At 55.0% G+C, this 57,671-nt stretch carries 51 protein-coding genes and 2 pseudogenes (2 of these 53 cut by a window edge); 33 read left to right on the plus strand and 20 right to left on the minus strand.

Features of this window, described 5'->3' with window-relative positions:
- Positions 1-1,013 carry the 5' portion of an acyl-CoA dehydrogenase FadE gene (gene fadE / locus QOT07_RS04495; protein ID WP_261415313.1) on the minus strand. It extends 1,444 nt beyond the left edge of the window, so the window shows 1,013 of its 2,457 coding nt (coding positions 1-1,013); its start codon is at positions 1,011-1,013; its stop codon lies beyond the left edge, outside the window.
- A gap of 245 nt (positions 1,014-1,258) precedes the next feature.
- Here fadE and lpcA point away from each other — a divergent pair, with 245 nt between their 5' ends.
- Together lpcA and QOT07_RS04505 are read left to right on the plus strand one after the other, a co-directional pair.
- On the plus strand, positions 1,259-1,840 hold the full coding sequence (lpcA, locus tag QOT07_RS04500) for a D-sedoheptulose 7-phosphate isomerase (protein ID WP_004949058.1): 582 nt from the start codon (positions 1,259-1,261) through the stop codon (positions 1,838-1,840).
- A gap of 99 nt (positions 1,841-1,939) precedes the next feature.
- The gene (locus QOT07_RS04505) at positions 1,940-2,746 is read left to right on the plus strand and encodes a class II glutamine amidotransferase (RefSeq protein ID WP_283602623.1); all 807 of its coding nucleotides are present in this window, start codon (positions 1,940-1,942) and stop codon (positions 2,744-2,746) included.
- On the opposite strand, the gene dpaA is transcribed toward QOT07_RS04505, so the two are convergent.
- Positions 2,678-3,448 (minus strand): peptidoglycan meso-diaminopimelic acid protein amidase, encoded by a 771-nt coding sequence (gene dpaA, locus QOT07_RS04510; RefSeq protein ID WP_207976395.1) that lies wholly within the window; start codon positions 3,446-3,448, stop codon positions 2,678-2,680. The two genes, QOT07_RS04505 and dpaA, sit on opposite strands and share 69 nt — an antisense overlap.
- A 484-nt stretch (positions 3,449-3,932) precedes the next feature.
- Here dpaA and QOT07_RS04515 point away from each other — a divergent pair, with 484 nt between their 5' ends.
- From QOT07_RS04515 to nqrM, 8 genes are read left to right on the plus strand one after another with little or no spacing between them, the layout of a single operon-like run.
- A complete protein-coding gene (locus tag QOT07_RS04515; protein ID WP_283602624.1) occupies positions 3,933-5,282 on the plus strand; it encodes a Na(+)-translocating NADH-quinone reductase subunit A in 1,350 nt (449 codons plus the stop codon).
- Positions 5,283-5,285: 3 nt separating this feature from the next.
- Complete coding sequence (locus QOT07_RS04520) at positions 5,286-6,527, plus strand: NADH:ubiquinone reductase (Na(+)-transporting) subunit B (protein ID WP_085115341.1); 1,242 nt, start codon at positions 5,286-5,288, stop codon at positions 6,525-6,527.
- Positions 6,517-7,311 (plus strand): Na(+)-translocating NADH-quinone reductase subunit C, encoded by a 795-nt coding sequence (locus QOT07_RS04525; protein ID WP_085115342.1) that lies wholly within the window; start codon positions 6,517-6,519, stop codon positions 7,309-7,311. Before QOT07_RS04520 ends, QOT07_RS04525 begins: the two co-directional genes overlap by 11 nt.
- On the plus strand, positions 7,304-7,933 hold the full coding sequence (locus QOT07_RS04530; protein ID WP_020825369.1) for an NADH:ubiquinone reductase (Na(+)-transporting) subunit D: 630 nt from the start codon (positions 7,304-7,306) through the stop codon (positions 7,931-7,933). Before QOT07_RS04525 ends, QOT07_RS04530 begins: the two co-directional genes overlap by 8 nt.
- Before the next feature lie 6 nt (positions 7,934-7,939).
- Positions 7,940-8,536 (plus strand): NADH:ubiquinone reductase (Na(+)-transporting) subunit E, encoded by a 597-nt coding sequence (gene nqrE / locus QOT07_RS04535; RefSeq protein ID WP_085115343.1) that lies wholly within the window; start codon positions 7,940-7,942, stop codon positions 8,534-8,536.
- A 15-nt stretch (positions 8,537-8,551) separates the two neighbouring features.
- Positions 8,552-9,775: an NADH:ubiquinone reductase (Na(+)-transporting) subunit F gene (gene nqrF / locus QOT07_RS04540; protein WP_099064925.1), complete on the plus strand. Its 1,224-nt coding sequence runs from the start codon at positions 8,552-8,554 to the stop codon at positions 9,773-9,775.
- Positions 9,776-10,804 (plus strand): FAD:protein FMN transferase, encoded by a 1,029-nt coding sequence (locus QOT07_RS04545; protein ID WP_099064924.1) that lies wholly within the window; start codon positions 9,776-9,778, stop codon positions 10,802-10,804.
- Positions 10,805-10,814: 10 nt separating this feature from the next.
- Positions 10,815-11,042, plus strand: a complete 228-nt coding sequence (gene nqrM, locus QOT07_RS04550; protein WP_012005403.1) for a (Na+)-NQR maturation NqrM — start codon at positions 10,815-10,817, stop codon at positions 11,040-11,042.
- Between the two features lie 37 nt (positions 11,043-11,079).
- On the opposite strand, the gene QOT07_RS04555 is transcribed toward nqrM, so the two are convergent.
- Positions 11,080-11,964 (minus strand): glycerophosphodiester phosphodiesterase family protein, encoded by an 885-nt coding sequence (locus tag QOT07_RS04555; RefSeq protein WP_099064923.1) that lies wholly within the window; start codon positions 11,962-11,964, stop codon positions 11,080-11,082.
- 196 nt (positions 11,965-12,160) lie between these two features.
- On the opposite strand from QOT07_RS04555, the gene dinB reads away from it, so the two are divergent.
- A complete protein-coding gene (gene dinB, locus QOT07_RS04560; RefSeq protein ID WP_099064922.1) occupies positions 12,161-13,222 on the plus strand; it encodes a DNA polymerase IV in 1,062 nt (353 codons plus the stop codon).
- A 52-nt stretch (positions 13,223-13,274) separates the two neighbouring features.
- Here the strand turns inward: dinB and pepD are convergent, their stop codons facing one another.
- The gene (gene pepD / locus QOT07_RS04565) at positions 13,275-14,735 is read right to left on the minus strand and encodes a beta-Ala-His dipeptidase (protein ID WP_112347790.1); all 1,461 of its coding nucleotides are present in this window, start codon (positions 14,733-14,735) and stop codon (positions 13,275-13,277) included.
- A 323-nt stretch (positions 14,736-15,058) separates the two neighbouring features.
- On the opposite strand from pepD, the gene gpt reads away from it, so the two are divergent.
- The 7 genes from gpt (at position 15,059) to QOT07_RS04600 (ending at position 21,664) form a co-directional block, all read left to right on the plus strand.
- Entirely contained in the window at positions 15,059-15,517 is a 459-nt protein-coding gene (gene gpt, locus QOT07_RS04570) for a xanthine phosphoribosyltransferase (protein WP_085115349.1), read from the plus strand.
- Between the two features lie 144 nt (positions 15,518-15,661).
- Complete coding sequence (frsA, locus tag QOT07_RS04575) at positions 15,662-16,909, plus strand: esterase FrsA (protein ID WP_261427475.1); 1,248 nt, start codon at positions 15,662-15,664, stop codon at positions 16,907-16,909.
- A gap of 59 nt (positions 16,910-16,968) precedes the next feature.
- Positions 16,969-17,370, plus strand: a complete 402-nt coding sequence (crl, locus tag QOT07_RS04580; protein WP_261427472.1) for a sigma factor-binding protein Crl — start codon at positions 16,969-16,971, stop codon at positions 17,368-17,370.
- A 115-nt stretch (positions 17,371-17,485) separates the two neighbouring features.
- Entirely contained in the window at positions 17,486-18,589 is a 1,104-nt protein-coding gene (gene proB, locus QOT07_RS04585; RefSeq protein ID WP_085115352.1) for a glutamate 5-kinase, read from the plus strand.
- A 9-nt stretch (positions 18,590-18,598) separates the two neighbouring features.
- Positions 18,599-19,852 (plus strand): glutamate-5-semialdehyde dehydrogenase, encoded by a 1,254-nt coding sequence (gene proA / locus QOT07_RS04590; RefSeq protein ID WP_283602626.1) that lies wholly within the window; start codon positions 18,599-18,601, stop codon positions 19,850-19,852.
- 443 nt (positions 19,853-20,295) lie between these two features.
- On the plus strand, positions 20,296-21,183 hold the full coding sequence (locus tag QOT07_RS04595; RefSeq protein ID WP_283602627.1) for a hypothetical protein: 888 nt from the start codon (positions 20,296-20,298) through the stop codon (positions 21,181-21,183).
- A 235-nt stretch (positions 21,184-21,418) separates the two neighbouring features.
- Positions 21,419-21,664 carry a hypothetical protein gene (locus QOT07_RS04600; RefSeq protein ID WP_283602628.1) on the plus strand — a complete coding sequence of 82 codons (246 nt, stop codon included), beginning with the start codon at positions 21,419-21,421 and terminating at the stop codon, positions 21,662-21,664.
- Positions 21,665-21,756: 92 nt separating this feature from the next.
- On the opposite strand, the gene QOT07_RS04605 is transcribed toward QOT07_RS04600, so the two are convergent.
- Complete coding sequence (locus QOT07_RS04605) at positions 21,757-22,266, minus strand: peptidase M14 (RefSeq protein WP_283602629.1); 510 nt, start codon at positions 22,264-22,266, stop codon at positions 21,757-21,759.
- 1,494 nt (positions 22,267-23,760) lie between these two features.
- On the opposite strand from QOT07_RS04605, the pseudogene QOT07_RS04610 reads away from it, so the two are divergent.
- A pseudogene (locus tag QOT07_RS04610) lies at positions 23,761-24,341 on the plus strand (tyrosine-type recombinase/integrase).
- Between the two features lie 235 nt (positions 24,342-24,576).
- Complete coding sequence (locus QOT07_RS04615) at positions 24,577-25,281, plus strand: DUF4145 domain-containing protein (RefSeq protein ID WP_283602630.1); 705 nt, start codon at positions 24,577-24,579, stop codon at positions 25,279-25,281.
- On the opposite strand, the pseudogene QOT07_RS04620 reads toward QOT07_RS04615, so the two are convergent.
- A pseudogene (locus QOT07_RS04620) lies at positions 25,235-25,492 on the minus strand (hypothetical protein); the annotation flags it as partial. The gene QOT07_RS04615 and the pseudogene QOT07_RS04620 sit on opposite strands and share 47 nt — an antisense overlap.
- A 222-nt stretch (positions 25,493-25,714) precedes the next feature.
- Positions 25,715-25,963 (minus strand): helix-turn-helix domain-containing protein, encoded by a 249-nt coding sequence (locus QOT07_RS04625; RefSeq protein WP_283602631.1) that lies wholly within the window; start codon positions 25,961-25,963, stop codon positions 25,715-25,717.
- Between the two features lie 104 nt (positions 25,964-26,067).
- On the opposite strand from QOT07_RS04625, the gene QOT07_RS04630 reads away from it, so the two are divergent.
- On the plus strand, positions 26,068-26,292 hold the full coding sequence (locus QOT07_RS04630; protein WP_176979062.1) for a helix-turn-helix domain-containing protein: 225 nt from the start codon (positions 26,068-26,070) through the stop codon (positions 26,290-26,292).
- Positions 26,293-26,368: 76 nt separating this feature from the next.
- Here the strand turns inward: QOT07_RS04630 and QOT07_RS04635 are convergent, their stop codons facing one another.
- From QOT07_RS04635 to QOT07_RS04645, 3 genes are all read right to left on the minus strand, one after another.
- Entirely contained in the window at positions 26,369-26,908 is a 540-nt protein-coding gene (locus tag QOT07_RS04635) for a hypothetical protein (protein WP_283602632.1), read from the minus strand.
- 382 nt (positions 26,909-27,290) lie between these two features.
- Positions 27,291-27,815, minus strand: a complete 525-nt coding sequence (cybB, locus tag QOT07_RS04640) for a cytochrome b561 (protein WP_283604298.1) — start codon at positions 27,813-27,815, stop codon at positions 27,291-27,293.
- A gap of 117 nt (positions 27,816-27,932) precedes the next feature.
- Positions 27,933-29,531, minus strand: coding sequence for an ABC transporter substrate-binding protein (locus QOT07_RS04645; protein ID WP_261251597.1), 1,599 nt, complete (start codon positions 29,529-29,531; stop codon positions 27,933-27,935).
- Between the two features lie 304 nt (positions 29,532-29,835).
- Between QOT07_RS04645 and bhsA the strand changes: the two genes are divergently transcribed.
- Together bhsA and QOT07_RS04655 are read left to right on the plus strand one after the other, a co-directional pair.
- A complete protein-coding gene (bhsA, locus tag QOT07_RS04650) occupies positions 29,836-30,090 on the plus strand; it encodes a multiple stress resistance protein BhsA (protein WP_099064910.1) in 255 nt (84 codons plus the stop codon).
- A gap of 449 nt (positions 30,091-30,539) precedes the next feature.
- Positions 30,540-31,886, plus strand: coding sequence for a condensation domain-containing protein (locus tag QOT07_RS04655; protein ID WP_283602633.1), 1,347 nt, complete (start codon positions 30,540-30,542; stop codon positions 31,884-31,886).
- Between the two features lie 43 nt (positions 31,887-31,929).
- Here the strand turns inward: QOT07_RS04655 and QOT07_RS04660 are convergent, their stop codons facing one another.
- A complete protein-coding gene (locus tag QOT07_RS04660) occupies positions 31,930-35,025 on the minus strand; it encodes an amino acid adenylation domain-containing protein (protein WP_283602634.1) in 3,096 nt (1,031 codons plus the stop codon).
- Positions 35,026-35,097: 72 nt separating this feature from the next.
- Positions 35,098-36,699: a condensation domain-containing protein gene (locus QOT07_RS04665; protein ID WP_283602635.1), complete on the minus strand. Its 1,602-nt coding sequence runs from the start codon at positions 36,697-36,699 to the stop codon at positions 35,098-35,100.
- Between the two features lie 505 nt (positions 36,700-37,204).
- Here QOT07_RS04665 and QOT07_RS04670 point away from each other — a divergent pair.
- The 3 genes from QOT07_RS04670 to QOT07_RS04680 all read left to right on the plus strand — a co-directional run bounded on the left by QOT07_RS04670 (position 37,205) and on the right by QOT07_RS04680 (position 43,632).
- The gene (locus QOT07_RS04670) at positions 37,205-39,328 is read left to right on the plus strand and encodes a TonB-dependent receptor (protein ID WP_099064906.1); all 2,124 of its coding nucleotides are present in this window, start codon (positions 37,205-37,207) and stop codon (positions 39,326-39,328) included.
- A gap of 100 nt (positions 39,329-39,428) precedes the next feature.
- Entirely contained in the window at positions 39,429-42,353 is a 2,925-nt protein-coding gene (locus tag QOT07_RS04675; RefSeq protein ID WP_283602636.1) for a condensation domain-containing protein, read from the plus strand.
- 46 nt (positions 42,354-42,399) lie between these two features.
- Positions 42,400-43,632 (plus strand): YncE family protein, encoded by a 1,233-nt coding sequence (locus tag QOT07_RS04680; protein WP_283602637.1) that lies wholly within the window; start codon positions 42,400-42,402, stop codon positions 43,630-43,632.
- 109 nt (positions 43,633-43,741) lie between these two features.
- On the opposite strand, the gene QOT07_RS04685 is transcribed toward QOT07_RS04680, so the two are convergent.
- A complete protein-coding gene (locus QOT07_RS04685; RefSeq protein WP_283602638.1) occupies positions 43,742-43,990 on the minus strand; it encodes a hypothetical protein in 249 nt (82 codons plus the stop codon).
- 224 nt (positions 43,991-44,214) lie between these two features.
- On the opposite strand from QOT07_RS04685, the gene QOT07_RS04690 reads away from it, so the two are divergent.
- Positions 44,215-44,853 carry a DsbA family protein gene (locus QOT07_RS04690; protein WP_261415365.1) on the plus strand — a complete coding sequence of 213 codons (639 nt, stop codon included), beginning with the start codon at positions 44,215-44,217 and terminating at the stop codon, positions 44,851-44,853.
- Positions 44,854-45,044: 191 nt separating this feature from the next.
- Positions 45,045-45,953 (plus strand): transcriptional regulator FeaR, encoded by a 909-nt coding sequence (gene feaR, locus QOT07_RS04695; RefSeq protein ID WP_283602639.1) that lies wholly within the window; start codon positions 45,045-45,047, stop codon positions 45,951-45,953.
- A 36-nt stretch (positions 45,954-45,989) separates the two neighbouring features.
- Here the strand turns inward: feaR and QOT07_RS04700 are convergent, their stop codons facing one another.
- The 4 genes from QOT07_RS04700 to QOT07_RS04715 form a co-directional block, all read right to left on the minus strand.
- Positions 45,990-47,489, minus strand: coding sequence for an aldehyde dehydrogenase family protein (locus QOT07_RS04700; RefSeq protein WP_283602640.1), 1,500 nt, complete (start codon positions 47,487-47,489; stop codon positions 45,990-45,992).
- 159 nt (positions 47,490-47,648) lie between these two features.
- On the minus strand, positions 47,649-48,287 hold the full coding sequence (gene leuE / locus QOT07_RS04705) for a leucine efflux protein LeuE (RefSeq protein WP_085115370.1): 639 nt from the start codon (positions 48,285-48,287) through the stop codon (positions 47,649-47,651).
- Between the two features lie 154 nt (positions 48,288-48,441).
- Positions 48,442-49,302, minus strand: coding sequence for an SAM-dependent methyltransferase TehB (tehB, locus tag QOT07_RS04710; protein ID WP_283602641.1), 861 nt, complete (start codon positions 49,300-49,302; stop codon positions 48,442-48,444).
- Positions 49,303-49,424: 122 nt separating this feature from the next.
- The gene (locus QOT07_RS04715; RefSeq protein WP_283602642.1) at positions 49,425-49,895 is read right to left on the minus strand and encodes a GNAT family N-acetyltransferase; all 471 of its coding nucleotides are present in this window, start codon (positions 49,893-49,895) and stop codon (positions 49,425-49,427) included.
- Positions 49,896-50,026: 131 nt separating this feature from the next.
- On the opposite strand from QOT07_RS04715, the gene QOT07_RS04720 reads away from it, so the two are divergent.
- Entirely contained in the window at positions 50,027-51,142 is a 1,116-nt protein-coding gene (locus tag QOT07_RS04720; protein ID WP_262209234.1) for a DUF1615 domain-containing protein, read from the plus strand.
- Here the strand turns inward: QOT07_RS04720 and QOT07_RS04725 are convergent.
- Positions 51,139-51,747 (minus strand): glutathione S-transferase, encoded by a 609-nt coding sequence (locus tag QOT07_RS04725; RefSeq protein WP_207976507.1) that lies wholly within the window; start codon positions 51,745-51,747, stop codon positions 51,139-51,141. The two genes, QOT07_RS04720 and QOT07_RS04725, sit on opposite strands and share 4 nt — an antisense overlap.
- 15 nt (positions 51,748-51,762) lie before the next feature.
- Entirely contained in the window at positions 51,763-52,620 is an 858-nt protein-coding gene (locus QOT07_RS04730; protein WP_262261512.1) for an alpha/beta fold hydrolase, read from the minus strand.
- Positions 52,621-52,687: 67 nt separating this feature from the next.
- On the opposite strand from QOT07_RS04730, the gene QOT07_RS04735 reads away from it, so the two are divergent.
- A complete protein-coding gene (locus QOT07_RS04735) occupies positions 52,688-53,596 on the plus strand; it encodes a LysR family transcriptional regulator (RefSeq protein WP_262261370.1) in 909 nt (302 codons plus the stop codon).
- A gap of 26 nt (positions 53,597-53,622) precedes the next feature.
- On the opposite strand, the gene QOT07_RS04740 is transcribed toward QOT07_RS04735, so the two are convergent.
- The gene (locus QOT07_RS04740) at positions 53,623-55,299 is read right to left on the minus strand and encodes an alpha-keto acid decarboxylase family protein (RefSeq protein ID WP_099064891.1); all 1,677 of its coding nucleotides are present in this window, start codon (positions 55,297-55,299) and stop codon (positions 53,623-53,625) included.
- Between the two features lie 804 nt (positions 55,300-56,103).
- Here QOT07_RS04740 and pagP point away from each other — a divergent pair.
- The 3 genes from pagP to QOT07_RS04755 all read left to right on the plus strand — a co-directional run.
- Positions 56,104-56,694 carry a lipid IV(A) palmitoyltransferase PagP gene (gene pagP / locus QOT07_RS04745; RefSeq protein WP_099064890.1) on the plus strand — a complete coding sequence of 197 codons (591 nt, stop codon included), beginning with the start codon at positions 56,104-56,106 and terminating at the stop codon, positions 56,692-56,694.
- Positions 56,695-56,941: 247 nt separating this feature from the next.
- Positions 56,942-57,427 (plus strand): YjjA family protein, encoded by a 486-nt coding sequence (locus tag QOT07_RS04750; protein ID WP_219015499.1) that lies wholly within the window; start codon positions 56,942-56,944, stop codon positions 57,425-57,427.
- Positions 57,428-57,484: 57 nt separating this feature from the next.
- On the plus strand, positions 57,485-57,671 hold the 5' portion of the coding sequence (locus QOT07_RS04755; protein WP_085115377.1) for a putative hemolysin. The gene runs 77 nt beyond the window's last position; the window shows 187 of its 264 coding nt (coding positions 1-187); the start codon lies at positions 57,485-57,487; its stop codon lies beyond the right edge, outside the window.

A 57,671-nucleotide genomic window follows, 5' to 3' on the forward strand; every position in this document is an offset into this window, starting at 1 on the left:
CCGTTCTGGAACGGCACGTTCAGCGGGAAGTGACGGTTGCCGATTTCAACACCCGGCGTGCTGGTTGGGATCAGCGCACAGGTGATGCCCGGTGATTCATTGGTGCTCAGCAGGTGGTTCGGGTCATGCAGTTTGAACGCCAGGCCCAACACGGTCGCCACCGGTGCCAACGTGATATAGCGTTTGTTCCAGGTCAGGCGCATGCCCAGAACCTGTTCGCCTTGCCACTCGCCCATGCAGACGGTGCCGACGTCCGGAATGGCACCGGCATCGGAACCCGCTTCCGGGCTGGTCAGGGCGAAACAAGGGATCTCGTCGCCGCGCGCCAGGCCTGGCAGGTAATGGTTTTTCTGTTCGTCAGTACCGTAATGTTGCAGCAGCTCGCCCGGACCGAGGGAGTTCGGCACGCCGACGGTGATGGCCAGAATGCCGGAAACACCGGACAGTTTTTGCAGTACGCGTGCCTGAGCATAAGGAGAGAAGTCCAGGCCGCCGTATTCTTTCTTGATGATCATCGCGAAGAAGCGGTGTTCTTTCAGGTATGCCCAAAGTTCCGGAGGCAAATCGGCCAGTTCATGGGTGATCTGGAAATCGTTGGCCATGCGGCAGGCTTCTTCCACCGGACCGTCGATAAACGCCTGTTCTTCGGCGGTCAACTGCGGTTTAGGGTAATTATGCAGCTTGTTCCAGTCCGGCGTACCGCGGAACAGATCGCCCTCCCACCAGGTGGTCCCGGCTTCGATCGCTTCCTTTTCGGTGGTGGACATTGGCGGCATCACCTTGCGGAACGCGCGCAGCGCCGGTGCAGACAGCAACGAACGGCGCAGTGACGTGACGTTCAGTGGCAGCAGAATAATCGCCAGCGGCAGCAGCATCCAGAAGGTCCACAGACCGATGGCGCCCATGGCGGCGGTGTATGCCAGAAGAATAAGGCTACTGAGGGTGAGGTTCACTCGGTGATAAAACACCACACCAATGAGTGCCAGTAAAACAACAATACTAAGAACCATCATAAGAAGCTCCGAAGTGGCAAGAGGTCTGACCTGTTGTGTGTATGTAATAGGTTTTAGTACAACCCCATATTTTTATCAATGCATTTACAGTTTAATTACAACTTAAGTCACAAACTGACCGCATCAATCATCAAAAACCTCATCGGCGCCTCAACCGGGCTGCTGTTTGACTGACAATGCTTCTCGGTTTTTCCCCGATCCGTTACACTGCGGGGCGGAAGATTGACGATAACAAGAGGTTCCTCATGTACCACGACCTTATTCGTAGTGAACTGAACGAAGCGGCCGATACCCTGGCGAAATTTATCAATGACGACGCCAATATCGACGCGATCCAACGCGCAGCCGTGCTGTTGGCCGATTCCTTTAAAGCCGGTGGGAAAGTCATTTCTTGCGGTAACGGTGGCTCCCACTGTGACGCGATGCACTTTGCCGAAGAGCTGACTGGCCGCTACCGTGAAAACCGTCCGGGTTATCCGGCGATTGCCATTTCCGACGTTAGCCACCTGTCTTGCGTCAGCAACGACTTTGGTTACGAGTATGTATTTTCACGCTATGTGGAAGCGGTAGGCCGTGAAGGCGACGTATTGCTGGGTATTTCCACCTCAGGCAATTCCGGCAACATCATTAAAGCCATCGAAGCGGCGCGCGCCAAAGGGATGAAAGTGATCACCCTGACCGGCAAAGACGGCGGTAAAATGGCCGGTTCTGCCGATGTGGAAATCCGCGTACCGCACTTCGGTTACGCAGACCGCATTCAGGAAATTCATATCAAAGCGATCCACATCTTGATTCAGCTGATTGAAAAAGAGATGGTTAAGGCTTAACGGCTTTAGGGGGCATGGCGCCCCCGTTAATAATGCACAGGGGCGCAGTTGATCGCGCCCGAATAGACGGTGTCAGTGGGAGTTAAGGAGTGGCTGGCGATGTGTGAATTGCTCGGGATGAGCGCAAACGTACCGACCGATATTTGCTTTAGCTTTACCGGGCTGGTTCAGCGCGGTGGCCGTACCGGGCCACATAAAGATGGTTGGGGCATTACCTTCTATGAAGGGAACGGTTGCCGCACGTTTAAGGATCCCCAGCCGAGTTTCGACTCGCCGATCGCCCGTCTGGTGCAGGAATACCCGATCAAATCCTGCGCGGTAGTATCACATATCCGTCAGGCCAATCGCGGTGAAGTGGCGCTGGAGAATACCCACCCGTTTACCCGCGAACTGTGGGGCCGTAACTGGACCTACGCGCACAATGGGCAGTTGAAAGGCTACCGTCAGTTGGAAACCGGCACTTTTCGCCCGGTTGGCCAGACTGACAGCGAGTACGCTTTCTGCTGGTTACTGCATCAGCTTTCCCTGAAATACCCGCGTACCCCGAGCCGTTGGCCGCCGGTGTTCCGTTATATCGCTCTGCTGGCGGATCAACTGTGTCAGAAGGGGGTATTCAATATGTTGCTGTCGGATGGGCGCTTTGTGATGGCTTATTGCTCCACCAACCTGTATTGGATCACGCGGCGCGCGCCGTTTGGCAAAGCCACGTTACTCGATCAGGATGTAGAGATTGATTTTCAGCAGCAGACCACGCCCAACGATGTGGTCACGGTGATTGCTACCCAGCCGCTGACGGCGAATGAAACCTGGCACAAGATTGCACCAGGCGAATTCGCATTATTTCACTTCGGTGAGCGGCTTGGCCTGAGCGAAGGGATTGGTACTGACAGCGGGAGCCGTGTTTGACGCATACTGCGTCATCTGGCCGCTGCTCAGCACGGGTTGACCCAATACGTACTGACCATTGGCTACGCTGACCATCGGTGGCTGGTGGTTTTTGACAAAGTAGTCATAGCCCGGTTTCAGCTGACGCCAGAAGGCGATGTAGCTGGAAGAACTGTGGCGTTTCAGGTTCTTATCGGTCATGCGGAACGGATAGATACTGATATCAATCCGGTTTTGGCCGTAGGCGAACGCAGCTTCGACGTAGCGGTAAATCTCATCCATATAGGTGTTGGTCATCGCATAACAACCAATCGATTTACATTCACCGTGGATCATCAGATAAGCGCCGGAATAGCCCTGTGATTTATCGTAATCATTTGGGAAGCCGATATTGATTGCCCGATAATACTTGCTGTCGGGTTTCAGATGGCGCGCGTCGACGCTATAAAAGCCTTCCGGACTCTTAAAGTCACCTTCACGGCGTTTCGGGCCGAGGCCGCCGGAGAAATTACAGATTTGGAAAGAGTTCACCAGACGGAATTCGTTGCCCATTTTGGCATACAATTCCAGCGTGCGTTCTTCTTTGAAGATCTGAATATAGACCGGTGAACCCACTAATTGCTGCTTAACTACCGGAACCTCGGGAACCTGCTCGCTGGCGCTGCAGGCCGTGATCATCGGCATAGAAAAAAGCATCGCAAACAACAACGCGATTTTGCTCATTATTATTCCTGCTTATATTTATCTGTCGGCTCAATGCAATTGGCCAACATGCCACTGATTATTGTTTTACGGTCTTAAAACACCGCCAGATTACCAGTGTGTTCTTTTTTAGCAATATGCGATGTGTATAAAAAAACTACAAACTTCGATAAAAGTGAATCTATAGGCAGATTTTAACGATTAGTCGCGTAAAACGGCCGAAATTTAATTGTGTTTGCTTGACTCAGGTCACTGCCTGACGCAGAAAAATGTTGTGGAAAATGTTAATATTCCGGCTCGAATAAATGCGCAAAAAATGGACGCAGGAGTTAATCAACGGAATGTACGTTAGCCCATTTTATCAGTGCGAAAGATTTCATGTTGAGCGTGATGCCGTTGCGCTCAACCCAGAGGCTGCTGATGCGGCCTCATCATCCAGGCATCGTCAGTACCAGCCTCTGGGGTCGGTAAGACGTGTGAAACTAACCAACATCGTATAAAACCTATGATTAAAATCAGAAAAGGGTTAGACCTGCCAATTGCCGGAACCCCGGTTCAGGCGATTCAGGACGGCCCAGTCATTCAGCATGTCGCCCTGCTTGGGGAAGATTACGTCGGAATGCGCCCGTCTATGCTGGTGCAGGAAGGCGACAGCGTTAAAAAAGGCCAGGCACTGTTTGAAGATAAAAAGACCCCCGGGGTTTTCTTCACCGCGCCTGCCAGTGGTCGCATTGTGGCTATCAACCGCGGTGAACGACGCGTATTGCAGTCGGTCGTCATTGCCGTTGAAAACGGCGGCGATGATCAACTGGAGTTTGCTCATTTTCCGGTCGCCGAACTGACGATGCTGCCGCGCGAACAGGTTGAAAGCGAACTGATCGCCAGTGGCCTGTGGACCGCACTGCGCACCCGTCCCTTCAGCAAAACACCGGCACCGGGCACCAGCCCACGCGCCATCTTCGTTACCGCCATCGACAGCCAGCCGCTGGCCGCCGATCCGCAGGTGATCATTTCCGAGCAGTTGACGGCGTTTAACGCCGGGCTGGCGGTATTGGCTCGCCTGACTGACGGCAAGGTGCACGTTTGTCATGCCGCAGGGGTGACCCTGGGCAAGCAGCCCGATGCGCAGGTGACCTATAACGAATTCGCCGGTCCGCATCCTGCCGGGTTGGTGGGCACCCATATTCATTTCCTCGAGCCGGTCAGTTTGAAAAAAACCGTCTGGCATATCGGCTATCAGGACGCGATTGCCATCGGCACCTTGTTCACTACCGGCAAGCTCGATACCCGCCGGGTAGTGGCACTGGCCGGGCCGCAGGTGGAACAGCCGGTACTGCTGCGCACCCGGTTGGGCGCCAGCATCGACGAACTGACCGCCGGCCGTCTGAAAGCGGGCGAGAACCGGGTCATTTCCGGCTCGGTGCTGAGCGGCACCCACGTCGCCGGGCCGAACGCTTACCTTGGCCGTTTCCACTCGTTGGTTTCCGTGCTGCAGGAAGGGCGTGATAAAGAGCTGTTTGGTTGGATTGCCCCATCACCGGATAAATTCTCCATTACCCGCACCACGCTGGGCCACTTCCTGAAGAACAAGTTGTTTGCCTTCTCGACCACGACTCACGGCGGTGAGCGTGCGATGGTGCCGATCGGCAACTACGAGCGGGTAATGCCGCTGGATATCCTGCCGACCCTGCTGCTGCGTGACCTGCTGGCGGGTGACAGTGACAGCGCGCAGGCGCTGGGCTGTCTGGAGCTGGATGAAGAAGATCTGGCGCTGTGCACCTTTGTTTGCCCCGGCAAGTATGAATACGCTCCGGTGCTGCGCGATGTGCTGACCAAGATTGAGCAGGAAGGATAACCGATGGGCCTGAAGAATTTTTTTGAAAAGATCGAGCATCACTTCACTCCGGGCGGCAAGCTGGAAAAGTGGTACCCGCTGTATGAAGCGACCACCACGGTGTTTTATACCCCGGGGCAGGTGACGCGCGGTGCTTCGCACGTGCGCGATGCTATCGATCTGAAACGCATGATGATCCTGGTATGGCTGGCGGTCTTCCCGGCGATGTTCTGGGGGATGTACAACGTCGGCCAGCAGGCCATTCCGGCGCTGCACCACCTTTACAGTGGCGATCAACTGCAGCAGGTGCTGGCGGGCGATTGGCACTACCGGTTGGCGCAATGGCTCGGGGCATCGCTGGCGGCGGACGCGGGCTGGATCAGCAAAATGGTGCTGGGCGCCTGCTATTTCCTGCCAATTTATGCCGTGGTGTTCCTGGTGGGGGGCTTCTGGGAGGTACTGTTCGCGGTCATTCGCAAGCATGAGATTAACGAAGGCTTCTTCGTCACCTCGATTCTGTTTGCGCTGATTGTGCCGCCAACGTTACCGCTGTGGCAGGCCGCGCTGGGTATTACCTTCGGCGTAGTGGTGGCCAAAGAGATATTCGGCGGCACCGGACGCAACTTCCTTAACCCGGCGTTGGCGGGGCGTGCATTCCTGTTCTTCGCTTACCCGGCGCAGATTTCCGGGGACCTGGTGTGGACCTCCGCCGACGGTTTCTCCGGCGCGACTCCGCTGGCACAGTGGAGCGCGGGCGGGGCACACAGCCTGAGCAACGTGGCTACCGGCCATTCCATTAGCTGGATGGACGCGTTTCTTGGCAACATCCCCGGCTCGGTCGGTGAAGTCTCCACGCTGATGATCCTGCTCGGCGGGGCGATAATCCTGTTTGGCCGCGTGGCTTCCTGGCGCATTGTCGCCGGTGTGATGCTTGGCATGATGGCTACCGCCTTCCTGTTCAATTCGATCGGCTCTACCACCAACCCGCTGTTCGCCATGCCGTGGTACTGGCACCTGGTGTTGGGGGGCTTCGCCTTCGGTATGATCTTTATGGCTACCGACCCGGTTTCTGCCTCGTTTACCAACAAGGGGAAATGGTGGTACGGCATTCTGATTGGCGTGATGTGCGTGCTGATCCGGGTGGTCAACCCGGCCTATCCGGAAGGCATGATGCTGGCGATCCTGTTCGCCAACCTGTTCGCGCCGCTGTTCGATTACCTGGTGGTGCAGGCCAACATCAAGCGGAGAAAAGCCCGTGGCGAATGAATCTAAAAACGACAGCATCGGTAAAACGCTGCTGGTGGTACTACTGCTGTGCCTGGTGTGTTCTGTGGTGGTGGCGGGTTCCGCCGTCGGCCTGAAGTCCAAACAGCAGGAACAGAAGTTGCTCGACAAGCAGCGCAATATTCTCGACGTGGCCGGTTTGTTGCAACCGAAAATGGAAGGCGAGCAGGTCAAGGCGCTGTTCACCCAACGTATCGAACCGCACCTGCTGGACTTGAACAGCGGTGAGTTTGTCACCGGCAAGGCGACGGCGTTCGATCTGGCTGCGGCCCTGCGTGATGACGCCAAAAGCGTAGCGCTGCCGGCGGCTGACGATCCGGCCGGCATCAAGCGTCGCAGCAATCAGGCTGAAATCTACCTGGTGCGCGACGACAGCGGTGCGGTCAACAAAATCGTGCTGCCCGTCTACGGCACCGGCCTGTGGTCGATGATGTACGCCTTTGTGGCGTTGGATAACGACGGCAACACGGTGAAAGGCATCACTTACTACCAGCAGGGGGAAACTCCGGGACTGGGCGGTGAAGTTGAGAATGCCAGCTGGCGCCAGCAGTGGATCGGTAAAAAGTTGTTTGACGACAACGGCCAACCGGCGATCCGCGTGGTGAAAGGCGGGGCGCGTCAGGGGGATGAACACGGGGTCGACGGTTTGTCCGGTGCCACACTGACCTCCAACGGCGTGCAGCATACTTTTGACTTCTGGTTGGGCGAGCACGGCTTTGGCCCGTTCCTGCAAAAAGTTCGTGAAGGAGCGCTGAAAAATGGCTGATTCCAAAGAGATTAAACGGGTCCTTTTAGGGCCGCTGTTCGACAACAACCCGATTGCCTTGCAGGTGTTGGGCGTCTGTTCCGCGCTGGCGGTAACCACCAAGCTGGAAACGGCGGTGGTGATGACCATTGCGGTGACGCTGGTCACCGCGTTCTCCAGCTTCTTTATTTCCCTGATCCGTCACCATATTCCGAACAGCGTACGCATCATCGTACAGATGGCGATTATTGCCTCACTGGTCATCGTGGTCGATCAGTTGCTGCGCGCCTATGCGTTTGAAATCTCCAAGCAGCTGTCGGTGTTTGTCGGCTTGATCATCACAAACTGTATCGTGATGGGGCGCGCCGAGGCGTATGCCATGAAGTCACCGCCGATCGAGAGCTTTATGGACGGCATCGGTAACGGGCTGGGCTATGGGGTGATCCTGGTGCTGGTCGGCTTCCTGCGTGAGCTGTTCGGTTCCGGCAAGCTGTTCGGCATTCCGGTGCTGGAGACGGTACAGAACGGCGGCTGGTATCAGCCGAACGGCCTGTTCCTGCTGGCACCGAGCGCGTTCTTTATCATCGGCCTGCTGATTTGGGCGCTTCGCACCCTGAAACCAGCGCAGATCGAAAAGGAGTAATGGCCGATGGAACATTATATCAGCCTGTTTGTACGCGCGGTGTTCGTTGAGAACATGGCGTTGGCGTTCTTCCTGGGGATGTGTACCTTCCTGGCGGTGTCGAAAAAGGTGTCGACCGCCTTTGGTCTGGGTATCGCGGTAACGCTGGTGCTCGGGATCTCCGTACCGGTGAACAACCTGGTCTACAACCTGATCCTGCGCGACGGTGCGCTGGTGGAAGGCGTTGATCTGAGCTTCCTTAACTTCATTACCTTTATCGGCGTGATTGCGGCGTTGGTGCAGATTCTGGAGATGATCCTCGATCGCTTCTTCCCGTCGCTGTACAACGCACTCGGCATTTTCCTGCCATTGATCACCGTGAACTGCGCCATCTTTGGCGGCGTGTCCTTCATGGTGCAACGTGACTACAACTTCGTCGAATCGGTGGTGTATGGCTTCGGCTCCGGCACCGGCTGGATGTTAGCGATTGTCGCGATGGCGGGGATCCGCGAAAAACTCAAGTATGCCAATGTCCCCGCAGGGTTGCGCGGCCTGGGCATTACCTTTATCACCACCGGGCTGATGGCGTTGGGCTTTATGTCCTTCTCCGGTGTTCAGTTGTAAAGGCGGGAAGAATTTATGGAAATTATTTTAGGCGTCGCGATGTTTACCGGCATCGTTATGGTGCTGGTGCTGCTCATCCTGTTCGCTAAGTCCAAGCTGGTGAACACCGGTGACATTGCGGTGGAAGTGAACGGCGATCTGGACAAAAGCTTTACCGCTCCGGCGGGCGACAAGCTGCTGAATATGCTCTCCAGCCAGGGGATTTTCGTTTCGTCCGCCTGCGGCGGCGGCGGTTCCTGCGGCCAGTGTCGGGTGGTGATCAAAGAGGGCGGCGGCGATATCCTGCCGACCGAGCTGTCGCACATCAACAAGCGTGAAGCGAAAGAGGGCTGTCGCCTGGCTTGCCAGGTGAACGTGAAGCAGAACCTGAAAATCGAGCTGCCGGAAGAAATCTTTGGCGTGAAGAAGTGGGAATGCGAAGTTATCTCCAATGATAACAAAGCCACCTTTATCAAAGAGCTGAAGCTGAAAATCCCTGATGGGGAAGACGTGCCGTTCCGCGCCGGTGGTTTTATCCAGATCGAAGCGCCAGCGCACGACATCAGCTATGCCGATTTTGAAGTACCGGACGAATACCGTGGCGACTGGGACAAGTTCAACCTGTTCCGCTACCGCTCAGTGGTGAATGAAACCACGGTGCGCGCCTACTCAATGGCCAACTACCCGGACGAGAAGGGCATCATCATGCTCAACGTGCGTATCGCTACGCCGCCACCGCGTGATCCGGACGTGCCACCGGGCATTATGTCTTCTTATATCTGGTCGTTGAAAGCCGGTGACAAGGTGACCATCTCCGGGCCGTTCGGCGAGTTCTTCGCCAAGGAGACCGACGCGGAAATGATCTTTATCGGCGGTGGTGCCGGTATGGCGCCGATGCGTTCACATATCTTTGACCAGCTCAACCGCCTGAAGTCGAAGCGCAAAATCACCTTCTGGTACGGCGCGCGTTCACTGCGTGAAATGTTCTACGAGGAAGATTTCAACCAACTGCAGGCAGAGAACGAGAACTTCACCTGGCATGTGGCGCTTTCCGATCCGCAGCCTGAGGATAACTGGACGGGTTACACCGGCTTTATCCATAATGTTCTGCTGGAGAACTATCTGCGTAACCACCCGGCGCCGGAAGACTGCGAATTCTACATGTGCGGTCCGCCAATGATGAACGCCGCGGTGATCAAGATGTTGAAAGATCTGGGCGTCGAAGACGAAAATATCATGCTTGATGACTTTGGTGGCTAAATGCGTGCAGGGGCAATGAAGGGGTTAATGACCACGGTGGCGCTCAGTGCTACCCTGTTATTGACCGGCTGCGGACCGGAGCAGGTGAATCTCGATGGCAAAACCATGGGGACCTCTTATTCGATCCGCTATGTCACTGGGGACGACACGCCGTCTGCCACCAAAATGCAGGCGGAGATCGACAAGCGACTGGAATTGGTGAACGACCAAATGTCCACCTACCGGCCGGGCTCTGAACTGAGCCGCTTCAACGCCAGCCGCGCGGTGGATAAACCCTTCCCGGTATCGGCAGCGACCACCGAGGTGGTGCTGGAGGCGTTGCGTATCAACCGCGTCACCGACGGTGCGCTGGATGTGACCGTCGGGCCGTTGGTTAATCTGTGGGGCTTTGGCCCGGAAGGGCGCCCGGATAAAGTACCGAGCGCCGCCGAGCTGGAGCAACGCCGCGCCTGGACCGGGATCGACAAACTGTCGGTGCAGGGCAACGCATTGGTAAAGAGCATTCCTGAGCTGTATGTCGATCTTTCCTCGATCGCCAAGGGCTATGGGGTGGATGTGATTGCCCAGTACCTGCAATCGCAGCAGGTTAAGAACTACATGGTGGATATTGGCGGTGAGGTACGGACTCGCGGCCATAACGGTGAGAAAAAACCGTGGCGTATCGCCATTGAACGGCCAACCGCCGGCATGGAGCAGAAGGCGCAGTTGGTGATCCAACCGGGCGAGATGTCGATCGCTACTTCGGGGGATTACCGCAACTACTTCGAGCAGGGCGGCGTGCGTTATTCGCATACCATAGATCCGGTCACCGGCAAGCCGATCCACCACCATCTGGTCTCGGTCACCGTGTTGAGCCCGACCTGTATGGCTGCCGACGGCCTGTCGACCGGGCTGAACGTACTGGGGCCGGAACGCGGCATGGCGCTGGCGAACCTGATGGGGATCCCGGTGTTCATGATTGTAAAAACCGCTAAAGGTTTTGAAGAGCGCTACTCCGAGGCGTTCAAACCCTATTTGAATAAGAGCTGATGAGGTCGCTATGTTGACAGTATTTGTCGCCAGCTTCGTGTTGTTTCTGCTGATTGTCGGCGGGATGTCATTGGGTTACGTGTTCAAGCGTAAAAGCCTGCAGGGCAGTTGCGGCGGCATTACGGCGCTGGGGATGGATAAAGTCTGCGACTGTCCTGAACCCTGCGATGCCCGTAAAAAGCGTCTGGAGAAAGAGGCGCTGCGCCAGCAGCAGTTGGAAAAACACCGGATCATCTGAATAACAGGGGCGCATGCAGCGCCCCTTTTTACATCAGTTATTTGGCCTTAACGAAGCTCTTTGCTTCGGCCGGTGAGTTAACCATAACCCCGTCTACGCCTAGCGCCAGCGCCTGCTGGTATTCCGCCGGTGAGTTGATACCGAACAGAATGATGTGCGCCGGTCCTTGCGAACGGAAGCAGTCGATCGATTCTTTATCCCAGGTCAGAAACGCTTTGGAGCGCCCTTCACCCAGGGTAAATTTCTCCACCACTTCCACTTCACGTTTCAGTTCCAGCCCGTACCAGCGTGGTTGCTGATTGTCTGGCTTCAGCTCACACAGGTGTGACAGGCTGATATTCGCCAGCAGGTCGCGGGTTTCATCGCGGGTCTCAAAACGTTTAATCGCCGGTGGCAGCGCCTGCAGATATTTGGCATCGGTGGAGTACACGCGGGTGCGGTTCAGGCTGTGGGTCTTTTCCAGCGTTGCCAGCAGGGCTTTGCCGAACTGGGCCGGGTCAGCGTCCGGTGATTTGATATCCAGATAGAAATTGACCTTGGGGAAGGCGTTGAGGATCTCATCCAGCCGGGGAATACCAATGCCCTTACCGCGGAACGGATGAGTCTCCCCTTTGGCAAATGACCAACCGGCGTCAACTTTTGCCAGTTGCGCGGCGGTAAAGGCAGAGACCAACCCCTGCTGATTGGTCAGCGCCTTTAGATCCGAAGGGCGGTACAACACAATCACCCCGTCTTTGGATTCCTGCAGGGTGATCCAAATGGCATCGGCACCGTTTTTCAGTGCGGTTTCAATGGCGACGCGGGTATTTTCAGGGGCGTCGGCCGTTCCACCACGGTGAGCGATAATGGCGGGGGCGGCGGTAGCGGCAAGGGATATCAGGGATAAGGCTGAAGCTAATAAATAGACCGATAATGTTTTCATGTAGGGCACCATCCTGTGCGTAGCGTTATTGTTATCAGTAAGCGCGGCGGTTAATTTGCCACAGCGTACTATTGAAAAATTACGCTTTTTTAACAAGTCGAAGATAATTGGGTGAAACCCTGTTTTCTCCGAGTGGAGCCGAGGCTTGAGCTTTCCATTGTTGCCTGTATACTTATACAGTGTTATTGGAGGCGAGATGCGTAAAATCATTCATGTCGATATGGACTGCTTCTTCGCGGCGGTAGAAATGCGCGACGATCCCAGCCTGCGCGATATTCCATTGGCGATCGGCGGCAGTGCCGACCGGCGTGGGGTGATCAGCACCGCCAACTATCCTGCCCGTCGCTATGGCGTGCACAGTGCGATGTCGACGGCGATGGCGCTCAAGCTTTGCCCACACCTGAAACTGCTGCCCGGCCGCATGGCGGCGTATAAAGAAGCCTCGCAGCATATCCGTGAAATCTTTGCCCGTTACACCCCGTTGATTGAGCCGCTGTCACTGGATGAAGCCTATCTGGACGTGACTGACTGCAGCCAGTGCAACGGTTCGGCGACGCTGATCGCCGAACAAATCCGCCAGACTATCTCTGATGAACTCAACCTCACTGCCTCTGCCGGTATCGCGCCGATCAAGTTCCTCGCCAAGATTGCCTCAGAGCTGAATAAACCGAACGGACAATACGTTATCACGCCGGCGCAGGTGCCGGCGTTTTTACAGCAGTTGCCGCTGAGTAAAATTCCCGGCGTGGGCAAAGTCACGGCCAAACGGCTGGAAGAAGTGGGGCTAATCACCTGTGCCGACGTGCAGCAGTATGATCTGGTGTTGCTGTTAAAGCGCTTCGGCAAATTTGGCCGGGTCCTGTGGGAGCGTTGTCAGGGGATCGATCTGCGTGAGGTCTCGTCAGAGCGGCTGCGTAAGTCGGTGGGGGTTGAGCGTACGCTGGCGGAAGATATTCATGACTGGGAGGATTGTGAAACACTGATTGTCGACAAGCTTTATCCCGAGCTGGAACTGCGGTTGCGTAAGGTGAAACCGGATCTGCATATCGCCCGGCAAGGGGTAAAATTCAAGTTTCAGGATTTCCAGCAAACCACCCAGGAACACGTCTGGCCGGTACTGAATAAAGACGATTTGATCAACGTGGCGCGGCAGGTCTGGCGTGAGCGGCGTGAAGGGCGCGGGGTGCGACTGGTCGGGTTGCACGTGACGCTGCTGGATCCGCAGCTGGAACGGCAACTGCTGCTGCCCTGGGAATAACAAAGGCGCAAATATTTGCGCCTTTGGTTTAATCACTAAATCATCTGTAACATTACGCGCGCTCTGGGATGGCCTTCAGCAGTGCGGTCAGCAATTTCCAATACAGACCCACGCTTTCGATATGCACCTGCTCATCCGGCGAGTGTGGCCCAGTGATGGTTGGCCCAATCGATACCATATCCATATTCGGGTACGGCTTTTTGAACAGGCCGCATTCCAGACCGGCGTGGATCACCATGATGTTCGGCGTCTTGTTGAACAGGTCCTGATAGATCTCGCGCACCAGATGCATGACCGGTGAGTCTGCGTCTGGCTGCCAGCCTGGGTAGCCGCCTTTTGGTGCGACCTTGGCGTTGGCCAACTGGCCCAGTGCGGTCAGCATGCCGACCACGTAGTCTTTACCACTGTCGATCAGCGAGCGGATCAGGCAGATGATTTCTGCTTCGCTGTCGCTGGTGGTAACCACGCCCACGTTCAGTGAGGTTTCCACCACGCCTTTCACCGCGTCGCTCATGCGGATCACACCGTTTGGCGTACCGTTCAGCAGCGCCACAAAACGCTGTTGGCTGTCGGCAGTCATCGCCTGAGAGGTGCTGGTGACAGGCTCCAGCAGCACGGTGATGTTCTTCTCTTTGGCCGCCAGCTCGTTTTGCAGGGTCGCCAGGAACGCCTGGCTCAGCGCTTTCAGCGCATCGGCTTTCTCGGCCGGTACGGCAACCACCGCAGAGGCCTCACGCGGGATAGCATTACGCAGCGTGCCGCCGTTCAGATCCAGCAGGCGCAGATTCAGCTCAGCGCTATGATCGAACAGGAAGCGTGCCAGCAGTTTGTTGGCGTTGCCCAGCCCGACGTGGATATCAGCGCCAGAGTGGCCGCCTTTCAGGCCTTTGAGCGTCAGTTTCAGGGTTTGATAACCGGCAGGCACGGCTTCGCGCTGCAGCGGCAGGGTGGTGATGAAATCGATACCCCCGGCGCAACCCATGTAGATCTCGCCTTCCTCTTCGGAGTCGGTGTTGATCAGGATATCCGCCTGCAGCCAGTTCGCCTGCAGGCCGAATGCGCCGTCCATACCTGCTTCTTCGGTCATGGTCAGCAGCACTTCCAGTGGACCGTGCTCGACGCTGTCGTCGGCCAGCACTGCCAGCGCGGAAGCCATACCGATACCGTTGTCGGCACCCAGCGTGGTACCACGGGCCTTGATCCACTCGCCGTCAATGTACGGCAGGATCGGATCCTTGGCGAAGTCGTGCACGGTGTCGTTATTTTTCTGCGGCACCATATCCAGGTGCGCCTGCAGGGCGACCGGTTTGCGGTTTTCCATGCCTTTGGTGGCAGGTTTACGCAGCAGGATGTTGCCTACATGGTCACGCTCGGCGTGCAGGTGTTTCTCTTTGGCCCACTCGAGGATGTGCTGTGCCAGCGCTTCTTCATGATAAGAAGGATGCGGAATAGAGCAGATTTTGGCAAAAATATCCCACAGCGGCTGTGGCGAAAGTTGAGACAATTCAGACACTATAAGTCTCCTGTAACAGCATTCTCGGCAATGCGGGAATGCCGCTCGGTTAGGGTTAGGGGCATCTGTGCTTCGTGGCACGATCTCCAGAGAATATCACTTTCTTCCGGGCGGTGCCCGTGCCGTATTGCGCTGTTTAAGCGCTTGATCACACTAGTTTGATGCGTCATTGCTCATTTATGCAGCATCAATCACCAGACGAAATACTTATGATTTCCAAGGTACAACTGGTATTTGGTGCGTCCAGTCTTTATAATCTCGCGCAACCTTTTTTCCCCTGATTACTGAGTAAGCCGCACCACTGCTGGCTGGGACACCATTCTATGAGCGAAAAATACGTTGTTACCTGGGACATGCTGCAAATGCAAGCGCGCAAACTGGCTCACCGCCTGCTGCCTGCTGACCAATGGAAGGGCATTATTGCCGTCAGCCGTGGCGGTCTGGTTCCGGCCTCTCTGTTAGCGCGTGAGTTGAGCATCCGTTATGTGGATACCGTCTGCATCTCCAGCTATGACCATGACAACCAACGCGAAATGAAAGTGCTCAAGCGCGCCGAAGGCGACGGTGAAGGCTTTATCGTTATCGACGATCTGGTGGATACCGGCGGCACCGCGAAAGCGATCCGTGATATGTACCCGAAAGCGCATTTCGTCACCATCTTCGCCAAGCCGGCAGGTCGTCCGCTGGTTGATGACTATGTGGTTGATATCCCACAGGATACTTGGATCGAGCAGCCATGGGACATGGCGGTGACCTTCGTGCCACCGATCGGCGGCCGTTAAGCTAGCCACGCTGATTCACCAAAACGCCCGGTTCTGCCGGGCGTTTGCGTTATTTTGCTTTATCGCTCCAGAGTTAGGTACACTACCTCCAGTTGATTAGGCTGTTTGCGGCCTATTACCAGATTTACGGAGGCTGTTGTTACCATGGCACAAGCCAACCTTTCTGAAATCCTGTTCAAACCCTCATTTAAACACCCTGAGACCTCAACTCTGGTACTGCGCGCGCGCAACAAAGTCAGCGCCGATCTGCATTCCACACTGGAAGGCGACACCGTCAGCAATTGGTACCGCATGCTCAACCCGCTGTTGTGGGCCTGGCGCGGTGTTGATCCGATTGAAATCAACGAAGTGCTGGCACGCATTGCGGTCGCGGATGTGGAACACACCAACGACAAATGGCTGGATACCGTGATCGGTTACCGTAACGGCAACTGGATCTACGAATGGGTGCATCAGGGCATGCTCTGGCAACAGCGTGCGCTGGAACAACAGGATCCGCTGATTGGCGGCCAGTACTGGCTCAACGCCGCCAACTTTTACAGCATTGCCGGCTACCCGCACCTGAAAGGCGACGAGTTGGCCGAGCAGGCGGAGTCGTTGTCCAACCGGGCTTACGAAGAAGCCGCGCTGTTATTGCCGTACCAGTTGAAAGAGCTGGAATTCCGCATTGAAGGCGGCAGCAGCATTACCGGCTTCCTGCATTTGCCGGAGAAGGGCGAAGCGCCGTTCCCGACGGTCTTTATGTGCGGCAGCCTGGATACCCTGCAGACCGACTATCACCGCCTGTTCCGCGATTATCTGGCACCGCAGGGCATCGCCATGCTGACCATTGATATGCCTTCCATCGGTTCTTCTTATAAGTGGAAGCTAACCCAGGATTCCAGCTTTCTGCATCAGCAGGTGCTGACCCAATTAGCCTCAGTGCCCTGGATTGACCATCAGCGCGTCACCGCGTTTGGCTTCCGCTTTGGTGCCAATGTGGCCGTCCGGTTAGCCTATCTGGAACCACAGCGGCTGCGTGGCGTGGCCTGCCTGGGGCCGGTGGTGCATCGCCTGCTGTGCGACATCAACACCCAGAAGAACGTGCCGGACATGTATATGGACGTGCTGGCCAGCCGGATGGGCATGGCCAACGCTTCGGACCATGTGCTGAAGGTCGAGCTGAACAGCTATTCGTTGAAAAATCAGGGGCTGTTGGGCCGCCGCTGCCCGACGCCGATGCTGGCCGGTTACTGGGATCAGGATCCGCTCAGCCCGAAAGAAGAGGCGCAGCTGATCGCTTCATCCTCGATGGACGGCAAATTGATCGCCATACCGCGCAAGCCGGTGTACAGCAGTTTTCACAAGGCGCTGCAGCAAATGTCTCATTGGATGAAAGATAAAATGCGTTAAATAGTTGCTAAATTTTAACAATTTGTTAAAAAGAGTGGTCTACATTGAGGAGCTTAAGAATGACGTTACCGAGTGGTCACCCTAAAAGCCGACTAATGAAACGTTTCGCCAGCTTGGGGCCGTATCTGCGTGAAGGGCAATGTGAGAACGACCGTTTTTTCTTTGATTGTTTAGCCGTCTGCGTCAATGTTAAGCCTGCTCCAGAGCTGCGAGAGTTTTGGGGTTGGTGGATCGAACTGCATGCTGAAGATACGCGTTTCACCTACGCCTATCAGTTTGGCCTGTTTGATAAGAAAGGGCAGTGGACGCCGGAAAAGATTAAGGATACTGAAGTAAAAACCAAGCTGGAAACCACCCTGCGTGATTTCCATCGTCGTCTGGGCGATCTGCTGGCCACCATGGAGCTGACGCTTGAACCGGCCGCTGATTTCAAAGAAAAATTGATTAAACTTTCCGCCTGACCCCGTTTGACCGCAAGTATTCTGCTGATTTCGCGTTGTGCCTGTTGGCATAACGCGTCTCTCCTGTTACAAAGTCCTTTGCACTATTCTTCTCATCTTACACGGCAGAAACACTATGAACGGCAGCCAGACACTGGTTGTGAAATTGGGCACCAGCGTGTTGACCGGCGGATCGCTGCGTCTTAACCGTGCCCATATTGTCGAACTGGTTCGCCAGTGCGCACAACAGCATGCAGCGGGTCACCGCATCGTTATCGTCACCTCTGGCGCGATTGCCGCCGGGCGCGAGCATTTGGGCTACCCCGAACTCCCCGCCACCATCGCCTCCAAGCAGTTGCTGGCGGCGGTCGGGCAGAGCCGGTTGATCCAACTGTGGGAGCAACTGTTCTCCATTTATGGCATCCACGTCGGGCAGATGTTGCTGACGCGCGCCGATCTGGAAGACCGCGAACGCTTCCTCAACGCGCGTGACACCATGACGGCGTTGCTGGACAACCGTATCGTGCCGGTAATCAATGAGAACGACGCGGTAGCGACCGCAGAAATCAAGGTGGGCGACAACGACAACCTGTCGGCATTGGCGGCGATCCTGGCCGGGGCCGATAAACTGTTGTTGCTGACCGATCAGCAGGGGCTGTACACCGCCGACCCACGTAATAACCCGCAGGCAGAGCTGATCCGTGAAGTGCACGGTATCGACGACGCACTGCGCGCCATCGCTGGCGACAGCGTTTCCGGCCTGGGTACCGGTGGAATGGGCACCAAGCTGCAAGCCGCCGACGTGGCCTGCCGCGCCGGTATCGACGTGATCATTGCGGCCGGCAGCAAACCGGGCGTAGTGAGTGACGTGATTGAAGGCAAACCGGTGGGCACCCGTTTCCACGCGCTGGAAACCCCATTGGAAAACCGCAAACGCTGGATCTTCGGCGCACCTCCGGCCGGTGAGATCACCGTCGACGACGGTGCGGTCGATGCCATTATGGCGCGCGGCAGTTCACTGCTGCCGAAGGGCATTCGCGAAGTCAAAGGCGATTTCTCCCGTGGGGAAGTGATCCGCATCCGCAACCTGACGGGGCGCGATCTGGCGCACGGCGTCAGCCGTTATAACAGCGACGCGATGCGCATGATTGCCGGTCACCACTCGCAGGAAATCAGCGAAATTCTCGGTTATGAATACGGCCCGGTGGCAGTACACCGCGACGATATGATTGTCAGCTAAGGAGTGAGCATGCTAGAGCAGATGGGGAAGGCCGCCAAGCAGGCTTCCTGGCAACTGGCGGTGCTGAGCACGGCGAAGAAAAACCAGGTGTTGTCGGTGATTGCCGACAAACTGGAAGCCGAAAGCGAAGTGATTTTACAGGCTAACGAACAGGACATGGAACAGGCACGCGCCAGCGGGATGACCGAAGCGTTGCTCGATCGCCTGTTGCTGACCCCGGCACGCCTGGCGGCGATCGCCAATGACGTGCGTCAGGTATGCCGCCTGAACGACCCGGTCGGCCACGTATTGGACGGCAGCCTGCTGGACAGTGGCTTGAAGCTGGAACGCCGTCGGGTACCGCTTGGCGTGATTGGCGTGATTTATGAAGCACGGCCGAACGTCACCATCGACGTCGCCAGCCTGTGCCTGAAAACCGGCAACGCGGTGATCCTGCGTGGCGGTAAAGAAACCCACCACACCAACCAGGCGACGGTGAAGGTGATCCAGCAGGCGCTGGAACAGTGTGGCCTGCCGGCAGCGGCGGTACAGGCGATTGAAAGCCCGGATCGCGCCCTGGTGAATGAACTGCTGCGCCTGGATCGCTACGTCGACATGCTGATCCCACGCGGTGGCGCGGGCCTGCACAAGCTGTGCCGCGAACAGTCGACCATTCCGGTGATCACCGGCGGTATCGGCGTTTGTCACACCTACGTGGATGACAGCGTCGATTTCGACAAAGCACTGACGGTGATCGAGAACGCCAAAATCCAACGCCCAAGCGCCTGTAACTCGCTGGAAACACTGCTGGTGAATCGCAACATCGCCGCAGAGTTCCTGCCAGCACTGAGCAGCAGAATGGCGGCGGTCGGCGTCACCCTGCACGCAGCGGAGAACGCCATGCCACTGCTGCAAGACGGCCCGGCAACGGTGGTAGCGGTAGCGGCGGAAGATTACGACGACGAATGGCTGTCGTTGGATTTGAACGTGGCGCTGGTGGATGACATCGATCAGGCCATCGACCATATCCGCACCCACGGCACCAGCCACTCCGACGCGATCCTCACCCGTTCACTGAGCAGCGCCGAGCACTTCGTGCGTGCGGTGGACTCAAGCGCAGTGTACGTCAACGCCAGCACCCGCTTCACCGACGGCGGCCAGTTCGGCCTGGGCGCAGAAGTAGCCGTCAGCACCCAGAAACTGCACGCCCGCGGCCCGATGGGTCTGGACGCACTGACCACCTATAAGTGGATCGGTTATGGTGATGATTTGGTTCGTAGCTAAGGTTTGGTACGAGGTTTAGGAAATGCAGGGGCGCAGTTCATTGGACTGTGCCATTTTTATTTGGGGATCTCAGCGGCGGAACCTTATCTGACAGTCGGCTTTGTGCCAAAATCGGAAGATCAGCTGTTAACTTTTTAGCATTAAATTGCGCGCTCTTTGGACGTTTAGATAATTCTGTCCATAAGTGAGAGGCTTTCGAATCTTACTGATACCGAGATATCTGATCGGCAGTTATGAGCGAGGAACAGAAAAACCAGGTAATTATTAACGAGCTGGTTATTGAGGATAATATCGTAGAAACCATTAAAAATTTGAGATTAGTACTCGCTTATCTAGATATTTCGTAAATCATCTAAAAAAATGGTGTCATGATAAAAATAAATACAAAAAATTATGAATTATCGCTAACGCAATATATTCATGACGTATAATTAGGATCTGATATGGATAAAAATAAATTAGTTAAATTTTCACTCATCGAAAACGCCCTAGATTCTATTGACCTAGGGTTAGAGTATTTTTACGATGCAAAGAAAGAGTTCACGCCGCGTAGATACAAACAATGTTTAATAAATATGTTTCATGGTTCGGAATTGATTTTAAAAGAAATATTGAGCAGAGTAAATATTATACTTATATTCGACAAAAACTCTTTATTCAAAATTTGCCAAGCCCCTCTTTCTCCTTCCGAGGATGAGTCATACAAATTAAAATCAATAGATATAAATAGTTTGTGCGATGAAGTTATGAAGCATTATCCGAATAGCTTTGAAGGAAAACTCAACATTGTCAAGGGATTAGCAAAAGAAAGGAACAAAATACAACATTTTGCAATCGAAATATCACCAGAGATATTATCAAAGTTACTATTAAGCCTTTATGTTGAAGTTTTCAAACCATCCTTTAAAATTATTTTATCTGAGCTTGATTACGTCAATCAATACAACTCATTGCTTGAAAAACAGATTATAAATGCTGAAAAGACATTTCTTAGAATACAAGGTGATACAGATAGCTATTTAGCTCTTTGTCCAAAGTGTGAGAACCATTCCCACTTTATATTGTACAAAGGTACTGGTTACCCTGTTGAAACTTATTGTATTTGCTGTGATTATAAAAATACAGATATTGACATGTCAAATTACCTGGAATGTCCTGAATGCGGATTTCCGTCTTTGATATTTGATGGAAACAATAATGCAGGAGTCTGCCTCAACGAAAGGTGTTACTATGGAAGGGAAGGTGGGTTCGTAGAAATGGAACCATGTAAAAAATGTGATGGTTTTATTATTGAGAGATCATGCCCAGAATGTGATAAGGAAACGGATTAAGTTTACTCGACTGCTGGCATTCTGATGCCTGCAGTTGCGCGATCTCTTTCTCAATTGCCTGCAAATCCCTATGGCGCTAACGAGCGCCAGTTACTGAATTGCTGGCACCCGTTACCGGTTATAATCCAGACTGCTTAACTGTGAATGAAGTAGTATCACAGAGATTTATTTTCCAGTCCGATCACCTTCTATTAAACCGCAGCTCCAGAAATAAAGAAGTTAGAGGAAAAAATAAATGATACTTAAAGAATTCTACGACACGTTTTCCGTGAAAATTTTGAAAGAGATGCATGAGAGCCCTGGTAGGGATTATGAGCATGACCGTAATTTAACTCAGCAACAAAAGGATGCTGCGCTAAATTTTCGGTGTCCATTGGCTTATTACGGTACTGATGTAGAAAAGGACTGGCCTGAACATGTTGATGCTATAGAGGAAGCCCTGTCAGCTAAAAATGTAACATTCATACCTATTGTCAAATAGCTGATACAGCAAGAGGCCGTTCTTTCGACCTTTTTTCTATTCCTCCCCACTTGAGCTTGGACGTTCAGGTTATTCTGTCCAAGTTATTGATCTTATTTACGCCAGAACTTCCACCATGGGCGTGATTTATTAACGCCTTGAAGTGCAGTTTTCTCCTGAAGGATTTCAGCACTCATCATACCCTGCAAAAGAGCGAATGCATCTCTTGCTGCATTGCGGTAGATATCTATATCTTCATTAGGCTTTCTGACGAGGATAAACTGGGAGACTTTCGATTGAGTATCAAAAGCTAACAATCGTATTTCCGGCGTTGATGTGATGGTCACAATATTATGCAGCCTCATATATTCAGCATAATCTTCGCTGCGGGGGTCACATGATTCGTACAGATATCTCTGCATAAGTAGTTGAGTAGTAGAGAGAAAATTAATGTATCGCTCAATCTTTTTGTCGATTTCTTTTAAACGCAGTTCCAGCACATTCTTTTTAATTTCATGTTGTTGCGTCAGCCTCAGTGTCAGCCATCCTCCCAAGATCGTAATCAGCGAACCAAGCCCGATTTTAACGGCATTATCAGTCACCTCTACCCATTCAACGGCCATCTGTTTCCCTTAGTTAACTGTAATTTAGGTTTTCAGTATAAATCCGGATTACATTGGACAAACAGCGTATTCTGTCCATTGCTGGCATTCTTCTCGCTGCAGCTGCGCGGCCACCGCCTTAATTGCAAGCAAATCCGCATGGCGCCAGCGGGCGTCGGTCGCTGAAATTCTGGCGCCCTCTGCAGGTAAATTCTCCTGAAACGCGATTGAAACGTGTTCTATACTGGCGAAACCTCACGCATGTCGTTAGGGGGGCGCTGGCAGTACCAGTCGTTCATCTCGCAATCCTCTGGGGGATTTTATGGGCGTTAACGAAAGTATTCTGCATCACCAGATAACACACGGCATTCTTGATAATGAAGCACAGATAGTGAGGGGGATCGCGCAGCTTGCTGTTGATAACGTGTTTATCTCGCTGTCAGGCAAGCAGCGCGCCGTCCTTGAGACAGCACTGCTCCGGCGTCACCGATCCGGGTGGTCATCACAATGACTGTGGTCAGACTCTTACGGGGGATGACCTACTTGCCGCTTATGAGCAGTCCGAAGAAAGCGAAAGCCTGAAGTGCGAAAGCTGCCGCAGTGAAAGCGGCTATTACGCGAACCAGTGGGAAAGACTCGAAAAATAATAGCACGCTGCACTTACAAGACCGCTTTTTCGGCCTTTTTAATAGCGATTTATTTTATTTTCATTAACACCATCTGTACCAATGTGTCCTATTTCGTTGGGGGGAAATAATTAAATAAAGGATAGTGGCATGTATCAGAAGACTATTGACTCACTTAAAAAGACGCAGGCCATAACTGCACATATAAAAGGTCTGTGAGATGTTTTTATTTCAACTGAAGATCCCAACCTGAAACAACTAATTGAGTTTGTTTATAGCTCGCTACAGTCTGCACATTCAAAAAAATAGGGGGGAAATTAACTCCCATACTCATATATACCTCACAAAATCCAATGATTAGAAGGCTGATCAATTACTGTAATCAGTTTATTCAGGTCGGGAAACCAGAATGGCAGGTGATGGCTGTGCGCAACGGCTGGACATCCCCTGCTAGCGCCTAATCATGGCTAAGCCGAACCCGTGTGAAGTATTCTGCTGGGTTACTTTTCCCTGCTCAGAAAAATCCGGGTAGCGCCGTTCTGTTACCCAGATTCCCCCTCTAACTAAATCCTTTCCCTTCCTGGACGTTCCGCGTTTTATCTCCAGTTATCCCGCCTTATCCTTTGTTTATGTGGATAGACCATATCTGGTGTCCCTGTGCCAGCCACTACCGTATTGATAGCCCTCACACCGCGCAAATCGTGCTTTATAGCCTGGACGAAAGAGCACATTCGGAAATAATGTCCAGTGACGGCGTCAGGCAGATCGGAATTAATCATATTTACGTTATTGCGTAACTTCAAACCGCGTGGTTTCTAAAAATTTATGTCAGCTGTTCGCTCTTGAGGGACCACCATACTCAAATCTCCACATGGCAGGATATTTGAGTATGAACACGTCACTGTGGAACAAAGATCGTATCATCGGAAAAAAAGACCGCTTCAGATATCTCATGTCTGGGGGATTCGAGTCAGACTTGAACTGGAAGGTAAAACGCGCGATCTGGCTCTATTCAACATGGCTTTGGATAGTAAGCTACGGGGCTGTGATCTGGTAAAACTTAAAGTATCAGATGTTGCATGTGGTGGTTCTGTTTCAAGCAGAACAACGGTGTTGCAACAGAAAATCGGTAGCCCTGTCCAATTTGAGATAATCAAAGGGACAAGAGAAGCTGTAGCTTGGCAATTTGCACAGTAAAGACTTCCTGTTCCGGTCGGTACTTGCCAACACATATCAACCCGGCAATACAACCGAATTTTTCAGGGGTGGATAGCAAAGCTTGGTCTCTAAGATTCTCTTTACAGCACGCATTCCATGAGAAGAACAAAACCTTACTTGATCTACAAGAAAACAAAGAATCTCAGAGTGATCCAACTCCTTCTGGGCCACAAGAAACTGGAAAGTACAGTTCGGTATCTGGGCATTAAAGTCGATGATGCGATGGAGATATCTGAATCGATCGAGATTTGAGGTTATTAGGGCTGCGACAGCAGCCCTGTGCCCATAGCCGTCGTTGCTAAGATCAGTATGTGCTCATCAACGGGATGCAGGTCAAAACCACTGCATAAAGCGGGCAGGAGTGGTGGGGAAATGAGTGCGCGCTCAAGCTGGTTAAATAGTATTTGAAGCTTCATAATAGAGCTGAAAAAACGTTGTTCGAGTACCAATAGTGGAACTCTTTTACTGGGGTGAGGAATATATACCGATGGCAATGTATGTAGATAACTGTCCAAGATGTGACACGCAAAACACAGCTTTTGATGTCCACGGGGCTAACCATTTTGGTAGTTATAAAGAGTTTGCAAAGCCAGATGTTCCCGCATATGAATTTTATTGCGTGTGTCGAGAATGCCACAAGACAACGATTTTCCTTGGAATTAGCATAGACAAACATCAAGAACTTCATATGGTCAATTGGGGCATGGCTATGTTCGGGTTGAAAGATGTAGCAAAGGTATTACGACCAATTTCGCCTGCGGATCTGAGCATCGGTGAACCACCTGAGTTTTTACCGCAAGAAATCAATGACGCTTATGAAGAAGGGGCAAAATGCCTTGCAATTGGTTGCAATAATGCGGCTGGAACAATGTTTAGACTTTGTATTGATTATGCAACAAAAGGACTTGTCCCTGACGGTGATGGTGGGCCAGCAGCGAAAATAAAGAGAAGCTTGGGACTAAGAATGGAGTGGTTATTTGATAATCAAATCCTGCCGGCAGCTCTCAGAGAACTAGCTGAGTGCGTGAAAGATGATGGGAATGATGGTGCTCATGAAGGGATTCTAGATAAGACCGCAGCAGAAGACCTTGAGGAGTTCACATACTTGTTTCTGGAGCGGCTATACACAGAACCTCAGCGCCTTGCTAAAGCCAAGGTAAGACGTGAAGAGAGAAGAAATAAAGGAGCCTGATTTTACTCAGCATCAAACGGTAAGAATCGAAAGTTAAAACTTCTTTATCTGGGCAGTAATTAAGCCCCTGCAGCCATTTTTGTAGAGGCATCATTTCATTGCGAACAAAGACTCGACTGGTCTTTTCGACATCCCTAAACCAACCAACATTATTAGGCATAATCCCCATCATCTGAGGTGGCACGCGATGAGCTGCCATCATGTTATCCCGGTGACCTGCTCCCATTAGATTAATACACAGCAGTGCTTGTTAAGCCATCTTCTGTGGTAGGTAAAATATGCTCTTCGCTCATAGCTACCGAAGCCCTGTGAAGGATGCAGCCCAACTATAAGGTAGGAGCGTCTACCGATGTGGGATCAGCCCACCAATGCCTAGGGAGTGTCTAATTTACCCGTGGCGATTCGATACACATTGATATTGGCTCTACCCTATCTAACACAATGAATGAACCCGTCCACCAATTCGTTCCATAACCGCCCCAGCATCAACCCCAAGTAGCCGGGCGATCAAAGCAAACTCCACCACATCCAGCTTACGCTCGCCGTTCTCAACTTTGGCGATAAACGACTGAGGGCGACCTAGCGCTTCGGCCAGCTTGGCCTGAGTGATGCCTTTTTCTATACGAGCATCCCGAAGTATTTTTATAACTAATTGATACTCGGTTGAATAAACTGAAGTCATGGCGTTTTCCACGAGTGATATCCCAAAATCGAATATCTGCCATTGCTGCGATTATCCCAAAACAGGATAATTAAGTCATCAGATAACCAGGAGGATTAAGCATGATGGATAAACGTGACTGGCACCCGGCGGACGTGATTGCTGCTTTAAAGAAGAAGGGGACAACGTTGTCAGCAGTATCCAGAGAGGCGGGGCTGGCTTCCTCGACGCTGGGCAATGCCTTGGCGCGGCATTGGCCGAAGGGGGAGCGACTGATTGGCGAGGCTTTGAATCTGCCACCGGCGGAAATATGGCCTTCAAGATACTCTGAACCTGTGGGTGAGTCGTAATTGAACAACGTTTTAAAATTTGGGGCCAGGGCAGTAAACCACCCGAAGCCCCCAGTATTACCCATCAATATCCCCGTTATTTCTTAACCATAAGATGTTTGCGTTGTTCTTTAGTCATCGCCTTGTTTGAGCTGGAAATAACGCAGTTATATTCTTTCCCTTTATTTATGATCATAAAGGTGCTGACCGGGTTTTTAAAATCTTTGTCGATGGTGAAATAAACATAGTCCTGTGGTAACACATTGGGTTTAAAGGCACCAAACGCATAAACCCCTTCGATGCCGAGTGGGGATAAATCAACCGTCAACTCTAGCGGTTGGGTAGCCATCGGGGATGGCAGCATCGATTTCGCCGACATCATCATCGAGCTGGGGTTAACGGTGTATTCGCTGGTGACTTTCATCCCGACATACTTGGAAGTCGGCATAGAAAGCTCTTTCATACAGGCCGCGTCGTGCTTGGGCGCGGGACTACCATTTTCTTGCACGGCGTGCACGTGCTCCAGGGTAACCGTCTCTTTGCCGGTCATCGGTTGTTTGCTGTCTGCTGCGTGCGCCATGCCCGCCATTGCGATGGCGGCAACCGTAGGTAAAATAACGCCAGTCATTATTTTCATTACTTTGCTCCTGACTTTTAGTTTGGAAAAGTAATATTAACTTTCCCGTGTGTGTAGCCGATGGAATTTAATTAATGAAATCATGGGTGCACCGCATCGCCTTGTGTAACCACAGGTCATGACAGAGCTCTCCTGAAAAATAACTGGCGTTTTTTAAGATGAATATAATGAGTGGTTAATAATATTGGTTGCGGATCTTCGTCAGCCCGTGGGCTTATAATTTGTATGAATAACCTTAGTCAATAAACGGAATAGATACAACTCGCCGGATGCAAATTTATTTTTAATCGCCATAAACTATAAAAACAATAAGCCAATGGATTATATCTATTGGCCTATATATACATGCTTATTATTACACTGTGGGTATTGTCACCTTTAGCTAAGGCTTTTTCAGCCATGGCAGCATACGCACCAGCGCATTGTCCTTCATGAGGTAGTGATGGAACAGCGCCGCTGCGGCATGTAGCCCAATCAGCCAATAGCCGAAGGCTGCCAGCGTCTTGTGCCAGCCGATAATCATCCGCGCCTGTGGTCGGTCGGCGACTTCGGCAAAGGGCATCGGCAGGCCAAACAGAAACCACTCTTTACCACCCAGATAGCGGGAATAAACGCCCAGCACCGGTAGCGTCAGCAGCAGCAGATAAATCAGGCTGTGCACCAGATGGGCCGCGCCGGTTTGCCATTTAGCCGGTTTCGGGTTGATGGCGGGGCTGGTGTGGCGCCAGCGCAGGAACAGGCGGGCGATCATCAATACAAATACTGTCACGCCACAGCTGAAGTGGGTCACCACCAGCACGTACCACAGCGGGGTGCCTGGCACGCTAAAGCCTCTCAGCTCAATCGTCGTACAGGTTACGACCAACAGGATCGCCACCAGCCAGTGCAGGCGGATCTGCATCGGCATATAAGAGTTCTGCACCGGGTTGCCTTTGAATGTTAAATCACAGTGCTGATGAGAGTAACCAAATGTTACAAGAGAGGAAAGCGCCGGATGTGAATATCATCCGGCGCTTGGTGTTACTCAATCGACCTTGGCTTTGGCGAAGTCACTACCGTTAACGTCAACCACATAGCCACTGACGTTGCTGCGGGTGGCGTAGAACACCTTGCCGTTAGCCAATGGCAGCAGTGGCACCTGTTTGGCAAAGATCACCTGCGCCTGCTGATAAAGCTTGGCGCGTTCGGCCGGGGCACTGACCAAAATTGCCTGATGGATCAGTTTGTCATAGCTGCTGTCGCACCAGCGGGACACGTTGGCACCGGTCTGTACGCCAGCGCAGTTGAGCAGCGTGGCGAAGTTGTCCGGGTCGCCGTTATCCGACATCCAGCCATACAGCGCGCTTTGCTGTTCCCCTTTACGCAGCCCGGCCAGGTATTGGCCCCATTCCCAGGTGACGATTTTGGCTTTCACGCCCACTTTCGCCCAGTCGCTCTGGATCATCTCGGCGATGCGTCGTGAGTTAGGGTTGTAAGGCCGCGCCACTGGCATTGACCAGATGTCGGTCTCAAAGCCTTTTTCCAGCCCGGCCTGCTTGAGCAGTTCACGCGCTTTCTCCGGGTTATAAGCGTATTCCGGCAGCTTGTCGTTATAGCCCAACATGCCCGGCGGCAGGATCGAGTTGGCCGTGGTGCCACTTTCCTTGAACACCGCCGCGACGATGGCCTTTTTATCCACCGCATAGCTCAGAGCCTGACGCACCAGCACATTATCAAACGGCTTCTTCTGGGTATTGAACGCCAGATAGCCGACGTTCAGGCCATTGATATCGTGCAGTTGCAGGTTTTTGTCGCTCTTGATGGCGTCAAACTGTTCCGCCAGCGGGGCAGGGATGATCTGGCACTCGTTGGTTTTCAGCTTGGCCAGCCGGGTTTGCGGGTTCGGCGTGATGGAGAAGATCAGGTGCTTGCTGGCCACCTCGCCCTGCCAGTAATGTGGGTTGGCGATGTAGCGGATCAGTGAATCCTGTTTGTACTGTTGCAGCGCGAACGGGCCGGTGCCGATCGGCCAGTTGTCGACATACTCCGGCGTGCCTTTTTTCAGCATGGCGTCGGCATATTCGGCAGAAAGGATCGAAGCGAAGTCCATGGTCCAGTCTGCCAGGAACGCGGCGTTAGGCTGGCTGAGGGTAAAGCGCACGTGGTCGTTATCCACCGCTTCCACTTTGGTGATCAGCTTGTCCAGCCCGGTATCGGTAAAGTACTCGTAGTTGCCGCCGGACACCTTGTGATACGGATTATTGGCATCTTTTTGACGCATCACGGTGAACACCACGTCCTCGGCGTTAAAGTCACGCGTTGGGGTGAAGTACTTGTTGCTGTTGAATTTCACGCCCTTGCGCAGCGTAAAGGTGTAGGTCTTGCCGTCCGGGCTGATGGTCCACTCGGTCGCCAGTGAGGGAGCGGGGGTTTTATCGCTTTCACGCAGCGTCAACAGGCGGTTATACAGCACCTGCGAGGTGGCGATAAAGGTGGTGCCGGAGCTGGAAAGCTGCGGGTTGAAAGACTCCGGTGAGGCCACGGTGCAGTAGACCAGGGTATCGCTGGCGGCCAGGGCATTGCCCGCCGTCAACAGGCCGGTTCCCGCCAATAACAGACCCACAGTGCTTGGTTTTAAACGCATAAAATGGATGGCTCCCTCAGGTTGAATGAGGACACTGCCGCCGCTGTGGCATTCAGGCAGCCCTCAGTTTAAATATAAGTGATTGATAGAGGATATGGGAACTGGTGCTTGATGATTGATCGAGTCGTCAGGTTAACACCGCCGTCAGTTTAGCCAGGGAAATTGTATGCTTAGGTAAATAACCCCGGTTTTTCGGCTGTCTGACAAAAATGTTATCAGCGGGTCATTTTGGGGTCAGTAACCCCCATTTAGAATCACCTCACCAGGCAGAACCGGGTCTGGTCAATCCAACGAGGTGGTTATTATGAAAGCAACTAAATATGTTATGGCGGCTTTACTCCTGGCTGTGGCTTCAACCAGCAGCTTTGCGGCCAGCAGCGTCAGCTCTGAGCAGGGGCTGACCAAAATCGGCGTGGTATCCGCCAGCGGCGCGCTGACACTCTCCGGTCTGGAGAACAAATTGGCGAAAAAAGCCGACGAGGCAGGGGCCAGTTCCTACCGCATTATTGCCGCCAGCGGGGGCAACAAACTGCACGGCGTGGCGGTGATTTACCAATAATGGTTGCGACATTGCGTTCAATCGGGGCGGTACTCGCCACTGCCGCCCCAACAACCCCGTTTTTAGGCTTCTTTCCCTCTCCTTAACGGCGTTATTGCCGCCACATTCTCTCTTTGTTCGTTCCTCCCTTGCGGTATGAGCAGGTTATTCTATATTCATGAAAATGATAATAAGTGTTATTATCATTTTCATTTGTAACTGAATCGAAACATCTTCCGTGCTGCGGTTGCTCAGTCAAGTGGCCCACGCCGTCTCGTTTTTACCTGTACCAGGGAGGTCAGGCACGCCAACCACAATAAGAAGGATCACGCCGGGCAGCCCGCGAGCTGGCCGTCCAGCCGTGTCCGGCATTCACCCCGTTTTGGCCGCTATCAGATGCACTTTGCGGCGGCGGGGTTTTAGCTTCCGTTGTTTCAACATTTGTTTATGGCTTATCAAAGGTAGGTAACATGTCGGGAACTGTTTTGGCTACTGAATGGCTGCCGCTAACACCGGCGCAGTTAGACTTCTGGGAAGAATTTACTCTGCACCCTGAGCAGCCGTTTTCCACCGTCGCCCACGTCACTGAATTACGCGGCGCAGTCGACGAGGCGGCGCTGTCTCGTGCAATTACGCTCACCATGGTGGAAACGCAGGCGTTTGCACTGCGCTTTGGTGCCGACGCGGAGGGTCACCCACCGCTCCAGCGTTACGATCCTCAGTGGGTGCCCGAGTTGCATCGCATTGATCTGCAAGCACAGGCCGATCCTTATCAGGCCGCGATGCGGCTGATGCAGGCGGATGTCGAACAGCCGATGGACTTGTGCAGTCAACCGGTGGCCGCGGTGTGGTTGCTCAAACTGGGGCCAGCGCGCTTTATCTGGTATCTGCGCGCTCACCATATTGTGATTGATGGGTTCGGGATGGCGTTGGTCGAACACCGCTGCGCCACGCTATACGCGCACTTCCTTGGCAGCGGCACGGCGGGGCAGGCGCTGGGCTCCTTCAGCGCTTTCCAGCATCATGAACTGGCCTATGCTGCCTCTGAACGCTGCTCAAAGGATCGGCATTTTTGGCAGCGCTATCTGCCGCCGTCGCAGACTTTGCCGACGGTGCGCAAGGGCGGTCGGCAATACGGCGTGAAATGCCTGAGCACCAGCACCGCACTGCCGGAAGAGATCTCGCAGCGGCTGCGTGAGTTATCGGAGCGTAGCGGTATCGGCTGGCCCGATCTGCTGTTGGCGCTGTCCGCCGCCTGGTTGTTCTTTACCTTACCGCCGTTGCCGCATGATAAAGGCGATACGCGCACCCTATGGATGCCGGTGATGAACCGCCGCAGTAGCCAGGCGACCAATACCCCGGCGCTGGCGGTGAATACCTTGCCGTTTTTGGTATCACTGCGCGGGGAGGAGACGCTGGGGCGTTTTCTGTCTGAGATGGCACAAACACTGCGCGAGCTGCGCAGCCATGCCGCTTACCGGCTGCGGCAGATAGCCGCCGATCGTGGTGTGACACCCGCTTCTCGTTTATTTATCTCTCCGTTTATTAACGTCCAGCCGTTTGATCCGGCCGGTTTCAGCGGTTGCACCAGCACGCGTCGGGTACTGGCCGGTGGTTCTGGCGACGGCGCAAACCTGACCTTTCGTGGTCGCACCGATGCCGGCGATCTGTATCTGGATATTGATATTTACGTGCAGCAGTTCCCCACGGCAGGGGTTGCCGACTACGGCAATGCCTTGCAGGAGTTTTTACTGCGTGCGTTGCGGGAAGAGGCGTTGGAAACGGCGGTCGGTGAACTGGTGGCGGTGCCAGCCTGAAAAAAGCGGGCAGGGTTTGACCCTGCCCGCGGTGATATCACGGTTAACGCGCCAGCAGCGCTGCAACCTCCCGGGCATTTTTACAGGGGATCAGCAGCGTGGGCGGCAGACGGGTGCCGAAGGCCTCATTGAGCTGCGCAGCCACCTGTCGAATGTGCGGCAGTTTCAACCCCATGCTGATAAAGGCAGTTTCTTCCCCCCACTCCGGGCGCGGCGTAGTGCCGATCGCCTGCCAATAGATAGCCAAAATTTTGTCGCTGTTGGCCGGAGGCGCGCTTGGCAACGGCGCTGCACAGGCGTTGAGTCCCGGCGCTGCCCGATCGGCGCTGAAGGCGGCACGAATGCGGTGGCGGTCTGTCTTGCCATTGCCCGAAAGCGGCAGCGCTTCGGCGTGGATAAAGCGCGTCGGGATATGAGTGCAAGGCAGGTAGCCGGTTGAGAAGGCGCGGATTGCCGCCAGCGACAGCGGTTTACCGTCGTGGGTAAGGTACATCGCCCCCAGCGTGGCCTCGGCATTATCACCACCGGGGTAATCCACCACCACGATATCGAGGATCGCCTCGTGTCCTCGCAGCACGTCTTCAATCTCCGGCAGCGAAACGCGCACACCACGGATTTTCACGTAGCCGTTTACCCGGCTGGCGAACAGAATGTTACCGTCCGGACGATAGTAACCCTGGTCACCGGTACGAAAGGCGCGCAGCGGTTGCCCATCGGGGCCGTCCAGCGTGACGAAATCATGCTGTTTTAAATCGCCGTCTTCCAGATAACCCAATGCCAGATTCACCCCCGCAGTGTGGATGCGGCCAACCACGCCGACCGGGCAGTGGCTGCCGTCGTCATGGCAAATAAAGTATTGGTTGGCCGGCAGTGGCTGACCATAGGGCACGGTTCCGGTGTCCTGCGGCGCAATCGGGTGCCAGATACTCCAGATGGTGGTTTCGGTTGGGCCGCCGAGCGAGAACAGGCTGATATCCGGGCGCAGGCGGCGTAGTTGCTGCACCGTGGCCGGTTTGATGTAGTCGCCGCCCTGAGCCACCAGCCGCAGTGAGCGCAGGCTGTCGTCGGTTTTGCAGGTGAGCAGCATCTCCAGAATGGCGGGAACCGAACACCACAGGCTGACGCGATGGCGCTCCACCAACTGGTTCCAGCTGATGGCGTCTTTTTCCTGATGCGCTGCCGGTAACACCAGTGTCGCACCGGCGCTGAGTGAGCCGAACAGATCAAACATCGACATGTCATGGTGCGGTGGGGTGACCGAGATCATCACGTCATCGGCGGTGACCGCCCAGCGTTGCAGAGTCTGGCCGATAACGTTAGCGGTGGCGCGGTTGTTGAGTACCACGCATTTTGGCTTGCCGGTGGTACCGGAGGTATACAGGTAATAGCTGGCCTCGGTGCTGGCGCTGCGCTCGGTCAGCGTCTGGCTGTCCGGGAGTGCCGCATTGTCCGCCGTCGGGGCGAGCAGTTCCGCAGGCGTGACCCCGTGCGGCGTATCCAGCTCGCCGTGATGCACCACCAGATCCGGCCGACAGTTGGTCAGCAGATAAGCGGTGCGCTCCGGCGGCGAGTTGATGTCGATCGGTACCCAGATAACGCCCAGCAGCGCACAGGCTAAGGAGATAGTGACATGTTCCGGGCTACGCGCCAGATACAGCGCCAGCACCCTGCCGGGCCCCAGACCGCGCTGTTGCAGATTGGCCATTACCGCGCCGACCTGTTGACCAAGCTGCGGATAAGTCAGGCTCTGCTGATCGCAGATTAACGCCGGTCGTGGCTGTGGATTGTTAAACAAGCGCTCAGCCAGTTGCGTCAGGTACGGATAGGCGGTAAATGCCGCCTCGCTGTGGTTATGCCGGTAGTGCTGGTAATCGATAAATTGTGCCGGAGCAATTTCCAACTCACCCTCTTGGCACATTAGCGTCACCCGGCGTTGCAGCGCGTCCAGCATCGCCTGTACCTGTTCGCCGTCCAGCGCCTGCTCGGCGTAGTCAACGCACAGCAGCAGATTTTTGTCGGCATCCTGCGTCAGCCGAATATCTATCGCCACCTGCGGCGTCTGGGTCACGCCGTCATGGTAATGCACCGGCGCGTTAGCTGGCAGCGTCTCCCAGCCCAGGCAGTTGGTGAGGATCACCGGCAGCGCAGGGGATCCCTGGCTGTGGTTTAGTAGCTGTCGTGCCAGGTCAACGCCGGAAAATTTCAGGTGATCGAGCGCGCCCAACACATCGTCTTGCAGCGCCTGCGCACGGCTGACAAAGGTGCCGCCCAGGCGGCTATAGCGCACCGCCACAAAGGTGGAGGCGTTACTGAGTGAGCCATCCGCCGCCGGAAATGCCACGGGTACGCCGACGCACAGTTCGCCGTCGGTGGTCCATTGCGCCAGCGTATCGAGGATCAACGCCGAAAGGCTGCTGTTGCGCAGCAGGGCATGGGCAGAGCCCAAGCGTGAGAACTGTTTCAGCACTTCGCGCGGCAGGGTCAGGTTGGCGCGACGGTAGCGCGAAGATTTGATGTTGGCCAGCGGAGTGATCCATGGCAAGGCCGACGGGGTGGTGATGTCCTGTAGCTTGGCCTGCCAATAGGCGGCATCGGCCTGGCGTTGTTCCGCCGTGGCGGCGACCGGTGAGCTTGTCGGCGCGATTGGCGGCAGTGGGGCATCGTCAAACAGCCGGGCGATCACGGTGGAGATGCCCTGGCCATCGAGGATCAGCGCGTCGAAGCTGGTGAAAATCACGGTGTCGTAGTTATTGCCTGTTGCATCCGGCGTTACAGGTAACTGAATGGCGGCAATGCGCCACAGCGGCTGTGCGGGATCGTGGCGCTGGTGCGAATACTGTTCTCGCAGGATCGTCAGACGTTGTTGCGCGGCCTGAGGATCGAGTGTCCGCAGATCGTGCCGATCCAGATTCAAAGTGGCTTCTGATCGTACCCGTTGAGTGAAACGCTGGGGATCGATGCAGGTGCGAAGCGCCGCGTAATGTTGCACCAGTTCGCTCAGTCGGGCTTCCAGCCGGGCCAAATCCAGCTTCAGACCGCGATATTCGCGAAAGTCGTGCATTGCCACGCCGCCGAGCGGCCATTGTTCGCTGCGGCCGAGCAGATAAGCCTGCTGCAGCGCGGTTAATGGTGTCTCCATGGTATTTCCCTATTGTCGCTAACCAATGAAAAAGAAAGCAGGGCGCGTGAGGTTACACGCCCGGAACCGATATCAGGCTTTGGGCGTCAGCACCTTCAACAGCATTTGCACCGCCTCCTCGGCGTGGGGTGCCCGCTCGCAGATCAGGGCGGCAAGCGCAGCCGGGGTAGGGTGGGTCGCCACGTCTGCCGTGGTCAGCGCCACCGGCAGATATTTGTTAACCACCGCCAGCAAGGCCTGCAGACCGGCCTGCGGCAGTTGCAGGGCGTTAATGTCATCGTCGTCGCCGAGCCGGGCATCCGGTGCGACACGCGCCAGCAGCCGGTGCAGTAATTGACGCACCGGTATTTGGCGGGCCAGCGCGGCTGCAGAGCATTGTTCCAGCCACTGCGCCAGCGGTTGCCTGAAACTGTCCGGCCGATTGGCGGCCCGTTTCAGCAAGGCGCCGTAGGTGGCGAACAACTGTGGCAGCAGCCGATCCGGAAAGGCGTCCAGGCGCACGTCCCAGTTGATCAAAATGCCGCCGTTGGCGTGTGCCACCTGAGCATCCAGCGCCACCTGTGGCCCCTGGGAGATCACCCATTCCAGCGGGCCAAAGGTGTGGGTGACGTTGTCGGAGAACAACGCCTTGCCGTGGATGCCGAAACCGGCGGTAAACACCACCGGTGAAGGCTGCATGCTGCCCTGCAGGCGCGACAAATCGCGCATCACGCTGACGCCAGGGTAGTCGGCATGGGCAATCAATTCCGCCAGTTGTGCCATCAGGCGCTGGCAGAAGGTGGGCAGGTTTTCAGCCGGATCCAATTCCACGCCGAGCAGCACCAAATTGGAGAAGTCGCCAATGATATTGCCGACGTTCTCTTCGGCCCGATGGAATAACGGCACGTTCAGCCGAAAGCGCGACAGGTTCCAGCCGTGGCCGACGGTGACGGCGAACAGCGCTAAAAACAACGATGAAAGCGTGATGCGGTGCGCTTTGGCCGCATCTTCCAGTGCTTTGGTTTCTTTGGCGTTCAGTTGCAGCGCCAGCCGATCGCTACGGCAGCGGTCCGGCGTTCGCAACAGGTGCGGGGCGGGTGGCAATTGAGCCAGGCGTTCCCGCCACCAACCCTGAGCGTGGGTGCGGCGTGCCTGCAGCGTCGTATCGGCATGCTGCCGGTCGAGATAGTCAAAGTAGGCCACGCCGTTGTCGTTGGGAGCGGCAGGGCACTGATGATAAAAGCGCGCCAAATCTTCCATTAGCACGCGGAAACCCATGGCATCTCCGGCGATCATGTCCAGATCGACATGCAACCGGCTGTGGCCACCCGGCAACAGACTGAGGCTGATATCACAGGGGATACCCTGTTCCAGCGGCAACTTTTGGCTGCTTTTTGCCTGACGTTTTTCGGCAAGCCGGTGGGTGACATCGGCAGTATTCGCCTGGCTAAAATCGTCCAACTGCAGGCGATGCTGCGGGCCGCTGGGGGCAATGGTCTGCTGGCCATCGGCGGTGATCTGCAGGCGCAGCATCGGGTGATGCTGGTAAAGAGTGGCAACGGCCTGTCTCAGTCGTTCGACGTCCAGGTCGCAGCAGTTAAATTCCGCATACAGGTGGGCGGAGACGCCCCCCAGCGGCGCTTCAGATTGCCGGCCCACCCAGTAGGCGGCCTGCATCGTGGTCAACGCTTTCATTGGGTTTCCATCAGTATTGAGAGACTGTAAGAATATATTGCAATGTTAATGGGAATGAAAATTATTACTATTTTTATTTGTTGATATAAGGCGCGGGAGTCATGAGGTTAATCGCGGTATTTCCTCATGGGGAGAAAATAGTAATATTGATATAGTTATGTTTTATATTCATTTTAAATGAAATCATTGGTTTTTTTGGTGATTTAAAAACTTCGTTTTATTGCTTTCCCCGCTGATTGTTTTTTAACGCATTCATTTGCTTAAGTGATAATGATTTGCATTAAAATATGTAAAATATTATCATTATTAACATTTCTTTACGTTTCCAGACAAAAAAACCGCTTCTGCCCGCTGTATCTCGGGGGTGGGGCAGTTGTCTGCGGCAGGGATATGCATAGCAAGGTCAGGAAGGCCGCAATGCCATTGTCAGTGTGAGAATCAGCGTCGTTACCTATGTGAAAACAATTAAATTTTTGTGCATCTGGGATGAAAGGAGAATACATCTATGAGCAAGCATTCAGCGGCTCAAAGGCATAAAATCGTAGGAAACAAGGAAAAAGCAGGCTTACAGGCCATTGGGGCATTTTCCTCACTCTTTCTGGGTCTTTGTTCTTTGTCGGTGGGCAGCGTTAACGCCGCCGTCGTGGACGAGAAGGTTCAGGAAGCCGCCGACAGCAAACGTAACGATAATTGGCAGGACTCGGAGAGCCTGTTGGTTACCGGCGAAAAAATTAAACGCAGCATTTTTGATACCGGCTCCAGCGTGCAAGTGTTCGACAGTGAACGTATTGCATCCATGCCCAATGCATTGCAGATCCCTGATTTGCTACGTATGACCACCAACGTGGTGGATTTGGGCATTGGCAACAATTTGCCCACTGTGCGCGGTATCGATGGCTCCGGTCCTAACACCGGTGCCAATGCCTTCCTCAGCGGCACCCGTCCGCGCCTCAATCTGTCACTGGATGGCCGCTCGCTAACCTATAACGAGCAAGCCTACGGCCCTCAGTCGCTGTGGGATCTGGATCGTGTTGAAGTGTTCCTCGGCCCACAGAGCTATATCCAGGGGCGTAACGCCATTGCCGGTGCCATCGTGATGACCAGTAAGGATCCTACTTTCGACTGGGAAAGCGCCTTTAAGGGCGGGGTTGGCAATCAGCATTCTTCGCAGTTGTCCGCCATGGCCTCCGGCCCATTGGTGGAGGATCAGTTGGCGTTCCGCGTCAGCGTTGATCGTCAGCGTCGCCGCAGCGATGCCGACCTGCCTGCTTATGAACCGGTGGGCGATCCGCGCGAGGTAGAAGCTACCACCGCCCGCGCCAAGCTGTTGTTCAACCCGGCAGGTATGCGCGAACTGACCACCAAGCTGACCTTTAACCATTTTGGCAGCACCTCACCGCAAAACGAGAGCCTCAACCCACTGGTTCACCCTACTAACCCACGCCACGATCCCCGTCGCGCGGTGTTTAAAAGCAACAACAACAGCGGTGTTTGGGATATCGCCTGGGAACAGTCCGACAGCCTGACGCTGGAAAACCGGGTGATCTACACCGACTTTAATATCAACCGTCCTACTGCTTACAACATTCAATATGCTGAAGTTAACGGTAAAGAGGTGCATGTGGAGCCGGTGGCACGCTTTGGCGGGCCGGATAGCCGTCTGCATGGGTTGGCGGGGTTGCGCTATTTCCACGCCAAGCAGGATGAATTCGTCAATATTTTCGGTGGTTCCAGTTTCAAGGATAAAACCGATACTAATTCAGCCTTTGCCGAACTGACCTTTGCCATCACGCCAAAAGTTGATCTTACCGCTGCCAGCCGCCTGGAGCACGAACATCGCCGCCGTACCGGCGGTAGCAACACCGCGCGTATCGACTTCGACGAGACCTACGACGTGTTCCTGCCGAAGCTCGATCTGGCCTGGAAACCGACGGATACCCAGACCTACGGTGCCAAGGTGGCGCGCGGCTATAACGCCGGCGGCGCAGGCATCACTATCGGCACGCCGGTGGTCAACTACACCTATGGCTCCGAGTATGTCTGGAACTATGAGCTGTATTCCCGTCATCACTTGAAAGATGCCAACGTCATCCTGACCAGCAACGTTTTCTATAACGACTACAAGGATATGCAACTGCCTTATTCTTTGGGCGAGAACTCGAGTGTGATACGCAATGCCGACAAGGTGGAAACCTACGGTGCGGAAATGGGTGCTACCTGGCAGCCGCGCTGGGACTTCGAGCTGTTCACCAACGTTGGCCTGTTGAAGACCAAGATCAAGAAGTTCTCGGGTAGCGGCGTAGAAGGGCATGAGTTGGCGCGCGCACCGGCCTATACGGCCAACATGGGTGCCAAGTACCAGTTGATGGCCGGGCTGGAATTGAGCGGCAACGTGGCGTTCTCAGACTCTTACTACTCACAGTACGACAACGACTCACGCGGGCATATCGGTTCCTACTGGTCGGCAAATACTCAGTTGGCGTACACCTTCGCCTATGGCCGCGCCACTCTGTATGCACAGAACCTGTTTGATTCGGAACGTCGCGTGATGGTGACCGGCAATGATGTGTATACGGCGTCTCAACAGCGTCCGCGTATGATCGGTGCGGCACTTGAACTGACCTTCTGATGCGTTAGCAGCCAGTCTGCACCAGGGGCGTATCAACGCCCCTTCTTATCATCAGCGTTCCCCGATGTTCCGGCGTGGCCGGGCACAAGGAGATAGAGCAGTGAGCGGTTATTTTGACAATATTCTTAGCGATGACGAGGCCCAGCGTCTGGATCTGGCGTTTGAGACGCTGGGCGCGCGGGCAGCAGAGGCCTCCCAGCCATTAAGCGAAGCGGAAGAGCTGGCGTGGTTTATGCACCAGCAGCGGGGTGATGGTGGCAGCCAGCAGGCGATGGCCTGGCGATTAGGCGGTGAGCCGGATATCGGCCGGTTGGTCAGTGCACTGGAAGCCCTGACGCGGCTGATGCCAGAGCTGGACGTGCGTTATGACTTTGATGACGAGCAGGGTCTATGCAAGCTGCGCGGTAACGCGACGCTAAACCCGGTGAGCATTCAGGCAGTGGCAGACGAACGACAGGCGGTTAGCCGTGTGTTGCAGGCGCAGGCCACGCCTCTCGAGCTGGCACGTGAAGCACCGGTACGTTTTCTATTATTCACCGGTGCCAGTGCGGTGCTGGGCGTGGTGGCACACGATATTTTGGCCCCAACGCTCTCCTGTCGGCAATTATTGACCACGCTGTCGGCGCTGTATAACGGAGTTGAGCCGACGCAGAGTTTTGCCATTATCCCTGCGGTGGCCCCGCAGACGGAAGCGGCCGATCTGGTGCTGCCGTGGCCGCGCCAGGCGACGGCTCTGCGGGATTATCAGGCATCCGTACCCCAGGATGCGCTTCTGGCGCAGGCCGGGGTGCGTATAGCGACCCGCGTAGCGCGCAAAATCTTGCCGGTCGCAGACAACCCGGCGACGCTGCTGGCGGCGATTGCCGTGCGCTTTGGTCGCTTTATCTCAGCTCAATCCGGCGGGCTGCCGGTGCAACTGAGTGTGCCGCAGGACGACGCGCAGCAGGCGAGTGGTCTGGATGCCTGGATGAGCACGGCAAGGTTGAAACGTCTGACCCTGCAGCCTACGGATCCTGAGGCGGAAAGCCGACTGCTGGCACAGCAAACGGCAGAAGCGGTCAATCCTCAGTGGGCCCAACTGCTGGTGACCTGGCTGGCGGACCCGTCGGTGGCGCTGCAACTTGACGGTGTCAGTGCCGAACGGTTATTGCTGCCACCGCTGCACACGCCTTTTGAATTGGTGCTGGCGTTGAGCCTGCCGGATCCGGATTCGGTGGTGTTGGAACTGGTGGCCGATCCCCGCTTAACCCCACATGCAGCCCCTTTCCTGCTGGAGCAGTTTGTCGCTTTCCTCGCCGAAAGGACGATAACCACGGCGCTGCTTGCCGCTGCAGAACACCCCTCAACGCTGGCCGAGGGCGTTTTGGCCGTTGAGGACACGCAGGAAGAAAATGCCGAGATCGCCCAACTGATCCTGGCGGAATTCCGCGACGCGCTGGTCGCACCGGAGATGACCGCCGATGAAGATTTCTTCGACCGTGGCGGACACTCGCTGGTGGCCACCCGCGTCATCGGTCGTTTGCTCAGCCTGCACCGCATCGAACTCAACATTAACGATCTGTTCAGTCACGCCACCGCCCGAGGATTGTCGGCTTACGCCAAACGTCAGGCAGTGGCGCTACCGGTCGTGCAGGAACCCACTACACAAGCCCAGGGCGAAACTGTCCAGGCGCCGTTGTCACTGGCGCAGCATTCCCTGTGGAAAGTTTACGAGGCGTTTGGTCACGACGAGATCTTCAATCTGCCCTTTGCCATCAGCTTCCTTGATCCGGTGGACGAAACGGTACTGCGTCAGGCGTTTATCGACGTGATGACGCGCCACAGCGTATTGCGCTCGCTGTTTATTCAACGTCAGGGAGAGGTGTATCAGCAAGTGGTGCCGGCCGCTGAGCTGCTGGACTACGCCTGGTTCTCTTTCTCCGATGACACACCGGCCGGTAACGCCAGCGAGTTGCTGGCCAGGGCGGGGGATCACCGCTTTGACCTGACTGCCGAACTGCCGTTGCGCGCCACCTTCCTGCGTGATGCGGCAACCGGTCAGCAATTGCTTTCGCTGTTGTTCCATCATGTGGTGATCGACGAGTGGTCGCTGAACCTGATGATGGACGAACTGGGCATGGCTTACCGTGACCGCATGGCGGGGCAGCCACCGCAGTGGAGCAGCGAAGTACCGCAGTTTTATACCTTTGCCCGACAGCAGCAGGCGGGCGGCGTCGTCCAGCAACACCTGGATTATTGGCTTGATAACCTGCGCGATGCGCCGGTCGGTCAGCCATTGTTCCAGCAGGAACCCTCGCACCATCCTGCGGTACCGGCTGAGGCCGACGTTAACGGTGGCTGGCTGGAGTTCGACGTCGACCCGGCGGTGGCCGATGGGCTATACGCGCAGGCCAGAAAGAACAACGCCTCACTGTTCAACGTAGTCTACGCCGGTATTACCACGGCGCTGCGGCTGCTGGGGGGGCCGGCGGATCTGCTGGTGGGCACCTCTACCTCAGGGCGTAACGACGCCGAGTTCTTCGACACCATCGGCTACTTTACTACCGTGGTGGTGCACCGGGTGCGCTTTGGCGAACAGCTGACGGTGGCGGGGCTGATCGACCAGGTAAAAAACACCATTAACGGTTCGATGCCCTACACCGATATCCCCATCGATCTGGTGGAGGAAGGGCTGTTTGGTGTAGATGCCGATCGCAAGAACCACATGTTCGAAGTGTTCATTCAGATCCACAGCCGCATCAAGCTGAATGGGGAGTTCACCCTGCGGGACGGCAGCACGGTGGCCTACCGTCAGGTGGAGCCGGAGAAAACCGAATCCTTGCTTGGCCTGCAGTTTGAAGTGATGGAAGAAAACCTCGATGGCGTGAAATCCCTGCGCGTGATGATGACCTACCGCACCGATCACTATACCGCGCAACAGGCGGGGCTGATCGCCGGCACCATTGAGCAGGTGTTTTCGCATTTTTCTCAGCAGGCAGGTGGGGAGATGCAACTTGCGGCTCTGCCACCGACACCACAGCAATGACGTTGTTCACCCTAACTGACTTTATTACTTTCATGGAGATAAACGGATGTCTGGAACACCAGGAACACCTCGCGCTTTATTGTCACTGTTGATCGCCACGTCGTTGGTGGTAGCGGGTGCGGCACAGGCCCGTGATAACGGGATTAAGCCAGAGGATATCAAGCGTCAGCCGTTGTCGTCGGCGGTGGTGGAGATGGCCTATAGCCCAAGCCAGCAGTCGCTGTTTGTCAGCGCACCGGACTGGAAGGAAGAGGCGAAATCTCGCGTGTTGCGTCTGGATCCGGCCACGCTGGCGGTGCAGGCGGAAATCCCTCTACAGGTAAAAGGTTTTGGCGTAGCGCTGGATGACGCCGGTCATAGACTCTATCTGACGCAGGGCTTCAACGGCTCGGTCGGCGTGGTGGATACCGCCACCAACCGTGCTCTGGACAGCATTCCCGTGACTGAAAAGACGATGCTGGAAAAGACCTACAAAGATGCCGGCATCAGTGGAAAGCGGCTGGAATTTCTGCTTGAGGAGCTTAAGCGCTTCAAGATCACCGAGGATTATCAGTACCGCATCCGCGAGGCAAAATATGATGCGCAGACCGGCCGTCTGTTCCTGCCGGGACTGGGCTTTGGGGTCGACAGCGTGCTGTTTGTGGTGGACACCAAGACCAAAAAACTGGAGAAAACCATCCCCGGTTTCGGTTACAACGCGGTGGGGATCACTATCGATGAAAAAGGGCGGCGGGTCTTCGTCTCCAACATGCAGGGGCAGTTGATCACCCTGAATGCCGATACGCTGGCGATCGCCTCTACCCAGGAGATCCAGGCGGATCAGTTGCTGAACCTGGTGTATGACGGCAAGAACAACCGCTTGTTAGGCGTGGATCAGGGTATCGATCGCGATAACTACCGTAACACTCATTTGGGGCATGACTACGCGAAGCGCAGCAGTGGCCATCGGGTGTTTGCACTGGATGCGGACAACGGCAAAGTGTTGGCCAGCGAATTGACCGACGAAGTGCCGATCGGCCTGCTGCTGGACGATCGTAACCAGCGGATCTACGTCGCTAACCGTAAAGGGATCCGTGTTGATCACGGTGCAGGGACCTTGACGGTGTTTGATTCGAAGACGCTTAAACGCCAGCAAAGGGTAGAACTGCCACCGCACCCTAACAGTCTGGCGCTGGACACCCACAATAACGTGCTGTTCGTGACGGTGAAAAATGACGGCGCCGGCACCAAGGCCGGTAAACCGGAAAGCGTCGTGCGTATTCAACTGCCAAAAAACTAGTTTTACCCTGCTGCGTCGGTGAAGGCTGACGCAGCGTATTCCCTTATTAATAGTGATTAGCGGAGCGGCTCTCTGGCGTTTGCTTATTCTGTTGTTTTAAAAGGGCGGGTTAATATCCCGCCCTGAGCATTTCATCGCGTAATAAATCGATAATGGCCGGCTCTATATGGGGGAACTTGCGTTTAATCTCTGCGATGGCTTCTGCCACGGAAGGGGCGGTAAAGGTCCCGGAGAATGGCAGCAGGGGAAGGCTGGCATCGCTGTCCGGGAATTCACCGCTGATGGTGCCGGTGATCATGTCCGCTCTCTTTTGCGCGGTGAAGTCGTATTCACCAATGTTCTTATTAATCGATGTCATTTTAACCTCGGTATCGGATTTCCTGGTGCCGTTACGCACCGGTCAACGCCTTCTTTTAAGCATAGTCCCTGAGTTGCAGAGCACCACCGACTCTCAGCCCGACACCTTTGATATGGGTCAATCCCACATAAACATAAGGTAATAAAGCCTGGCCTTGAACCGATAATTTGATTATAAACAACGGCGTTAGGGACAATGTTCTCATCTGAATTGGAGTATTTAAGTTGGCTAAAGTGAATCGACTGTTTGCCGGTGCGTTACTGGCGTTATTGCTTCCTGCTGTCGCTGCGGCGGCGGATTACCGCGCGGGTGAACAATATACCCGCCTGGATAAGCCGGTGGCCTCTGCCCCTGCGGTGGTGGAGTTTTTCTCCTTCTATTGCGGCCCCTGCTATCAGTTTGCCGATACCTACCATGTGGGCAGCACCGTCAGCCAGGCCTTGCCTGCGGGCACCAAACTGACCAAATACCACGTTGGCCTGATGGGCAAACTGGGTAATGAGCTGACCGAAGCCTGGTCGGTGGCGATGGTGATGGGCATTGAGGACAAAATTGAAGGCTTGCTGTTCGACGAGCTGCAAAAGAAGCGCGCCATCAACAGTGAACAAGATATCCAGCGGGTGTTTGCCGCTGCTGGTGTGGATGCTGCTACCTATGAAAATGCGCGCCACAGCCTGCTGGTGAAGGGCATGATTGCCAAACAGAATGAGGCCGTGAAGGCGCTGGACGTGCGTGCAACGCCATCGTTTTATGTCTCCGGCAAGTACAAAATCGACAATGCCGGTATGGCGAGCCAAAGCGTTGACGGTTACGCCAAAGAGTACGCCGCCGTGGTCCGCTATCTGCTGACCACCCAACCTTAATATTTTCCCCTTACTCTTGTTTTTACCTACCCGGCTGCGGCCGGGTTTTTCATGTTGTGTGGAGTAAGGCGCAATCTGTGATCCCTGCGCCAAATCCCGTCCCCGACATTGCTTGTATGTTACCGGGTTGTTATGTTGATTTTCTGTTCGACGCCGTTCGCGTTTCATCGCTGATGTTTGAGGGGTAAGCCATGGCAATTTCCGCACAGGTCAGGGAGGTCGGTTTCGAGGAATGGCTGGCGAAAATCAATTCCGCCTGTGGCCGGTTTTGCGCCAAGACGCTGGGGCCTGGTTTTAGCGGTGCGATGCAGGAGTTCCGCGCCCACGCGTTGCGTCTGAGCGTGGTTGATGCTGCCCAGACCCGGCTGTACCGTACCCAACAGGAGATTGCCCGTAGCGACGGCTCGCACTTTTTCACGGTGTTTCAACTGCGTGGCAGCTCATTGATGGAGCAGGGCGATCGGCAGGCGGTATTGTCCGCCGGTGACGTCACGCTGATTGACGCCTCACGCACCAGCAGCTTTACCTTCCAACAGAATTCCCGCCAAATCTCATTACTGATGCCGCGCAGCTATCTCGAGCAGTCTGCGTCCGAAGTACAGTACGCCCGGCGGCTCGATGCGCAAAGCAGCGTGGTGCGCCTTAGTCGGCAACTGGTGTTGGGTTGCATGCAGGACTCGCAGATGAGCGCTCCGGAAAGTGAAGCGATACTGAACGCGGTGGCGACGCTGTTGCGTCCGGTGCTGGTCGAGCGCGTGGTTGAGGAAGACCGTCATCCGCGCAGCTTTAGCCGAACGCTGGCGTTTATCGATACGCATATTCAGTCACCGCAGTTGCGGCCGGAGTGGATTGCCGGCGAGCTTGGCGTTTCGGTACGCAGTTTGTATCGGATGTTTGCTCGTCAGGGACTGGTGGTGGCGCAATATATCAAGCACCGCCGTCTGGATTTGTGTGCGCAGGCATTACGCAGCGCACCGGAGCGACAGAAACTGGCCACTATCGGCTATGACTGGGGCTTTAGCGATCACAGCCACTTTTCCACCGCCTTCAAAAGCCGTTTTGGCGTTTCGCCGAGCGAATACCGTAAACAGCATCAATAGCGCCACAGGTGGCGCTATTGATGATTAAGTCGCTGTTTAGTAACGGATACACACCGATTTGGATTCGGTATAGGCATCCAGCCAGTCCGGGCCGAAGTCGCGGCCACTGCCCGATTGTTTAAAGCCGCCGAAAGGCATGTTGGCGTCGATCAACGTATGGGTATTGACCCAGACCGTACCGGCCTGAATGCGTGGCGTGTACGCCATTGCTGCCTGCAGACTGGTGGTCCACAGACTGGCGGTCAGACCGTAGTCGGTGTCGTTGGCTTTGCGCAGCGCTTCTTCGGCGTCCGCCACCCGAATCAGATTCACCACTGGACCAAACACTTCTTCGCGCGTCAGGTTCAGCTTATCGTCTGGGTTAATCACCAGTGTCGGCGGAATATAAAACCCCTGAGAATCCGGCCCGCTCGCGCCGCTGATCAGCTCCGCATGCTTGGATCTGGCATCGTCCAGATAGGCCGCCACTTTATTACGGTGATCGCTGGATACCAACGGGTTGATCTGCGCATTGGCATCCATGCCCGGCCCGACGGTCAGGGATTTCACCGCCTGCTCGAACCCGGCCACCAGGGTGTCGTAGATCGGTGCTTCAATATAAATCCGCGAACTGGCGGCGCACACCTGGCCCTGATTGAGGAAGCTGCCCGCCATCAGGCCTTCGATGACCTGTTGGGGATCGGCGTCTTTTAGCACGATGGCCGGGTTTTTACCGCCCAGTTCCAGCGTGACGCGGGTCAGACGATCTGCCGCTGCGCGCGCGATACCTTTGCCGACCGGCGTGGAGCCGGTAAAGCTCACTTTGGCGACCAGCGGGTGTTCGGTCAGTGCCTTGCCGCAGCCGGTGCCTTTGCCGGTTACCACGTTGAATACGCCCGGCGGAATACCGGCCTCGGTGGCCAGTTCGGCCATGCGCAGCACGGTGAGCGGGGTGGTTTCCGAGGGTTTGATGACGATAGAGCAACCTGCCGCCAGCGCCGGCATCACTTTCCACATGGCGATCATCAGCGGGAAGTTCCACGGCACAATACCGGCCACTACGCCAATCGGTTCTTTGCGGGTATATACCTGATATTTGGCACCCGGTGGTATCGGGATCGACACGTCCAGCGTTTGGCCGGTGATCTTGGTGGTCAGCCCGGCGGTGTAGCGCATCCAGTTCACCGTGCTGCCGACTTCAAACATGCGGGCGATATTGATCGACTTGCCCTGTTCCAGCGTTTCCAACTGGGCCAGCTCTTCGCTGTGTTGCTCAAGGAGATCGGCATAGCGCAGTAAAATGCGTTCGCGCTCGGTGGGTAAACGCTGTGCCCAGATCCCGGCGGTAAAAGCCTGATGGGCCGATTGCACGGCACGCGCGACGTCCTGTGCGTTGGCATCGGCGGTAGAGGATATTTGCTGTCCGTCGGCGGGGTTATACACCGCCAGCCGGCCTTCGGCGCTGGCTTCGCACCATTGGCCGTCGATATATAGCCCATGATGACGATCGAGAAAACGCGAAACGCTGTCCATCACTGCTAGGGTATTGTCAGGCATACGCCCTCCTGTCAGACAAAAAAGGTCGCTATCGTTAACCTTAAAAGCTTACAGCAGGTGGAGAGGGTCGACTTTTGTCTGCCTGACAATCGGTTTGCCCTGCGTGACATGATGGGGGAGAAGCTAACGGCTGAACGGGTCAGCCGTTAGGGAACCGGATCAGGAACTGAGGGTCGCCAGACGGGTGGCGAAGCCGAGGAACAGCAGGCCAATCAGACCATTGCCCAGTTTTGCCAGGCCTTTCTTGTGGTTGAAGAAGTGCGCCAGCATCGCGCCGGAGAAGATCAGCGTGGTCATATAGAGAAAACTGACCGACTCGAGGATCAACGCCAGAATGGTGAACGACAGGCCGGTGTGGGCATAGTCGAAGTCGATAAACTGCACGAAGAACGACACATAGAACAGGATCGCTTTCGGGTTGGTCAGACTGAGCGTCAGCGATTTGCGCAGAATACTGTGGCTGCCTTCAATCTGCTGATGCTGTGCCGCATTTTTCTGGATAAAGGTGGCATAGAGAATTTTTGCACCCAGAAACAGCAGGTAGATCGCGCCGAGAAAACGCACCAGGGTAAACAGGAACGGCGTGGTGCGGATCAGCGAAGCCACGCCGATATAGGCGCAGAAAATCAGAATTGCATCACCGATAAACACGCCCAGCGCGGCGGTATAGCCAGCTCGCACACCGCGTGTCACGCCGGTTTTCAGCACGTACAACGTATTCGGGCCCGGCAGGATGATGATAAAAATCACCCCGGCCAGATAGGTCCAAAGATTCAGGACGCCAAAACTCTCTAACACAATAACCTCTCCATGCGAGGAACTGACAGCCAATAACACTGGCTACACCCGTAGCCGGGCGCGATCCTAACGCCGCAGCGGCGGGTTGGCAACGTAATAAACTTCATGTTGTTTGCCGTATTTCGCCGCCCGTTACACAGGGGTCAAAAAGGGGTTATGGCTTGCGTGCCAGCAGCGTGGCGAAACGCAGCGAAATGCGGTTACCGGCGGCGTCGGTCTTGTGCAGTTGGCCAACCTCTTCGTTGTACTTAAGCACTTCCCAACCGGCGTAATACTCTTTCAGCTCACCCGGTTTAAAGGTGAACGGGAAAGGCAGGCTACAAGGATAATCCGGTGTATCCATCGCCGCGACGATCAGGTTGTAACCGCCGTTGACGGTACTGTCTTGCATGTTTTTCACCAGCGAGGGGATTTGCGCCGGGTCGAGGAACATCAACACCACGGTAGAAAGGATAAAGTCGTATTCGCCGCTGAAGCTGTGGGTGTTGAGGTCTTGCACACTGGCGCGAATGTGCGACAAGCCTTCGCTATCGATGATGCCGTTGAGATTATCAATCGATGGGCTGTGTTTGTCCCAGGCGGTGACGTCGAAGCCTTTCAGGTTGAGATAAAGCGAGTTGCGTCCGCCGCCACAGCCCAGATCCAGTGTTTTGCCAGGCGCGATACGCTGTACGGCCTCGATCACTTCGGAGTGGGTACGGGTCAGTTGGTGTTTCTTGTGGTAATAATCTTCTGGCGAACAATAGAAAGCCAGTTGGCAGGTCATATCATCGGAGAATGAAACGATGCGGTGCCATTGCTGTGGCTCGATAAACGGCGGTTGACTCTCGGGGCTGAACTGCCAGGTTTCGGTTGTTTCGCCCTGTTCGGTCATCAATGCGAAGGTTAATGTCCCGCTCAGCAGCCTGAGTTTGGCCCAGGTGCCGCTCTGGGTGTTGTGCTTTTTCTGGAAACTCTCCGGCAGCGTGGTGCTGTTCCATTCTGGCAGGGTTTTATAACAAAGCAGGTCATTCATAAATCACTCCTTGAGTTCTGCGTTTCCGCATGTAGCGGGCGAACAGAATAATTTTATATGTTGCATATAAAATACATGTTTATGGGGCCGTTGAAAATGCCCAGCAGCATGAAAGGTATAATTTAGAGCTTCAGGTGCATTCGGGTATTGACGGCCCTGAAGCCGAGCCGGGTATATAGCCTGGCTGCCGTTGGGTTATCGTTGAAGACCGCCAACTCGGCATATTCCGCACCGGCAGCCCGTCCTGCGTCCAACACCGCGCTCAGGATTTTCTCACCGTAGCCCTTGCCCCGCCAGGCGGCATCGACTTCAAAATCATAAACGAATAGCTGCTTACCATAGGTGCGTTGTTTGATGTTGTACCAGACGATGGCGATATTCTGTTCTGCTCCCACCCGCCGGGCACAAACCAACCTGTGGTTGGGCGTCGCCAACCCGTTGGGTAACGAGTCGTTGTAGGTTGCCGCGGCTTCCACCAGCGCCTGCTCTTGGCTCAGCGACAGCGAACGCGCCAGTTCCTTGGCGTATTCTTCGATTGCGTGAGCACAGTAACGTTCGAATTCCTGCTGGCTCATGTCCGTGAGTTCAATCATTGGGTTATTCCTTGACGGCTATTTTCCTTTGATGGCCCAGTGCAATGGGCGGATCGGTATATTTAAACTGGATCGCGGCCCGTGGCTGGGCTAACGTCAGTGCAGTTTAAGCTAAAACGATCAGGGAAAAGATGCTAATTCGCCGTTTTATCAACCCGATGACCTTGCGTCCGTTGAGCCTGGCCGCGCTGCTAGTGTTGGCCGGTTGTACCACTAAAACGCCTACCGCGCCGGTGCAACGTCCGGCAGACGTCAAAGCCCAGTTAGTGCGGTTAATGCCGGCCAACACCGCCGATCGCCAGGGCTGGGCCACCGATATCACCGCCGCCTTTGCCGCACAGGGTATTGAACCCAGCGACCAAAACCTGTGTTCGGTACTGGCCGTCACCGAGCAGGAGTCGACCTTTCAGGCCAACCCGCCGGTGCCGGGGCTGCCCAAAATCGCCTGGAAAGAGATCGACCGCCGAGCCGACCAACTGCATATCCCCAACTTCCTGGTGCATACCGCCTTGCTGATTAAATCGTCGAATGGCAAGAGCTACAGCGAGCGGCTGGATAAGGTGCGTACCGAGAAAGACCTGAGCGATATTTTTGATGACATGATCGATTCGGTGCCGATGGGGCAGAAGCTGTTTGGTAGCCTGAATCCGGTGCATACCGCCGGGCCGATGCAGGTGAGTATCGCCTTCGCCGAGGCTCATGCCAAAGGCTATCCTTACCCAATTGACGGCACTATTCGCCGCGAAGTGTTCAGCCGCCGTGGCGGCATGTATTTCGGTATCGCTCACCTGTTGGGGTATCCGGCCAACTACAGCCAGCCGATTTACCGCTTTGCCGACTTCAATGCCGGGTGGTACGCCAGCCGCAATGCGGCTTTCCAAAGCGCAGTCAGCCGGGCAACGGGGATCCCGCTGGCGCTGGACGGCGATGTGATTAACTACGGCACCGACAAGCCGGGCACCACCGAACTGGCCGTGCGCACCCTCGGCAAGCGCCTGGATATGAGTAACTCGTCGATTCGCCGGGCGCTGGAGAAGGGCGATTTACTGGAGTTTGCCGACACCGACCTGTATGAGCGTGTCTATGCTCTGGCGGAGAAATCCACCGGCAAGAAACTGCCACGGGAAATGCTGCCGGGCATTCAGCTGGAAAGCCCGAAAATTACCCGTAAGCTGACCACCGCCTGGTTTGCCAAGCGGGTGGACGAGCGGCGCCAACGTTGTATGACGCGCGCCTCGGCGGGTTAAACCTGTGGGGTACTGATAAACGCAGGATGCCGCTCGGCCTGGGCGGCAAATGCCGCCAGCGTCGGGTGGTTATCGGCGCTAATCAGCCCGGGGAGCATGAGTTGAGTGAAGCTCCAGGCCACCGCCACGCTGACTTCAGCGCTGCCCGTAACCTGAGGTGTTGCGGGGGCTCGCAGCAACTGTTTCTCCAGTTCTGCGTAGGCTGCCAGCAGTTGGCCCTGAACGCGATCCAACCAGGGTTGATGCTGTTTCTCCTGCGGCCGTAACTGCTGCTCATAAACGATCTGCACCGTCTTTTCGCAGGCGGCCAGCGCCAGCCCAGTCAGTTGCAGAGCATAGAGTCGTGCAGCGCCCTGAGTCGGCAGCAGAGCCTTGCCGGTGGGGGCGATGCCGGCGGCATACTCCAGGATCAACGAAGAGTCCATCAGGATTTGATCGTCGGCCAGCACCAGCGTTGGGGCTTTCACCACCGGATTAATGGCTTTGAATTGTTCAAAACCGCGGAACACCGAAATGGCGTGGTGCTCAAATTCGATCTCCAATAATTTCAGACAAATTGCCACCCGGCGCACATAGGGTGAATCCAGCATGCCAATCAGTTGCATCATGTTCTCCTGAGCCTATTCGCCCGATTTAAGTGAATGAATAAACGTCACCAGCCGTTGGGCTACCGTTTCCGGCGCGTCTTCCATTAAAAAATGTCCTGCCTGTGGGATCACCTGCAGCCTGGCACCGGGAATGTCGCCCTGCAAACGGTAGGCGTAACTTACCGGCTGCCACTCATCGTCCTCACCCCAGAGGATTTGCACCGGCAGGCGGAGCTCTGGCAGGCGCTGGGCGAAGTCTTCAGTATAGCGGGCGTCGTAATGGGCGATTTGATGTTGATAAAATGCCGGTTGGCCGACCACACCGACGATCGGTGCCAGATAGTGCTGCAATAGCTCTCCGGACATCCGCGACTTGTTGAACACCGCCATTTTCAGTTGGCGAGCCAGGGTTTGCTCGTGCTGTGACGCGTCCATGACCGCGTACTGGCGATAGCTATTACGGATGCCGCGCCAGGTCGGAGAAGGCCAGGAGTCGTAACTGCAAATATCCGCGATGGTCAGCGAGCGAAAGCGTCGGGAGTGCTCGAACGCTGCACGCAGTGACAATGCGCCCCCAATATCGTGACCAAACACGTGGGCGGAATCCAGTTGCCAGTGGTCCAGCAGGCCGATCAGTAATTCCGCCTGCGCTGCTATTGAGGTGTCTGCCGACAACGGGCGTTCTGATGCGCCATAGCCCAGTAAATCGTATATATAAACCCTGAAGCCCGCTGCCGTCAGGCTGGGTAACAAATCTCGCCAGATGATCGAGTGGGCAGGGGTGCCGTGTACCAACACCAGCGGTTCACCTGCGCCCTGGATGCCGGTGGCAATACGGTGACCCTGAATGATAACTTGCTGATTAAGCAGAGAGGCTAAGTCGTTCATGATGACTCACGGATTGTCGTGTTGTAGACAAACCATACCTACCGTCTTTCCATGACGCTAATGACAAGTTATGGTGATTAAATCCAACTTTTGTCATGGTCTGTTTATGAACCAGCGTTTATCCATTGATGCATTGCGAGCGCTACTGAGCGTGATCGATACCGGTAGCATGACGCGTGCGGCACAACAGCTCAATCTCAGCCAGTCGGCGGTGAGTTGGAAAATCAAACGTCTGGAGGAGCAGTTGGGGCGCAGACTGGTCGATCGTCAGGGCATGACGTTGACCGCCACAGCGGATGGCGAGGCCCTGTTGTCGCATGGGCGGCAGATTTTGCAGGCTCACGATCGGGCATTGGCGCATTTCTCCCCCTCGTTATTGCAGGGCAGGGTGCGTTTTGGCGCCACGGAGCAGATGTCTTTACCGCAGTTGGCGGCCTTGCTGGCGGCATTCACCCACCAACACCCGCAGGTGGATGTGCAGTTGGTCATCGAGCAAAGCCAGGTGCTGCGTAACGCACTGGATCAAGGGACGCTGGATCTGGTGCTGCATCAACAGTTTTGCGATGCGCTGAGCGCAGAAGATGTGGTGCTGGCAACGGAGCGCATTCACTGGTGTGTGCCACCGGGGTGGCGCTATCAGTCAGGAGACAGGGTGAAGCTGGTCAGCTATGGGCCGGACTGTTTTTACCGCCGCCTGGCGGAAGAGCGACTGAGCGCCGCGGGTATTGCCTGCCAGGTGTCGGTGGAATGTCCGTCGGTGGCGGGGATGTTGGCGGCCATTGCTGCCGGGATGGGCATTGGCCTGCTCAATCAGCAGTCTATCGATCGACGGGTGCAGATCGAGACCCGCTTAGAGCGCCTGCTGCCCTTACCGAACGTGGCGCATGCGTTACGTCTGGGGGCCAAGCGGCACCACCCACTACTGCAAACCTTGCAACAGCAGGTGGTGCAGGCTCTGGGGCCAGCCGCCTTTCCCTGAGCAACGGCGGATGGATGCTGATGGGGTTAAGCGCGACGCGGGTTGGTCAGGCCGAAGTTAAAGTGATTACAGCGATTGCAGAACTCCTTCATCACCGGCGGGGTGTCCATCATCGGTACCTTCACTTCGATAAAGGCCAGCCGATCCTGCCGCGAGGCGTGCTCCAGCGCAATTTCCAACTGTTGAGTGGTTTCTACCGCCACGCTGAACGGCGTCGCCTGGGTGTTGAGTACCGCCGGCAGTTTGGCGTAGTCCCACGGCCCAATATCGTTGTATGACGAGTTCTCCCCGAGAATGTAGCGCTCGATGGTGTAGCCGTCGTTATTAATCAGGAAGATAATCGGCTTCTGATCGTAACGCAGCAGGGTGGAAACTTCCTGCGCGGTCAGTTGGAAGGAGCCATCGCCGATAAACAGCAGATGTCGGCGATCCGGTGCGGCCATCATGGTGCCCAACAGCGCCGGTAAGGTATAACCGATCGAGCCCCAGATCGGCTGATTGACCACCTGGACGCCGTCCGGCATCCGCATGCCGCCAATCGCTGCGCCCGAAGTGCCATTCTCTACCACCAGGACATCATCGGCCCGAATAAAGCGTTGCAGGCGCTGCCATAAATAGGCCTGGTCGATCGGGGTTTCGCTCGGCGTCGCCAGCCGATGGCGCGCTTCAGGCAGTGGAGCCGGGTGATAATTTGCCACGCCTTCGCCCAGCGCCAGCAGTGCCTGCAACAGGTCTGCCGTTGCCACTGCCGGGTAAGAAGTGTCACCCAGCTTCACTGAAAACGGTTGAATATCAATTTGCGCGTCGGACGGGATGCGATGCGAGAAATAACCGGTGGTGGAGTCCACCAGCCGTACCCCAAAGCTTAGCACGCAGTCGGCGTGCGCCATGTGTTCATACAGTTCGGGGCGTGACAGATTGCCGCTGTAACCGCCCATCCAACCCGGTGTGGTTTCCGGAATAATGCATTTGGCCGTCGGCATGTTGGTGAGTGGGATAGCGAATTTATGCGCCACGTCGATCACTAACTGCTGTAGCTGAAAGCGATCCACCATTTGGTCGACCAGAATAATCGGTTTTTTCGCCTGTTTGATCCGCGCCAGCAATGCCATCGCCGCCAGTTGAACATTATATTTGTCGCTGGCCGGCAATTGCGGCGGGGTTATCACCTGAGTAATTTCAATTTCCACATCACAGATATCGGAAGGTAATTGTAAATAAACCGGTTTCTTTTCCGTCCAGGCACGGGAAATAACCCGGGGGATTTCCACCGCCGCATTTTCCGGTGTAATTAATGCCTGGGCGACGGTGAATTGTTTAAAGCAGTTCATCACGTTATCAAAGTTACCGTCTGCCAGCGTGTGGTGCAGCAGCAGATGGTTTTTCATTGCGTGCAGCGGCGGGGTGCCGGACAGGCAGACCACCGGGGCAGATTCGGCGTAGGCACCGGCAATACCGGACAGCGCGGCCAGATCGCCGACGCCGTAGGTGGTGATCAGTGCCCCGGCACCTTTTAGCCGTGCATAGCCGTCGGCCGCATAGGATGCATTCAGTTCATTGCAGTTGCCGATGAACTCAAGGTTGTCCTCCTGTTCAATCAATTCCAGCAGCGCCAAATTATAGTCGCCGGGTACGCCATAAATACGATCGATGTTCAGGGTGCGGAGCTGCTGCAGGATGAAAGCTCCAATAGTGATTTTCATGTAATTCTCCGGATTTTTTATCTTTCTTTTATCAGGCAGAGAACAGCAAGTTAATTGCCGACGATGTTGTGTAGAGAACCTTAAAATAACGCTGGACCCGTACAGTCAGGGGGGCGCTGGTTAGCTTTAACAATTATTTAAACTATCGGCTTGTTCAAGTTGAGGTGGCTGTCGCGGGGGCGGGTGATTTGTATTCCCGGGTTTACGTTGTGACTAATCGGTATTAAAGGTGGGGTTATCGGCGGTGGTATTTTTCATTGAATGTAATAGAGATGTAAAATCTGGCTTGTGTCGCCAGTTCATAGCGTGCTGGGTGAGTGCCCGGTACTTTTGCTCGCGGATTAAATGGCTACCGGTCATCTGCCCGTTTTTGATGGCACCGACCTCTACGGCAGTGATGTAACTGCATATTTACAGCAGTGCCAGGCGACAGAACCCTTAGCGTGGCAGGAGCGCCGGTAAAACGGCTTTTCAGTCCCGATTAAAAACGTGATCGCCGTTACATTAGCTTGCCGGGCGGCAGTAAAGATTCCGCTACACCTGGTGAAGGAAAGAAGTTTTACCGTATGCCAGCTAACCGCTAGCGCCCTCTGCGCTGACGGCACGATTGCGGAGTTTTCTGACAGACGCTGCACTGAGGGAAGAGTAGCCTGTGCGCCGCAAACCGCCTTTCCGCCTGACGGCAGCTAAACTTAACCAAGTGACAACGAGTAAGAAAAACTGGCTGGATAAATAAGATACAGCTTGATCTTGAGTAGGTGATAGGTAAGAATCCCCGGCCTTATTTTTTACAGGAGTTTGATAATGCTTTTTAAACGGACCGTTTTGGCTTGCACAGTGGCGCTGCTATTTCCTGCACTACCTTCTTACGCTGAGGTTGGTGCCGAAAATAGCAATGCCGTGCAGGCTGAAAAACCGGGCCTGTGGCAGCGTTTCACCCGTAACGTGGCGGAAACCTGGAACAATTCACCAAATAAAGATCTCTATGTGCCGGCGATTACCTGGCATAACCGCTGGACCTACGATCAGGAAAAAATCGACTCCTACAACGAGCGCCCCTGGGGCGGTGGTTATGGCATCTCGCGCTACGACAGCGACGGTGACTGGCATGGTCTCTATCTGATGGTATTCAAGGATTCGTTCAATAAGTGGGAACCGATCGGCGGTTACGCTTATGAGAAGATCTGGCGGCCGCTGGAGGACAAGGATTTCCGTTTGGGTCTGGGCTTTACCGCCAGTATTACCGCGCGCGATAACTGGAATTACATTCCTATACCGGCGCCGTTGCCTCTGGCCTCTATCGGCTATAAACAACTGACCTTTCAGGCCACCTATATTCCCGGTACCTACAATAACGGTAACGTGTTCTTTGGCTGGTTCCGTTGGCAGTTCTGATCGCCGGCGGGTCGTTCATTCTGCCACCCCCAATTCTCCCTGTCGTGCGTTTCCCAGCCAGAAAATTACCTGAATTCTGAAAAAATCGCTGCATTGTCAGATAAAAGGAACTTGTCGCGGGTGGTGGCGTCCGAAGAGGTGACCCAGCGCATTGCGCTTATTGCACACGATATACCCACCTGATTTCTCCCGCCGCAGAGCCAGGGGAACCAGGCAGGGATGGCAAGATAAACAGGAGTTTTACCCCATGAACACCAAGCATCGTTTACTGTTGGCGCTGACATTGACCACCGCTATGACCTGTGGGGCGGCTCAGGCTGCCGGATTGATGGATTCCCTGAGCAGCGCAGCCGGTGAGCTGAGCAAGTCAGGCGACAGCACGGGTGGCACTTCACTGTCCTCGCTGACCGGCTTGCTGAACGGTGGCGATAAAGCGCTGAGCTCCAGCAGCATGACCAATGCCGCCGGTATCCTGCAGTACTGTGTGAAAAACAACGTACTGTCAGCCAATGGCGTTCAAGGCGTGCAAGACAAGCTGTTGGGCAAATTGGGCATCAGCAGCACTGAGAACGCCAAGAGCCAGGACTACCAGCAAGGGCTGGGCGGTTTGCTGAAAACCGGCGAAGGCAAGAGCCTGGATTTGAACAGCCTGGGCACTTCGCAAATCACCGAAAAAGTGAAGCAAAAAGCCTGTGATCTGGTTCTGAAGCAGGGCGCGTCCTTCATTTCCTGATAACGTAAACGGCGGTTGCTTATGCACCGCCGTTTTTAATTTGTATAAGCTGAAAAAATGAAAAAAATTCTGATGGTCTCCCTGCTTGCAGGGATGGCGATGCTACAGGGCTGCACCATGAAATCCAACGATGCGCCACCTCCACCGCAGATGAAACCGATCGGCATGGCCAACCCAGCAGACGTTTATTGCACCGAGATCGGCGGCAAATTGAATGCCAAACAAAATGCCAACGGCCAGTATT

This window comes from Serratia proteamaculans, from assembly GCF_949794035.1.
In the GTDB taxonomy this organism is placed as follows: domain Bacteria; phylum Pseudomonadota; class Gammaproteobacteria; order Enterobacterales; family Enterobacteriaceae; genus Serratia; species Serratia proteamaculans.

Coding starts and splice junctions, on each gene's coding strand:
- QOT07_RS04715 (WP_283602642.1), bottom strand. CDS start 49,895: ATGATTGAACTCACGGACATGAGCCAGCAGGAATTCGAACGTTACTGT.
- QOT07_RS04680 (WP_283602637.1), top strand. CDS start 42,400: ATGTCTGGAACACCAGGAACACCTCGCGCTTTATTGTCACTGTTGATC.
- QOT07_RS04670 (WP_099064906.1), top strand. CDS start 37,205: ATGAGCAAGCATTCAGCGGCTCAAAGGCATAAAATCGTAGGAAACAAG.
- gpt (WP_085115349.1), top strand. CDS start 15,059: ATGAGCGAAAAATACGTTGTTACCTGGGACATGCTGCAAATGCAAGCG.
- bhsA (WP_099064910.1), top strand. CDS start 29,836: ATGAAAGCAACTAAATATGTTATGGCGGCTTTACTCCTGGCTGTGGCT.
- QOT07_RS04635 (WP_283602632.1), bottom strand. CDS start 26,908: ATGAAAATAATGACTGGCGTTATTTTACCTACGGTTGCCGCCATCGCA.
- QOT07_RS04555 (WP_099064923.1), bottom strand. CDS start 11,964: ATGAAAACATTATCGGTCTATTTATTAGCTTCAGCCTTATCCCTGATA.
- QOT07_RS04605 (WP_283602629.1), bottom strand. CDS start 22,266: ATGGCCGTTGAATGGGTAGAGGTGACTGATAATGCCGTTAAAATCGGG.
- nqrE (WP_085115343.1), top strand. CDS start 7,940: ATGGAACATTATATCAGCCTGTTTGTACGCGCGGTGTTCGTTGAGAAC.
- QOT07_RS04630 (WP_176979062.1), top strand. CDS start 26,068: ATGGATAAACGTGACTGGCACCCGGCGGACGTGATTGCTGCTTTAAAG.
- QOT07_RS04700 (WP_283602640.1), bottom strand. CDS start 47,489: ATGCCTGACAATACCCTAGCAGTGATGGACAGCGTTTCGCGTTTTCTC.
- QOT07_RS04625 (WP_283602631.1), bottom strand. CDS start 25,963: ATGACTTCAGTTTATTCAACCGAGTATCAATTAGTTATAAAAATACTT.
- QOT07_RS04740 (WP_099064891.1), bottom strand. CDS start 55,299: ATGAAAATCACTATTGGAGCTTTCATCCTGCAGCAGCTCCGCACCCTG.
- dinB (WP_099064922.1), top strand. CDS start 12,161: ATGCGTAAAATCATTCATGTCGATATGGACTGCTTCTTCGCGGCGGTA.
- QOT07_RS04735 (WP_262261370.1), top strand. CDS start 52,688: ATGGTGATTAAATCCAACTTTTGTCATGGTCTGTTTATGAACCAGCGT.
- proA (WP_283602626.1), top strand. CDS start 18,599: ATGCTAGAGCAGATGGGGAAGGCCGCCAAGCAGGCTTCCTGGCAACTG.
- proB (WP_085115352.1), top strand. CDS start 17,486: ATGAACGGCAGCCAGACACTGGTTGTGAAATTGGGCACCAGCGTGTTG.
- QOT07_RS04685 (WP_283602638.1), bottom strand. CDS start 43,990: ATGACATCGATTAATAAGAACATTGGTGAATACGACTTCACCGCGCAA.
- QOT07_RS04750 (WP_219015499.1), top strand. CDS start 56,942: ATGAACACCAAGCATCGTTTACTGTTGGCGCTGACATTGACCACCGCT.
- QOT07_RS04505 (WP_283602623.1), top strand. CDS start 1,940: ATGTGTGAATTGCTCGGGATGAGCGCAAACGTACCGACCGATATTTGC.
- feaR (WP_283602639.1), top strand. CDS start 45,045: ATGGCAATTTCCGCACAGGTCAGGGAGGTCGGTTTCGAGGAATGGCTG.
- cybB (WP_283604298.1), bottom strand. CDS start 27,815: ATGCCGATGCAGATCCGCCTGCACTGGCTGGTGGCGATCCTGTTGGTC.
- QOT07_RS04725 (WP_207976507.1), bottom strand. CDS start 51,747: ATGCAACTGATTGGCATGCTGGATTCACCCTATGTGCGCCGGGTGGCA.
- QOT07_RS04530 (WP_020825369.1), top strand. CDS start 7,304: ATGGCTGATTCCAAAGAGATTAAACGGGTCCTTTTAGGGCCGCTGTTC.
- nqrF (WP_099064925.1), top strand. CDS start 8,552: ATGGAAATTATTTTAGGCGTCGCGATGTTTACCGGCATCGTTATGGTG.
- QOT07_RS04660 (WP_283602634.1), bottom strand. CDS start 35,025: ATGGAGACACCATTAACCGCGCTGCAGCAGGCTTATCTGCTCGGCCGC.
- QOT07_RS04720 (WP_262209234.1), top strand. CDS start 50,027: ATGCTAATTCGCCGTTTTATCAACCCGATGACCTTGCGTCCGTTGAGC.
- QOT07_RS04520 (WP_085115341.1), top strand. CDS start 5,286: ATGGGCCTGAAGAATTTTTTTGAAAAGATCGAGCATCACTTCACTCCG.
- QOT07_RS04595 (WP_283602627.1), top strand. CDS start 20,296: ATGGATAAAAATAAATTAGTTAAATTTTCACTCATCGAAAACGCCCTA.
- QOT07_RS04655 (WP_283602633.1), top strand. CDS start 30,540: ATGTCGGGAACTGTTTTGGCTACTGAATGGCTGCCGCTAACACCGGCG.
- QOT07_RS04515 (WP_283602624.1), top strand. CDS start 3,933: ATGATTAAAATCAGAAAAGGGTTAGACCTGCCAATTGCCGGAACCCCG.
- crl (WP_261427472.1), top strand. CDS start 16,969: ATGACGTTACCGAGTGGTCACCCTAAAAGCCGACTAATGAAACGTTTC.
- QOT07_RS04645 (WP_261251597.1), bottom strand. CDS start 29,531: ATGCGTTTAAAACCAAGCACTGTGGGTCTGTTATTGGCGGGAACCGGC.
- lpcA (WP_004949058.1), top strand. CDS start 1,259: ATGTACCACGACCTTATTCGTAGTGAACTGAACGAAGCGGCCGATACC.
- QOT07_RS04600 (WP_283602628.1), top strand. CDS start 21,419: ATGATACTTAAAGAATTCTACGACACGTTTTCCGTGAAAATTTTGAAA.
- QOT07_RS04545 (WP_099064924.1), top strand. CDS start 9,776: ATGCGTGCAGGGGCAATGAAGGGGTTAATGACCACGGTGGCGCTCAGT.
- QOT07_RS04615 (WP_283602630.1), top strand. CDS start 24,577: ATGGCAATGTATGTAGATAACTGTCCAAGATGTGACACGCAAAACACA.
- frsA (WP_261427475.1), top strand. CDS start 15,662: ATGGCACAAGCCAACCTTTCTGAAATCCTGTTCAAACCCTCATTTAAA.
- tehB (WP_283602641.1), bottom strand. CDS start 49,302: ATGAATGACCTGCTTTGTTATAAAACCCTGCCAGAATGGAACAGCACC.
- nqrM (WP_012005403.1), top strand. CDS start 10,815: ATGTTGACAGTATTTGTCGCCAGCTTCGTGTTGTTTCTGCTGATTGTC.
- QOT07_RS04665 (WP_283602635.1), bottom strand. CDS start 36,699: ATGAAAGCGTTGACCACGATGCAGGCCGCCTACTGGGTGGGCCGGCAA.
- pagP (WP_099064890.1), top strand. CDS start 56,104: ATGCTTTTTAAACGGACCGTTTTGGCTTGCACAGTGGCGCTGCTATTT.
- dpaA (WP_207976395.1), bottom strand. CDS start 3,448: ATGAGCAAAATCGCGTTGTTGTTTGCGATGCTTTTTTCTATGCCGATG.